The 55,283-nt window shown below is 63.4% G+C and carries 58 protein-coding genes and 1 pseudogene (1 of these 59 running past the window's edge); 29 read left to right on the top strand and 30 right to left on the bottom strand.

Annotated features, from left to right (window positions below):
• A protein-coding gene (locus QZ497_RS13630) for a GlxA family transcriptional regulator (protein WP_295475756.1) crosses the window boundary here: on the bottom strand, nt 1-894 show its 5' portion. The gene continues 57 nt to the left of window position 1, outside the view; only the first 894 of its 951 coding nucleotides appear in the window; the start codon lies at nt 892-894; its stop codon lies beyond the left edge, outside the window.
• A 226-nt stretch (nt 895-1,120) separates the two neighbouring features.
• On the opposite strand from QZ497_RS13630, the gene QZ497_RS13625 reads away from it, so the two are divergent.
• From QZ497_RS13625 to QZ497_RS13600, 6 genes are all read left to right on the top strand, one after another.
• Nucleotides 1,121-1,843 (top strand): pirin family protein, encoded by a 723-nt coding sequence (locus QZ497_RS13625; RefSeq protein ID WP_295475753.1) that lies wholly within the window; start codon nt 1,121-1,123, stop codon nt 1,841-1,843.
• Nucleotides 1,844-2,054: 211 nt separating this feature from the next.
• On the top strand, nt 2,055-4,229 hold the full coding sequence (locus QZ497_RS13620) for a TonB-dependent siderophore receptor (protein ID WP_295475749.1): 2,175 nt from the start codon (nt 2,055-2,057) through the stop codon (nt 4,227-4,229).
• A 339-nt stretch (nt 4,230-4,568) separates the two neighbouring features.
• Complete coding sequence (locus QZ497_RS13615; RefSeq protein WP_295475747.1) at nt 4,569-5,822, top strand: arsenic transporter; 1,254 nt, start codon at nt 4,569-4,571, stop codon at nt 5,820-5,822.
• Between the two features lie 69 nt (nt 5,823-5,891).
• Nucleotides 5,892-7,667, top strand: a complete 1,776-nt coding sequence (locus QZ497_RS13610; protein ID WP_295475744.1) for a S8/S53 family peptidase — start codon at nt 5,892-5,894, stop codon at nt 7,665-7,667.
• Nucleotides 7,668-7,875: 208 nt separating this feature from the next.
• Nucleotides 7,876-9,162, top strand: coding sequence for a M48 family metallopeptidase (locus QZ497_RS13605; RefSeq protein WP_295475742.1), 1,287 nt, complete (start codon nt 7,876-7,878; stop codon nt 9,160-9,162).
• Entirely contained in the window at nt 9,159-9,824 is a 666-nt protein-coding gene (locus tag QZ497_RS13600) for a hypothetical protein (protein WP_295475739.1), read from the top strand. Before QZ497_RS13605 ends, QZ497_RS13600 begins: the two co-directional genes overlap by 4 nt.
• On the opposite strand, the gene QZ497_RS13595 is transcribed toward QZ497_RS13600, so the two are convergent.
• The 9 genes and pseudogenes from QZ497_RS13595 to QZ497_RS13555 form a co-directional block, all read right to left on the bottom strand.
• Nucleotides 9,825-11,048 carry a multidrug effflux MFS transporter gene (locus QZ497_RS13595; protein ID WP_295475736.1) on the bottom strand — a complete coding sequence of 408 codons (1,224 nt, stop codon included), beginning with the start codon at nt 11,046-11,048 and terminating at the stop codon, nt 9,825-9,827. It lies immediately after the preceding gene.
• Entirely contained in the window at nt 11,048-12,328 is a 1,281-nt protein-coding gene (gene fabF / locus QZ497_RS13590) for a beta-ketoacyl-ACP synthase II (protein ID WP_295475733.1), read from the bottom strand. The genes QZ497_RS13595 and fabF overlap by 1 nt, the downstream gene beginning before the upstream one ends.
• A gap of 16 nt (nt 12,329-12,344) precedes the next feature.
• Entirely contained in the window at nt 12,345-15,437 is a 3,093-nt protein-coding gene (locus QZ497_RS13585; protein ID WP_295475730.1) for an efflux RND transporter permease subunit, read from the bottom strand.
• On the bottom strand, nt 15,434-16,537 hold the full coding sequence (locus tag QZ497_RS13580; RefSeq protein ID WP_295475728.1) for an efflux RND transporter periplasmic adaptor subunit: 1,104 nt from the start codon (nt 16,535-16,537) through the stop codon (nt 15,434-15,436). Before QZ497_RS13580 ends, QZ497_RS13585 begins: the two co-directional genes overlap by 4 nt.
• A gap of 74 nt (nt 16,538-16,611) precedes the next feature.
• A complete protein-coding gene (locus QZ497_RS13575; RefSeq protein ID WP_295475725.1) occupies nt 16,612-17,226 on the bottom strand; it encodes a TetR/AcrR family transcriptional regulator in 615 nt (204 codons plus the stop codon).
• Nucleotides 17,227-17,438: 212 nt separating this feature from the next.
• Complete coding sequence (locus QZ497_RS13570) at nt 17,439-18,206, bottom strand: hypothetical protein (protein WP_295475722.1); 768 nt, start codon at nt 18,204-18,206, stop codon at nt 17,439-17,441.
• Between the two features lie 89 nt (nt 18,207-18,295).
• The gene (locus QZ497_RS13565) at nt 18,296-18,685 is read right to left on the bottom strand and encodes a GFA family protein (RefSeq protein WP_295475720.1); all 390 of its coding nucleotides are present in this window, start codon (nt 18,683-18,685) and stop codon (nt 18,296-18,298) included.
• Nucleotides 18,686-19,220: 535 nt separating this feature from the next.
• Nucleotides 19,221-19,310 (bottom strand): annotated as a pseudogene (locus QZ497_RS13560) (AAA family ATPase); the annotation flags it as partial.
• Complete coding sequence (locus QZ497_RS13555; protein ID WP_295475717.1) at nt 19,295-19,750, bottom strand: NUDIX domain-containing protein; 456 nt, start codon at nt 19,748-19,750, stop codon at nt 19,295-19,297. The pseudogene QZ497_RS13560 and the gene QZ497_RS13555, both read right to left, overlap by 16 nt.
• A 157-nt stretch (nt 19,751-19,907) precedes the next feature.
• Here QZ497_RS13555 and QZ497_RS13550 point away from each other — a divergent pair, with 157 nt between their 5' ends.
• Nucleotides 19,908-20,615, top strand: coding sequence for a CPBP family intramembrane glutamic endopeptidase (locus QZ497_RS13550; protein WP_295475715.1), 708 nt, complete (start codon nt 19,908-19,910; stop codon nt 20,613-20,615).
• A 15-nt stretch (nt 20,616-20,630) separates the two neighbouring features.
• Here the strand turns inward: QZ497_RS13550 and QZ497_RS13545 are convergent, their stop codons facing one another.
• Nucleotides 20,631-21,998, bottom strand: coding sequence for a heavy metal sensor histidine kinase (locus QZ497_RS13545; RefSeq protein WP_295475712.1), 1,368 nt, complete (start codon nt 21,996-21,998; stop codon nt 20,631-20,633).
• On the bottom strand, nt 21,995-22,666 hold the full coding sequence (locus QZ497_RS13540) for a heavy metal response regulator transcription factor (RefSeq protein WP_295475709.1): 672 nt from the start codon (nt 22,664-22,666) through the stop codon (nt 21,995-21,997). The genes QZ497_RS13545 and QZ497_RS13540 overlap by 4 nt, the downstream gene beginning before the upstream one ends.
• Before the next feature lie 147 nt (nt 22,667-22,813).
• Between QZ497_RS13540 and QZ497_RS13535 the strand changes: the two genes are divergently transcribed.
• The 4 genes from QZ497_RS13535 (at nt 22,814) to QZ497_RS13520 (ending at nt 24,914) form a co-directional block, all read left to right on the top strand.
• Entirely contained in the window at nt 22,814-23,305 is a 492-nt protein-coding gene (locus QZ497_RS13535) for a heme-binding protein (RefSeq protein WP_295475706.1), read from the top strand.
• A gap of 14 nt (nt 23,306-23,319) precedes the next feature.
• On the top strand, nt 23,320-23,730 hold the full coding sequence (gene uraH, locus QZ497_RS13530) for a hydroxyisourate hydrolase (protein WP_295475703.1): 411 nt from the start codon (nt 23,320-23,322) through the stop codon (nt 23,728-23,730).
• A 132-nt stretch (nt 23,731-23,862) separates the two neighbouring features.
• Nucleotides 23,863-24,075: a phosphopantetheine-binding protein gene (locus QZ497_RS13525; protein WP_365356111.1), complete on the top strand. Its 213-nt coding sequence runs from the start codon at nt 23,863-23,865 to the stop codon at nt 24,073-24,075.
• 245 nt (nt 24,076-24,320) lie between these two features.
• Nucleotides 24,321-24,914 (top strand): hypothetical protein, encoded by a 594-nt coding sequence (locus QZ497_RS13520; protein WP_295475697.1) that lies wholly within the window; start codon nt 24,321-24,323, stop codon nt 24,912-24,914.
• A gap of 11 nt (nt 24,915-24,925) precedes the next feature.
• Here the strand turns inward: QZ497_RS13520 and QZ497_RS13515 are convergent, their stop codons facing one another.
• The 5 genes from QZ497_RS13515 to QZ497_RS13495 all read right to left on the bottom strand — a co-directional run bounded on the left by QZ497_RS13515 (nt 24,926) and on the right by QZ497_RS13495 (nt 27,768).
• The gene (locus tag QZ497_RS13515; protein WP_295475694.1) at nt 24,926-25,294 is read right to left on the bottom strand and encodes a hypothetical protein; all 369 of its coding nucleotides are present in this window, start codon (nt 25,292-25,294) and stop codon (nt 24,926-24,928) included.
• A 174-nt stretch (nt 25,295-25,468) separates the two neighbouring features.
• Nucleotides 25,469-26,092, bottom strand: a complete 624-nt coding sequence (locus QZ497_RS13510; protein ID WP_295475691.1) for an SMI1/KNR4 family protein — start codon at nt 26,090-26,092, stop codon at nt 25,469-25,471.
• 26 nt (nt 26,093-26,118) lie between these two features.
• The gene (locus QZ497_RS13505) at nt 26,119-26,634 is read right to left on the bottom strand and encodes an ATP-binding protein (protein ID WP_295475688.1); all 516 of its coding nucleotides are present in this window, start codon (nt 26,632-26,634) and stop codon (nt 26,119-26,121) included.
• Between the two features lie 69 nt (nt 26,635-26,703).
• Nucleotides 26,704-27,012, bottom strand: coding sequence for a hypothetical protein (locus QZ497_RS13500; protein WP_295475685.1), 309 nt, complete (start codon nt 27,010-27,012; stop codon nt 26,704-26,706).
• A gap of 45 nt (nt 27,013-27,057) precedes the next feature.
• Nucleotides 27,058-27,768: a YafY family protein gene (locus tag QZ497_RS13495; RefSeq protein WP_295475683.1), complete on the bottom strand. Its 711-nt coding sequence runs from the start codon at nt 27,766-27,768 to the stop codon at nt 27,058-27,060.
• Nucleotides 27,769-27,906: 138 nt separating this feature from the next.
• On the opposite strand from QZ497_RS13495, the gene QZ497_RS13490 reads away from it, so the two are divergent.
• Entirely contained in the window at nt 27,907-28,518 is a 612-nt protein-coding gene (locus QZ497_RS13490; protein ID WP_295475680.1) for an alpha/beta fold hydrolase, read from the top strand.
• Nucleotides 28,518-29,051, top strand: a complete 534-nt coding sequence (locus QZ497_RS13485) for an AAA family ATPase (protein WP_295475678.1) — start codon at nt 28,518-28,520, stop codon at nt 29,049-29,051. The genes QZ497_RS13490 and QZ497_RS13485 overlap by 1 nt, the downstream gene beginning before the upstream one ends.
• 342 nt (nt 29,052-29,393) lie before the next feature.
• On the opposite strand, the gene QZ497_RS13480 is transcribed toward QZ497_RS13485, so the two are convergent.
• Nucleotides 29,394-29,861, bottom strand: coding sequence for a hypothetical protein (locus tag QZ497_RS13480; protein WP_295475676.1), 468 nt, complete (start codon nt 29,859-29,861; stop codon nt 29,394-29,396).
• Nucleotides 29,862-30,332: 471 nt separating this feature from the next.
• Nucleotides 30,333-31,202, bottom strand: coding sequence for a LysR substrate-binding domain-containing protein (locus tag QZ497_RS13475; RefSeq protein WP_295475673.1), 870 nt, complete (start codon nt 31,200-31,202; stop codon nt 30,333-30,335).
• Nucleotides 31,203-31,439: 237 nt separating this feature from the next.
• Here QZ497_RS13475 and QZ497_RS13470 point away from each other — a divergent pair, with 237 nt between their 5' ends.
• From QZ497_RS13470 to gstA, 3 genes are all read left to right on the top strand, one after another.
• Nucleotides 31,440-32,057: a LysE family translocator gene (locus QZ497_RS13470; protein WP_295475670.1), complete on the top strand. Its 618-nt coding sequence runs from the start codon at nt 31,440-31,442 to the stop codon at nt 32,055-32,057.
• Nucleotides 32,057-32,662 (top strand): bifunctional phosphoserine phosphatase/homoserine phosphotransferase ThrH, encoded by a 606-nt coding sequence (gene thrH / locus QZ497_RS13465; RefSeq protein WP_295475668.1) that lies wholly within the window; start codon nt 32,057-32,059, stop codon nt 32,660-32,662. The genes QZ497_RS13470 and thrH overlap by 1 nt, the downstream gene beginning before the upstream one ends.
• Nucleotides 32,663-32,946: 284 nt before the next feature.
• Nucleotides 32,947-33,558: a glutathione transferase GstA gene (gene gstA, locus QZ497_RS13460; protein ID WP_295475665.1), complete on the top strand. Its 612-nt coding sequence runs from the start codon at nt 32,947-32,949 to the stop codon at nt 33,556-33,558.
• A gap of 281 nt (nt 33,559-33,839) precedes the next feature.
• On the opposite strand, the gene QZ497_RS13455 is transcribed toward gstA, so the two are convergent.
• Nucleotides 33,840-34,076 (bottom strand): hypothetical protein, encoded by a 237-nt coding sequence (locus tag QZ497_RS13455; RefSeq protein ID WP_295475662.1) that lies wholly within the window; start codon nt 34,074-34,076, stop codon nt 33,840-33,842.
• A 209-nt stretch (nt 34,077-34,285) separates the two neighbouring features.
• On the opposite strand from QZ497_RS13455, the gene QZ497_RS13450 reads away from it, so the two are divergent.
• Nucleotides 34,286-34,609, top strand: coding sequence for a hypothetical protein (locus tag QZ497_RS13450; RefSeq protein ID WP_295475659.1), 324 nt, complete (start codon nt 34,286-34,288; stop codon nt 34,607-34,609).
• A gap of 167 nt (nt 34,610-34,776) precedes the next feature.
• Here QZ497_RS13450 and QZ497_RS13445 read toward each other — a convergent pair whose 3' ends face one another.
• Nucleotides 34,777-35,244, bottom strand: coding sequence for a hypothetical protein (locus tag QZ497_RS13445; protein WP_295475656.1), 468 nt, complete (start codon nt 35,242-35,244; stop codon nt 34,777-34,779).
• A gap of 156 nt (nt 35,245-35,400) precedes the next feature.
• Nucleotides 35,401-35,955 carry a hypothetical protein gene (locus tag QZ497_RS13440; RefSeq protein ID WP_295475653.1) on the bottom strand — a complete coding sequence of 185 codons (555 nt, stop codon included), beginning with the start codon at nt 35,953-35,955 and terminating at the stop codon, nt 35,401-35,403.
• A 451-nt stretch (nt 35,956-36,406) separates the two neighbouring features.
• Here QZ497_RS13440 and QZ497_RS13435 point away from each other — a divergent pair, with 451 nt between their 5' ends.
• The 3 genes from QZ497_RS13435 (at nt 36,407) to QZ497_RS13425 (ending at nt 38,539) form a co-directional block, all read left to right on the top strand.
• Entirely contained in the window at nt 36,407-36,853 is a 447-nt protein-coding gene (locus tag QZ497_RS13435; RefSeq protein ID WP_295475651.1) for an SPOR domain-containing protein, read from the top strand.
• 118 nt (nt 36,854-36,971) lie between these two features.
• Nucleotides 36,972-37,427, top strand: coding sequence for a hypothetical protein (locus tag QZ497_RS13430; RefSeq protein WP_295475649.1), 456 nt, complete (start codon nt 36,972-36,974; stop codon nt 37,425-37,427).
• A gap of 581 nt (nt 37,428-38,008) precedes the next feature.
• Nucleotides 38,009-38,539, top strand: a complete 531-nt coding sequence (locus QZ497_RS13425) for a Bro-N domain-containing protein (RefSeq protein ID WP_295475645.1) — start codon at nt 38,009-38,011, stop codon at nt 38,537-38,539.
• Nucleotides 38,540-38,624: 85 nt separating this feature from the next.
• Here QZ497_RS13425 and QZ497_RS13420 read toward each other — a convergent pair whose 3' ends face one another.
• Both QZ497_RS13420 and QZ497_RS13415 read right to left on the bottom strand, forming a co-directional pair.
• Nucleotides 38,625-39,014: an AraC family transcriptional regulator gene (locus tag QZ497_RS13420; protein ID WP_295475642.1), complete on the bottom strand. Its 390-nt coding sequence runs from the start codon at nt 39,012-39,014 to the stop codon at nt 38,625-38,627.
• A gap of 184 nt (nt 39,015-39,198) precedes the next feature.
• Nucleotides 39,199-39,885: a hydrolase gene (locus QZ497_RS13415; RefSeq protein WP_295475639.1), complete on the bottom strand. Its 687-nt coding sequence runs from the start codon at nt 39,883-39,885 to the stop codon at nt 39,199-39,201.
• Nucleotides 39,886-40,158: 273 nt separating this feature from the next.
• Here QZ497_RS13415 and QZ497_RS13410 point away from each other — a divergent pair, with 273 nt between their 5' ends.
• Entirely contained in the window at nt 40,159-40,620 is a 462-nt protein-coding gene (locus QZ497_RS13410; protein ID WP_295475636.1) for a Rid family hydrolase, read from the top strand.
• A gap of 16 nt (nt 40,621-40,636) precedes the next feature.
• On the opposite strand, the gene QZ497_RS13405 is transcribed toward QZ497_RS13410, so the two are convergent.
• The 3 genes from QZ497_RS13405 to QZ497_RS13395 all read right to left on the bottom strand — a co-directional run bounded on the left by QZ497_RS13405 (nt 40,637) and on the right by QZ497_RS13395 (nt 43,362).
• Nucleotides 40,637-41,614 carry a LysR family transcriptional regulator gene (locus QZ497_RS13405; RefSeq protein WP_295475633.1) on the bottom strand — a complete coding sequence of 326 codons (978 nt, stop codon included), beginning with the start codon at nt 41,612-41,614 and terminating at the stop codon, nt 40,637-40,639.
• Nucleotides 41,615-41,733: 119 nt separating this feature from the next.
• Complete coding sequence (locus QZ497_RS13400) at nt 41,734-42,981, bottom strand: DUF4303 domain-containing protein (protein ID WP_295475630.1); 1,248 nt, start codon at nt 42,979-42,981, stop codon at nt 41,734-41,736.
• A 27-nt stretch (nt 42,982-43,008) separates the two neighbouring features.
• The gene (locus QZ497_RS13395) at nt 43,009-43,362 is read right to left on the bottom strand and encodes a hypothetical protein (RefSeq protein ID WP_295475627.1); all 354 of its coding nucleotides are present in this window, start codon (nt 43,360-43,362) and stop codon (nt 43,009-43,011) included.
• 100 nt (nt 43,363-43,462) lie between these two features.
• Here QZ497_RS13395 and QZ497_RS13390 point away from each other — a divergent pair, with 100 nt between their 5' ends.
• From QZ497_RS13390 to arsH, 4 genes are read left to right on the top strand one after another with little or no spacing between them, the layout of a single operon-like run.
• Nucleotides 43,463-43,810, top strand: coding sequence for a metalloregulator ArsR/SmtB family transcription factor (locus tag QZ497_RS13390; protein ID WP_295475624.1), 348 nt, complete (start codon nt 43,463-43,465; stop codon nt 43,808-43,810).
• A 20-nt stretch (nt 43,811-43,830) separates the two neighbouring features.
• Nucleotides 43,831-45,114 carry an arsenic transporter gene (locus QZ497_RS13385; protein WP_295475622.1) on the top strand — a complete coding sequence of 428 codons (1,284 nt, stop codon included), beginning with the start codon at nt 43,831-43,833 and terminating at the stop codon, nt 45,112-45,114.
• 27 nt (nt 45,115-45,141) lie between these two features.
• On the top strand, nt 45,142-45,612 hold the full coding sequence (locus QZ497_RS13380; protein ID WP_295475619.1) for an arsenate reductase ArsC: 471 nt from the start codon (nt 45,142-45,144) through the stop codon (nt 45,610-45,612).
• Nucleotides 45,613-45,623: 11 nt separating this feature from the next.
• Nucleotides 45,624-46,325, top strand: coding sequence for an arsenical resistance protein ArsH (gene arsH, locus QZ497_RS13375; RefSeq protein ID WP_295475616.1), 702 nt, complete (start codon nt 45,624-45,626; stop codon nt 46,323-46,325).
• Between the two features lie 246 nt (nt 46,326-46,571).
• Here arsH and QZ497_RS13370 read toward each other — a convergent pair whose 3' ends face one another.
• Nucleotides 46,572-47,474, bottom strand: coding sequence for a LysR family transcriptional regulator (locus QZ497_RS13370; protein WP_295475613.1), 903 nt, complete (start codon nt 47,472-47,474; stop codon nt 46,572-46,574).
• Between the two features lie 94 nt (nt 47,475-47,568).
• On the opposite strand from QZ497_RS13370, the gene QZ497_RS13365 reads away from it, so the two are divergent.
• Nucleotides 47,569-48,744, top strand: a complete 1,176-nt coding sequence (locus QZ497_RS13365) for an MFS transporter (RefSeq protein ID WP_295475610.1) — start codon at nt 47,569-47,571, stop codon at nt 48,742-48,744.
• A gap of 9 nt (nt 48,745-48,753) precedes the next feature.
• Here QZ497_RS13365 and QZ497_RS13360 read toward each other — a convergent pair whose 3' ends face one another.
• Nucleotides 48,754-49,947, bottom strand: a complete 1,194-nt coding sequence (locus tag QZ497_RS13360) for a DUF2252 family protein (protein WP_295475608.1) — start codon at nt 49,945-49,947, stop codon at nt 48,754-48,756.
• A 273-nt stretch (nt 49,948-50,220) separates the two neighbouring features.
• Here QZ497_RS13360 and QZ497_RS13355 point away from each other — a divergent pair, with 273 nt between their 5' ends.
• From QZ497_RS13355 to QZ497_RS13345, 3 genes are all read left to right on the top strand, one after another.
• Complete coding sequence (locus tag QZ497_RS13355) at nt 50,221-50,769, top strand: hypothetical protein (protein WP_295475605.1); 549 nt, start codon at nt 50,221-50,223, stop codon at nt 50,767-50,769.
• An 84-nt stretch (nt 50,770-50,853) separates the two neighbouring features.
• A complete protein-coding gene (locus QZ497_RS13350) occupies nt 50,854-52,773 on the top strand; it encodes a hypothetical protein (RefSeq protein ID WP_295475602.1) in 1,920 nt (639 codons plus the stop codon).
• A gap of 121 nt (nt 52,774-52,894) precedes the next feature.
• Nucleotides 52,895-53,863 carry a hypothetical protein gene (locus tag QZ497_RS13345; protein ID WP_295475600.1) on the top strand — a complete coding sequence of 323 codons (969 nt, stop codon included), beginning with the start codon at nt 52,895-52,897 and terminating at the stop codon, nt 53,861-53,863.
• 101 nt (nt 53,864-53,964) lie between these two features.
• On the opposite strand, the gene QZ497_RS13340 is transcribed toward QZ497_RS13345, so the two are convergent.
• Nucleotides 53,965-55,283, bottom strand: a 1,319-nt coding sequence (locus QZ497_RS13340; protein WP_295475598.1) for a calcium-binding protein, incomplete at its 5' end; no start/stop codon positions are given.

The following is a 55,283-nucleotide window of genomic DNA, read 5'->3' as shown; positions in this document are numbered from 1 at the left end:
CTGGCGCATGTGCCGAACGCTGCCAAAGCCACTCTTGTAGGCAATGGTCTTGAGTGGCAGGTCGGTGATTTCCAGCAGGCTGCGGGCACGATCGATACGCGCGTTCTGCAGGAACTCCATGGGCGTCATGCCCATTTCACGCGCGAACAGCCGCGAGAAGTGCCGGGCACTCATGTTCGCCAGCGTCGCCATGCGCTCGACGGTAAAGGGTTCTTCAAGCTGCTCCAGCACCTGATTCTGCACCCGGTTCAACAAGGTCTCCGGCCCCGCCAGGGTATTCATCAACGGGCTGAACTGCGCCTGCCCGCCCTGGCGCTTCATCAGCACCAGCAGCACCTTGGCCACGTCCTGGGCGACCTTCTTGCCATGGTCACGGGCGACCACGGCCAGGGCCATGTCGATACCGGCAGTCACCCCGCCGGAGGTCAGCAGCTTGCCGTCCTGCAGGTGAATGTGATCGGTTTCCACCAGCGCCTTGGGAAAGCGCTTGATCAGCCGCTCGGTGTAATGCCAGTGAGTGGTCACCCGCCGCCCGTCCAACAGGCCCGCCTCCCCGAGGATGAAGGCGCCGGTGCAGATCGAGCCATAGCAGTCGGCACGCTGCACGGCCTCTTGCAGCCAGGCCAGCACCTGCGGCATGTGCCGGTCATAGGCCCCCGGACCGCCCGGTACCAGCAGCAGGTCGCAGGGCTCGCTGGCCTGCGCCAGGGTCAGGTCGGCGTGCACCACCACACCGTTGGAGGCACGCAACCCGCCCGGCTCGGAACCGACGGTAACGATGCGGTAATGATCCTCGGCCGGCAGGTAGCGGTTGGCGATGGAAAACACTTCCAGCGGTCCGGACATGTCCAGCAGCAGCAAGTCCGGAAAGACCAGCATGAATATGGTTTTCATGGGCAGGCAGTCATGGCGTCAGAAAGAGTCATCAGGGTAAGGCCGAGTCGTACACAGCTGCTTACAAGAGTTAACAGATAGTCAGATGCGCGTCGAAAACTGTCAACTCAAATGTGACAGTCATTCATGATTGAGCTACTTATTGCGACAGTGCTTCGGCGGTAACCTTGCTTCCAACACACCGACACCTGAATCAGCAGGGTCGGCAAAGAATGGAGATTCCATCATGCTCACTCTTCGCAAGGCTTCCGAACGCGGTGCGGCCAACCATGGCTGGCTGAACTCACACCACACCTTCTCCTTCGCCAACTACTACAACCCGCAGGAAATGGGCTTTTCCGACCTGCTGGTGATCAACGACGACCGTGTCCAGGCCGGCAAGGGCTTCGGCCAGCACCCGCACCGCGACATGGAAATCTTTTCCTACGTGCTCGAAGGCGCGCTGGAGCACAAGGACACCCTGGGCACTGGCTCGGTGATCCGCCCTGGCGACGTGCAGTTGATGAGCGCCGGCAGCGGCGTGGCGCACAGCGAGTTCAACCATTCGCATGACGAACTGGTGCATTTCCTGCAAATCTGGATCGTGCCCAACGTCAGCGGCGCCACCCCGAACTACCAGCAGCAGCACTTCAGCGCCGAAGACAAACGCGGCCAGCTGAAGCTGATCATCTCGCCGGACGGCCAGGACGGTTCGCTGCAGGTGCGCCAGGACGCGCGAGTGTATGCCGGCCTGTTCGACGGCGCGGAAAAGGCCCAGCTGCAACTGGCCGCCGACCGCTACGCCTATGTCCATGTGGCGCGCGGCAGCGTGACCCTGAATGGCCAGGCCCTGAATGCCGGTGACGGCGTCAAGGTGCGGGACGAGCAGCTTCTGGAGCTGAGCCAAGGTACCGATGCCGAAGTGCTGGTGTTCGACCTGCGTGCCCAGGAACGCCCTAGCCGACCATGACCCCGACACGCAAAACCCGTGTCTTCACGCCCTCCAACGCCGCGGATTCGCGGCGTTGTCCTTTCCGCGAAGGCCCTGCGTCGGGCCTGCCAGCGCCTCTGCCATCGAAATTTTCGATTAACACGCTTTTACAGACCGACAGATCCTGACACAATTATTGCTAACGATTCTCATAACCATAAGCCTTAGCAGTTCATCAGGAGCCCCTTTCATGTCGCGTCGTATCGCTCGGCAGCGTTTCAGCCCGTCCCGTGATCTCTTGGCCGTGGCCATCTGCATGGCCTCGATAGGCCAGGCCTGGGCCGCCGAAACCTCCCCGGATAAACCGGCCAGCCTCAGCCTGGGCGCGATCGCCATCGACAGCAGCGCCCTGCCGGCCGAGCTGGGCAGCACCACCGAAGGCAGCCGGTCCTACACCACCGGCAGCATGGCCACGGCGACCAAGCTGCCGATGAGCCTGCGCGAAACGCCTCAGTCCGTGACGGTGATCACCCGTCAGCGTATGGACGACCAGGACATGACCAGCATCAACGACGTGGTCAGGGCCACACCGGGGCTGTTTCTCGACTATTCCAGCGGCCCGGGCCGACAGACCTATTCGGCACGCGGTTTCGACATCGACAACCTGATGTACGACGGCATCCCCAGCGGCTACAACGGCAACAGCGTTGGCGCCCAGCCAAACCTGGCGATGTTCGACCGCGTCGAGATCGTGCGCGGTGCCACCGGCCTGGTGACCGGGGCCGGCAACCCCTCGGCGGCGGTCAACCTGGTGCGCAAGCGCCCGCTGGCCGAGCAGAAGGTGACCCTGACCGGCGCCTTGGGCAGCTGGGACGACTACCGGGGTGAGGTGGATGCTTCCAGCCCGCTGAACAGCAGCGGCACCCTGCGCGGCCGCGTGGTGACCTCCTACCGCGACGCCAACAGCTTCATCGACCGCGCCGAGGAAGACCACGGCCTGTTCTATGCCGTCACCGAGGCCGACCTCAGCGACGACACCACCCTGACCCTGGGCTTTTCGCACCAGAAGGACAAGACCAACTACTTCTGGGGCGCCTCGATGGTCGGCCTGGACGGCCACCACCTGGATCTGCCGCGCTCCTACAACCCCGGCACGAGTTGGGAAAACAAGGACCAGGAAATCAACACGGTGTTCGCCGAGTTGCGCCAGCGCCTGGCCAACGACTGGCAATTGCAGGTCAACGCCAACTATGCCGAGCAGAACGCCCTGTTCTCCGGCTCGTATCAGTCGCGCTGGGTCAACAACAGCCTGGCGCGTACCGTCTACCAGGCCACCTACGACGAGAACCAGGCCGGCGTGGATGCCTTCGCCAGCGGCCCGTTCCAGGCCTTTGGCCGCACCCATGAACTGGTGGTCGGCGCCAGCAAGCGCATCTACGACATGACCACCCACAACTACAGCCCCTATGACCTGAACTGGCCGCTCAACGGCGGCAAGCCGAACTTTACCCATACCAACAACGCCCGCACGGTGACCACCCAGGACGGCGTGTACCTGACCACCCGCCTGAGCCTCGCCGACCCGCTGAAGCTGATCCTCGGTGGCCGCCTGGACTGGTACGACTACGACAACCGCGATGGCGACGGCGACTACAAGGTCACCCGCAACGTGACCCGCTACGCCGGCCTGATCTACGACCTGGACGAGCACCACTCGGTGTACGCCAGCTACAGCGACATCTTCACCCCGCAGAGTGAGAAGGACACCTCCGGCAGCCCGGTACGGCCGATCGTCGGCAAGAACTACGAGGTGGGCATCAAGGGCGCGTACTTCGACGGCGCGCTGAACGCCAGCCTGGCGCTGTTCCGCATCGACCAGGAAAACCGTGCGGTGGACGTGGTGGTACCGAACTGCCCGCAAGCCAGTTGCGCGGAAGCCTCCGGCGAGATCCGCAGCCAGGGTATCGAACTGGAACTGCAAGGCGCGCTGACCGAAAACTGGCAGGTCGGCGGTGGCTACACCTACGCCCGGGTGCATACCCTCAAGGACGCCGCCAATCCGCAGAACGTCAACCAGCGCTTCGACACCGACACCCCGGAACACCTGTTCAAAGTGACCACCACCTACCACCTGCAGGGCCCGCTGGAAAAACTGCGCGTCGGTGGCAGCGTCTACTGGCAGAGCCGCCTGTACAACGACATCGCCCTGGCCGACGGCGGCAGCTACCGCCTGGAACAGGGCGCCTACGCGGTCACCGACCTGATGGCCGGCTACCGGGTCAACCAGAACCTCGACCTGCAGCTCAATGCCAACAACGTCTTCGACCGCAAGTACTACTCGTCGATCTCCAACTCGACCAGCTACGGTGGCGACACCTACGGCGCGCCGCGCAACCTGATGCTGACTGCCAAGTACAGCTTCTGAAGCCGGGTTCACGCAGCCCCTCTGCCAGCCCTGGCAGGGGCGGCTGGGCCGCAATACAGTGCAGTTAGGCGTTGTGTGGCCCGGTGGGAGCGGCTTTAGCCGCGATAGCGCCAGAAAATTCACTGTATCTATCGTGAACCTGCGGTCGCTTCGCGGCTAAAGCTCCTACCCGGCCTAACTGACCCGTATTGGCCTTGGCCGGGATACGGCTGCACGCCGGCCAAGAACTCCCGATCAAGCTCGGGGTCTGTGCAGGATCAAGGCGCGTCAATTCCAGCAGTCTGCGGACCATGGCATGATCGCCCGGTCCCAGCCCTGCTCCCTGCCTGAGAAACCTGAATGCCTGTCATCGACCCTGCCGTGGGTATCTGGATCGTGGCCGCCGTCGCCACCTGTGGTGTCATCCTGCGCCCCTGGCGCGTGCCGGAGTATGTCTGGGCGCTGCTCGGTGCCCTGTTGTTGGTGGTGCTGGGCTGGATCACCCCCGGCACCGCGCTCAAGGCGGTGGCCGAAGGCGGTGATGTGTACCTGTTCCTGGTGGGCATGATGGTGCTGGCCGAGCTGGCGCGCCGCCAGGGCCTGTTCGACTGGCTGGCGATGTACGCGGTGCAGCACGCCAGGGGGTCGGGCACACGGTTGTTCAACCTGGTGTTCCTGGTCGGTACTTTGGTGACGGTGTTTCTTTCCAACGACGCCACGGCGGTGGTGCTGACTCCGGCGGTGTATGCCGCCTGCCGCGCTGCCAAGGCCGAGCCGCTGCCCTACCTGTTCATCTGTGCCTTCATCGCCAATGCCGCCAGCTTCGTGCTGCCGATCTCCAACCCCGCCAACCTGGTGGTGTTCGGCACCCAGATGCCGCCGCTGCTCGACTGGCTGCGCCAGTTCACCCTGCCCTCGCTGGCGGCCATCGGCCTCACCTACCTGGTGCTGCGCCTGACCCAGCGTCGGCAGATCACCCAGCCGCTGGCCACCGCCATCGAACTGCAACCGCTGTCGGGCGGTGCCCGCCTGTGTGCGCTGGGCATCATGGTTACCGCGCTGGTGCTGGTGAGCACCTCGGCGCTGGACCAGCCACTGGGCCTGCCGACCTTCTGCGCCGGCCTGGCCACTGCCGCCCTGGTGCACCTGGGCCAACGGCGCAGCCCGCTGCCGCTGCTCAAGGGCGTGGCCTGGGGCGTCCTGCCGTTGGTGGCCGGGCTGTTCGTGCTGGTCGAGGCGGTGGCGCAGACCGGGCTGATCGAACGCCTGGCCCATGGCCTGGCCGACCTGGCCCGCCACGACCCGGTGCAGGCCAACTGGGCCGCCGGACTTGGTTCGGCGCTGGCCGGCAACCTGATGAACAACCTGCCCACCGGCCTGATCGCCGGCTCCATCGGCCATATCGTGCAGCTGCCCACCGCCACCACCGCCGCGCTGCTGATCGGCGTCGACCTGGGTCCCAACCTGTCGATCACCGGCTCGCTGGCGACCCTGCTGTGGCTGGTGGCGATTCGGCGCGAAGGCAAGCACGTCGGCGCCCTGGACTTCCTGCGCCTGGGCGTACTGGTGATGCCGCCGGCGCTGCTCGGTGCGCTGCTGGCCTTGCATATCTGAGCGGCCACCGGTGAACGAAGCGGCGCCCGGCGCAGTCAACACCACGACTCGCCACCGGACGCCGCTTGCATGCCTTTACGCCCCGTCGCCCTGGCCACGCTGTTCGCGCTGGCCGCCCCCACCCTCGCTGCCGAACCACCCCTGCGCCTGGCAACCCTGGCCCGCTGCGGCGACCTGCTGGACAGTCGCCAGCAGGACTGGTGCCTGGGCGTGCGCGGCCTGGGCAGCGCCACGCCCACCCTCCGGCTGGGCGACCAGCCATTGCCCGCCAGCAGCGTGCAGCGCGACGGCGACACCCTGCGCCTGCGCATCGATGCCCAGGCACAACACAGCGCACCGCTGTGGCTGGAAGACGGCGCCCGGCAAAGCAACGCTGTATGGCTGACCACCGGCAACAACCATGTGGTCGCCGCGCGCCCCGATGAAGTGGCGCAAAACATGGATGGCCTGACCACCTATGTAGACCTGGTCAGCGTGATCATCGAAGAAAGCCACGACGGCCGTCAGGAGGCGCAGCGCCTGGCGGACAAATACGGCGCCCAGGTGGTGGGCAGTATCGCCCCGCTGAACCTGTACCAGTTGCGCTTGCCCGCCCACGACCTGACCCAGCGTGACGCCCTGGTGCTGCGCCTGGGCAGCGAGGTCAGCGTCGACGCCGTGGTGATCGAAGAGTCCGCCGCCGAAGAAGCCGAGCAGGCCGCCGCACCACGCCCGAAAACGGAACCAGAACCGGAAAAACCTGCCGCCGACTCGGACGAATGGGCGGCCAATCGCTTCGTCGATGCGGTGAACTACTACCAGCGGCGCATCCCCGGCCGCCAGGCGCCGATCCAGCCACAGCCGGTGCGCATCGGCCTGATCGAGCGCGATGTGGACTTCGACACCGCCGACTTCGCCGACTACCTCGGCCCCTGTGCCGTGCCGCGCACTTGCGTGTACGCCCGTGATGCGGCCAAGCCCGACGCCCATGGCAGCACCGTGGCCGGCATCCTCGCCGCCAGCTGGAACAACGGCGGCAACACCGGCCTGCTGCGCGGGCTGGATAAATCCTCCGGCGGCTTCGAGGTGATCGTCGAACGCAATTCCGATGCCGGCATCACCGCCAACATCGCCGCCTCGGTGAACCTGGTGGAAGACGGCGTGCGGGTGCTGAACTGGAGCTGGGGCATCCACCGCGTCGGCGCGCGTACCGTAGAGGGCGAAGAAGTGGACTCGCTGCTGCGCTCGGGCATCGCCATGAGCGGCTACGAGGAACTGCTCGAAGAGTTCTTCCTGTGGTTGCGCAAAGAGCATCCGGACGCGCTGGTGGTGAATTCCGCCGGCAACGGCGCGTCGTTCTCCGGCACCGACGACTACCGCCTGCCGTCCTCCTTCGTGACCAGCCAGCTGCTGGTGGTCGGCGGCCACCAGCGCAGCGAACGCCCCGGCCTGGCCGTGCAAGACCCCGGCTATGCGGTACGGCGTCGTTCGTCGAACCTCGACCGCCGCGTGGACATCACCGCCGCCGCCTGTGCCCATGCCTCCACCACCGAAGCCGGGCAGACCGGCGCCGTGCACTGCGGCACCTCCTATGCCACGCCCATGGTCGCCGGTATCGTCGCGGCGATGCTGTCGATCAATCCGCAACTGCAACCGGCGCAACTGCGCACCCTGCTGCGCCGCAGCTCGCTGCCGATCGGCGCCAACTACGACTTCGAACCGGTGGATGCCGAAGACCTCACCGCGCCGATCCTGCCGTCGGAGCGCCAGCATCGCCTGGATGACCCGGATGTCGGTCGTTCAGCGCGCCTCGACATGCAACAGGCGCTGGAGCTGTCGGTGCAGAGCCGCGACCGACCCCGCTGAGTGCGCGGCTTGTGATCACTGGCCCGATTGTTGTGCCCGGCGGCCAAGGCGCTTGGCAGCACCACGACGGGGTACTTCAATAGCGTGCCATCCCTTGCTCGGATACTCCGATGCCCGCCTTCGCTCGATCATCGCGAGGTCGGCCAGACGCCTGCCTCACAAACACCCGAACCGCACGCCCGGTCGCGCCCGCCAAGGCGGCGCAGCCATGAACCGCTGGCGCTGGTTCCTGCCCATGTGGCTCGTGCCCCTGGCGCTGATGACATGGAGCACCCTGCAAAATCATCGAGGCGATTACCCGATGGCCACGCTCAGCTACTGGCTGGCGGTCGCCGCACTGCTGGTCGGCCCGGCCTGCTGGCTGAAACTGCGCCTGGATGCCTGGCGCGCGCGTCGCTCGCAAGACTTCCTGCACGAGCACCTGGCCAGCAGCTGGCAGGCGCTGGGCCGCTGGTTGAGTGCCTATGTCGGGTTGCTGGTGATGTCGCTGGGCTGTGGATTGCTCTACGAGCTGCACTGGGGCTGGAACCACCTCAAGGACGGCGGCTGGACCATCCTCATCTTCGGCATACCGGTGGTCTCCGGGTTGCTCATCGGCGCCCGCCTGGTCCAGCGCCTGCGCCAGCGCTGGCAGGCCCTGGGTGAGCCGGGGTCGAGCTTCCTCGGCCGCCGCCTGACACGCGAACAGATGCCTCAGGTGTGGCGCTGGGTAGAGGCACTGGCCGAGCGGGTCGGCGCCCCCAGACCTGAGCACATCGTGGTCGGTATCGACCAGTCGTTCTTCGTCACCAGCGTGCCGGTGCTGCTGCAACCCAGCGGCGAACAACTGAGCGGACGCACCCTGTACCTGCCACTGACCTACCTGTCCTCAATGAGCCAGGCGGAAAGCGCGGCCATCATCGGCCACGAACTGGGGCATTTCCGCCACCAGGACACGGAGCGCAGCAGCGAGGTGTCGGCGCAGTTCAGGCTGATGTCCGTGCATTTCGCCAGCCTGCTGGACGACGACGGCCACCCGCCGGGCTGGTTCGAACGCCCGGTCATGTGGCTGGCCGGGGAATTCCTGCATCACTTCCAGGTGGCGGTGCATCACTGGCGCCGCGCCCAGGAACTGCTGGCGGACCGCGCGGGCGCCGAAGTCGCCGGCGAGCGACTGTTCTGCCAGGCCCTGCTGCGAGTCATCGCCCTCGACCGGGTCATCGACCAGCTGCTGGGCGAGGGCCGCCAGGGCAACCTGGTCCAGGCGCTGAGCGAACACTTGCGGCATACACCGCCAAGTCTCGACCAGAGCCTCATGGCGCAGGCCCTGGCCCACCCGTTCGACACCCATCCGCCTACCCAGCAGCGCCTGGTGGCGCTGGACATCGCACTGGACGAGCCGCTGCTGGCCGAAGCCACTCGCCAACCCACCGATGCCGACCGCCAGTGGTTCGCGCAACTGACCGGGACCTGGCAACCGGCGGAGGACACCCCTCGACACGGAGCCCCTGCATGATCTGCCGCGATGCCCGTCTGTTCGACATGGCCGAGTCCCTGACCGAGGCGTTCGCACAGCATAGCGTGGAACAGCTGCACCTCGCCGCCGCCGAGCGCCAGCGCGTGCTGGCCGCCGTGCCAGACATCACCACCCTGGTGCTGACCCGCCGCGTGCAGCGACGGCTGCTGTGCGTCACCTTGTTGATGTTCGTGCTGGGCGGCCTGTGCCTGGGTGAGGCGAACAGCCGCCTGCTGGGCGGCGCTTTCGTGGTCTGCGGCCTGTTCTTCTGCGCCGGTCTCTGGCAACAGCGCCATGCGAGCCGCCAGCCGCTGCTGCGTCTGACCCCGAACAGCCTGTGGTTTCGCAACCTTGATAGCGAGCTGGCGTTGCGCGACATCGTTCAGGCACGGGTCAAGGGAGGCCGCCAACTGAGCATCACCCTCACCTTGCGTGAAGGCACCTCCCTGCCCTCCTGCCACAACGCCTTCGGCGCCCTGCAGCCGAAAGCGCGTGTGCGGCACGCGCGGCGACCCCAGGTGCAGCTGTCGATACCCGGCCTGGAATACCGTGGGCAGTGGCTCGACACCCAGCGACTCATCAACCTGCTGCTGTCCTACGGCGCCGCGGCCCAGGCCAAGGAAGAGCTGCTGGCCATCCGCATACTGCAGCCGCGCTGGTAGTCAGCGCGCCTGCAACGAGCCGATGACGAACAGCCCCAGGCCCAGCAGGCAGACCGCAGCCTGGGTAGCGCCCAGCGTGGTAACCGGTGCGTAGCTGAGCACCGAGCCCAGCCAGGTGGTCAGTGCGCCGCAGCCCATGGTCAGGAAGCCCAGCAGCGCTGAAGCCAGGCCCGCCTGCTTGCCGAACGGCCCCATGGCAATGGCGGTACCCAGCGGGTTGGCCAGGCCCATGCCACAGAGAAACACCACCATCGAGGTGCTGTACCAGGCCAAGCCCGGCTGGCTGGGCCCCCACCACAGCAGGCAGGCCGCCAGCAGCGCGGTGGCCAGGCCCAGGGTGGTGATGGTCCGAGCACCGAAGCGCCGTGCCAGTCGCGGTGCGGCCAGGCCACTGCCGAACACCATGAACACCGTGGCGGCAAAGTACCAACCGACCTGCAGCGACGACAGGCCGATGCCGGTCATCAGAATGGCCGGTGCCGCCGCGAACGAGGCGAACAGGCCACTCATCAGCAGGCTGACGGCCATCGCCGGGAAGAAGAACCGCCCGTCTCTCAGCAGTCGCAGATAAGCGACGATGACCTGCCCTGCCGACAGCCGTGTACGACTTTCCGGCGGCAGGGTTTCGCCCAGCCTGCGCCAGTAGAACCAGGCGGTGAGCAACGCCGCCAGGCCCACGACGACGAAGATCGCCCGCCAGCCCAGCGTGGCGTTCAACACCCCGCCCAGCAGCGGTGAAAAACCCGGCGCCATGGCCGTGGCGATCATGGTCAGCGACAGCGCGCGGGCCAGGGTGTCGCCCTCGAACAGGTCGCGGGCAATGGCCCGGGCCAGCACCGCCGCCGCACAGATGCCCAGGGCCTGGATGATCCGGCCGACGATCAGCATCTCCAGGGTCGCCGCACTGCCGCCCACTGCGGTACCGATCACGAACAGCAGCAACCCGCCCAACACCAGGCGCTGGCGGCCATGGCGGTCAGCCAGGGGTCCGACCAGCAGTTGCGCCAGGGCGAAGGTGAGAAAGAAGCTCGACAGGGTCAGGCCCAGCTCGCGGGCTGACACGCCCAGTTGCGCGCCCATGTCCGGGAAAGCCGGGATGATGATGTTGGTGGACAGAATGCTCAGCGCCGACAGGCCAGCCAGCAGCGCGATGATCCGGCCATTCAGGGTCGGCCCGTCAGCGCGCTCGGCGTTGCGGGCGGCGGTCTCCAGGGCGGTGTTCATCAGGCCCCCTCCCAACGGCGGAACAGCACGCTGGCGTTGACCCCGCCGAAACCGAAGCCGTTCGACAGGGCATGAGTGATCGCCATGTGCCGCGCTTCAAGGGCCACCAGCTCCAGGCCTGCGGCGGCCTCGTCGGGCTGCTGCAGGTTCAGGGTGGGCGGCACCACCTGGTCACGCAGCGCCAGCACGGTGAAGATCGCCTCGATGCCGCCAGCGGCGCCCAGCAGGTGGCCGGTGGCCGACTTGGTCGAACTGATCGCCACGCCGCTGCCGGTGCCGAACAGCGCACCAATGGCCGCCAGTTCACCCTTGTCGCCGACCGGCGTGGAGGTTGCATGGGCATTGATGTGTTGCACCTCGGCAGCACTCACGCCGGCTTGCTGCAAGGCCGCCTGCATGGCCCGCCGGGCACCATTGCCATCTTCCGGGCCGGCGGTGAGGTGATAGGCATCGGCGCTGGTGCCATAGCCCACCAGCTCGGCCAGCGGGGTCGCCCCGCGCGCCAGGGCATGCTCCAGCGACTCGATGACCAGCAGCCCGGCGCCTTCGGCCATGACGAAACCGTCACGCTCACGGTCGAACGGCCGCGAGGCCTGCTGCGGGTCGGCAGAGGTGGACAGCGCACGCGCGGCGGCGAAGCAGCCGAGGGTGACACGATCAATGGCCGCCTCGCTGCCGCCGCACAGGGCGATGTCCGCTTCACCGCTGCGGATCATGCGCGCCGCATCGCCAATCGCCTGCACGCCTGCGGCGCAGGCGGTAACCGGCGCGCCCAGCGGCCCCTTGAAGCCATGGCGGATCGACACGTTGCCAGCCGCCATGTTGGCCAGGAACGACGGTGCGGTGAACGGCGACAGGCGTCGCGGGCCGCGCTGGTCGGTGGTGCGCACCGACTCGGCCATGGCCCCGAAGCCCCCCACGCCCGAAGCGATGAGGGTCGCAGTGCGCTGCTGCTCGGCCTCACCCTGCGGCTGCCAGCCGGCCTGGCGCAAGGCTTCGTCGGCGGCCACCAGGGCGAACTCGATGAAGCGGTCCATCTTCTTGCGCTCCTTGGGCGGGATCACCGCGTCCGGGTTGTAGCCAGCCAGCGGGTCGTCGGCCAGCTCCGGCACCTGCCCGCCGACGCTGACGCCAGTGCCCTCGGTGAAGTGCTCAGGCAGCCGAACGATGCCCGACTGCCCGGCCAGCAGGCGCTGCCAGGCGTGTTCGACGCCACACCCCAAGGGGCTGACCAGGCCCATGCCGGTGACCACGATGCGTGTGTGCTGCTGATTGTTCATTGCCATTTCCTCGTCGTCACTCAACTCGAACCTGTTTGTCTTGGCCGCGTTCACCCTGTGGGCGGATGCGAAACCAGATCGCGTACATCGCCGGCAGGAACACCAGGGTCATCGCCGTTCCCACCAGGGTGCCGCCGATCAGGGTGTAGGCCAGGGTTCCCCAGAACACCGAATGGGTCAGCGGGATGAACGCCAGGATCGCTGCCAGCGCGGTGAGCAATACCGGCCGGGCGCGCTGCACCGTGGCCTCGATGACCGCCTTGAAGGGATCCAGGCCGTCGTGCTGGTTCTGGTGAATCTGGCCGATCAGGATCAGGGTGTTGCGCATCAGAATCCCCGACAGGGCGATCAGCCCGACCAGCGCATTGATACCGAAGGGCTGCTGGAACAGCAGCAGCACCGGCACCACACCGATCAACCCCAGCGGCGAGGTGAGGAACACCATGACCATGGCCGAGATCGAGCGCACCTGGAGGATGATGATCAGCAGGGTCACCGCGATCATGATCGGCAGCAGCGGCAGGATCGCCTGGCTGGCCTTGCCCGACTCTTCGATGGAACCGGCCATCTCGATGCGGTAGCCGGCCGGCAGGCGCGCGATCAGCGGTTGCAGGTCTTTCCACAGCGCAGCGGAGACATCCGGCGGCTGCAAGGCTTCGTCGATGTCACCCCGCACCGTCAGGGTCGGCGTGCGGTCGCGACGGCGCAGCAACGGGTCTTCCATGCGCACCTCGACCTCACCGACCTGGGCCAGCGGGATGCGCTGGCCGTTCGCGCCGGCCAGGGTGAAGTCAGCGATCCTCGCCGGGTCCAGACGCACGTCGCCGGCGGCACGCCCGGTCACCTGCACCGAACGAATGTCTTCGCGCACGGCGGTGATCGGCACGCCGGACAACAGGAACTGCAGCTGCTGCGCCACCTCGGCGGAGCTCAGGCCCACCGCCTGCAGGCGGTCCTGATCGAGGCTGAAGTGCAGGGTCGGCACGCGCGGCCCCCAATCCATGTTGACGGTGCGCATCATCGGGCTGGCCAGCAGCACGTCCTGCACCTGGCTGGCGATCTCGCGCAGGCGCATCGGGTCCGGCCCCATCACCCGATAGGCCACCGGGTACGGTGAGTACGGGCCGAACACCAGTTGCGCGACGCGCACCCGCGCCTCGGCGGCCAGGCCTTCGGCCACTGCTTGGCGCAAGCGCTGCTTGAGCACTTCGCGGGCCTGCTCGCCGGAGGTCAGCACCACGATCTTGGCAAACGACGGGTCGGGCAGTTCCGGCGCCATGGCCAGGAAAAAGCGCGGCGGACCCTGGCCGATGTAGGTGGTGACGATCTGCGCCTCCTGCTGCTCGCGCAGCCAGGCCTCGACCTTGATGGCGGCGGCCTGGGTCTTCTCGATGGCGCTGCCATAGGGCAACTGGATATCCACCAGCACCTCGGGGCGGTCGGAGGTCGGAAAGAACTGCTTTTTCACCGCGCCCATGCCCAGCACGGCGGTCACGAAGAGGCCCAGCACCGCCCCGGCGACCAGCCACTTGCGCGCAATGACCTTCGTCAGCACCCGGCGGAAACGGTTGTAGCGCGGGGTGTCGTAGATGGCCGCATGTCCGCCCTCGACCCTGGCGATGTCCGGCAGCAGCTTGACCCCCAGGTACGGGGTGAAGGCCACCGCCACCAGCCAGGAGGCGATCAGCGCGATGCCGACGATCCAGAACATGTTGCTGGTGTACTCGCCGGCGGTCGACTGGGCGAAACCGTTGGGCAGGAAGCCCACGGCGGTGACCAGGGTCCCCGACAGCATCGGTGCGGCGGTGTGGCTCCAGGCATAGGCCGAGGCACGCAGGCGGTCATAGCCCTCCTCCATTTTCACCACCATCATCTCGATGGCGATGATGGCGTCGTCCACCAGCAAGCCCAGGGCGAGAATCAGCGACCCCAGGGTGATGCGGTCGAAGTTCTTGCCGGTGGCGGCCATCACCACGAAGACCATGGCCAGGGTCAGCGGCACAGCGGCCGCCACCACCACGCCCACGCGCCAGCCCATGCTGAGGAAGCACACCAGCATCACCACCAGCAAGGCGACGAAGAACTTGATCATGAATTCGTCGACCGCCGAGCTGATGTTCACCGCCTGGTCGGTGACCTTGCTCAGGCTCATGCCCAGCGGCAGCTCGGCGTTGATTGCCGTGCTTTCGGCCTCCAGCGCCTTGCCCAGGGCCAGGCCGTTCCAGCCCTCGCGCATCACCACGCCAAGCAGCAGCGCCGGCTCGCCGCCATTGCGCACCCTAAAGGCCGCCGGGTCTTCATAGCCGCGCTCGACGCTGGCTAGGTCGGCGAGTTTCAGGGTACGCCCACGCACATTGATCGGCGTATTGCGGATCTGCGCCAGCTGATCGAAGGCACCGTCCAGACGCAGCACCACCTGCGGCCCCTGAGTCTCGATGGAACCGGCCGGGGTCAGGGCGTTCTGCCCGTTGAGGGCGGCGAAGATGTCCTGCGGTGCCACGCCCAACGTGGCCAGGCGATCATGGGAAAACGACACGAAGATGCGCTCGGCCTGTTCGCCGATGATGTTGACCTTCTTGACCCCAGGCACATGCAGCAGCCGCTGGCGCAGGGTTTCCGCCTCGCGCACCAGCTGACGTTGCGGCTCGCCCTGGGCCTTGAGGGCGAACAGCGCGAAGGTCACGTCGGCAAACTCGTCGTTGATCATCGGCCCGATGACCCCGGCCGGCAGGTTGCGGGCTTCGTCGCCGAGCTTCTTGCGCGCCTGATAGAACTGCTCCTGCACCTCGCCCGGTGGCGTCTTGTCGAGCAGCGATAGCATGGTGAAGGCCAGCCCGGCCCGGGTGTAGGTTTCGCTACGGTCGTACCACTTCAGCTCTTGCAGGCGCTTTTCCAGCGGTTCGGCCACCAGGTCCTGCATCTGCTGCGCGGTGGCCCCAGGCCAGGCGCTGATCACCGTGAGTTGCTTGACCGTAAAGGGTGGATCTTCAGCGCGCCCGAGCTTGAAGAAGGCCAGCACGCCGGCCACGCCGATCAGCACGATGAGAAACAGGGTGATCGAGCGCTCGCGCACCGCCAGCGCCGACAGGTTGAAACGTCCGTCGCTCATGGCCGACCCTCGGCGACGCTGAGCGTCTGGACCGCTGCCAGACGCACCTCTTCGCCTTCGCGCAGCAAATGCGCACCCAGTGCCACCACCGACTCGCCGACCTTCAGCGCACCACTGACCCGCGCCGTCTCGTCACCCAGCCCGAGCACCTGCACCGGACGCCAGCTGACCTTGGCCGGGTCGCCTGTCACGATCCACACGCCCGGCCCCTGGCCGGGGTCATGCAAGGCGGCGATAGGCACCTGCAGCAGCTCTAACGCCGGGCTGTCGGCGACGATATCCAGGCTGACCGTGGCGCCCAGGGGGGCATTGGCCAGCGGGCCGTCGAGCACATAGCGGGCCTCGAACGTGCGCGTCGCGCTGTCGGCGGCATCCGAGAGCAAGCGCAATCGCGCCATTACGGCCTGGCCTGGCTGGCCATAGAGACGCGCCTGGGCGCTGGACCCGGTCGCCGGGCGCAGCGTCTCGGGCAGGTGCACCAGCGCCTCGCGCTGCCCGGCGCGGGCCAGGCGGATCACCGGCTGCCCCGCCGCGACCACCTGGCCCGGCTCGGCCAGGGTGTCCATCACCACCCCGTCGGCATCGGCCAGCAGCACCGCGTAACTGCTGGCATTGCGCGCCACGTCGGCCTGCGCCTGGGCAGCGCTCAACTGCGCCCGAGCGGCCTCGGCTGCCGCCTTGATCTGATCGTAGAACGAGGCCGAGACCGCCCCAGCGGCCACCAGGTTACGGTAACGCGCCTCATCATCCGCCGTTTGCCGGGCGCGGGCCTGCGCCGAGGCGACCGCCTCCTGCTGGGCACGCGCCTGCAGTTGCAGATCGATGGGGTCCAGACGCGCCAGGGGTTGGCCACGGCGCACGCTCTGACCCGTGTCCACCAGCCGCTCCAGCACTTTGCCGGCAACCCGAAAAGCCAGGTCGCTCTGAGTACGCGCCACCACGACACCGGTGAACGAGCGGGCCGTCTCGGCAGACAAGCTGACCGCCGCGGTTTTTACCAGCGGCGGTGCAGTGCGTGGGTCCCGGCTGACAGAGGACTCACCACAAGCCACCAGGGCGAGGGGCAGCGTACAAGCGGCAATGGCGGCAAGAAGGCGCATGGATTCCTACTCGAGAGCAATACGAGGAACCCATTCTCAAACCAGTGACCAAATCTGTCAACGGTCACAACTTTTCACGGTGCAAGGCTGCGCAAGATCAAAGCCGACAATTGCACCGCCGCCTCAGGTGCCGAATCGAGGTTGTATTGCAGCTGCGCCGGGCTGACGTACGGGCGCATGACCAGGTAGATGGCATTGGTGGTTTCATCCAGCGGCGTCTTGCGCTCGAACTCGCCACTTTCACGCCCTTCCAGGAGGATCTGCTGGATCAGCCCGCGAATGCGCTGTTCATGCCCCTGCACCGAGGGCCACTGCTCGCGAGAGGCCACCGCAGCGATGTCATAGAGCTTCCGGTCATGGAAAAACAGCTCGCTGCCAGCCTCGGTAATCGAGCGAAACAGCCGTCTTAGACGCTCCGAGGCGGTGGGGGCATCGGCTATCGCGGCATCCACGACCTGCATGATCATCGCCAGGCGGTTGCTGCAGATCACCCCGCCGATGGCCTGCTTGGAATCGAAGAACTTGTAGATGTAGGCCTTGGAAAAACCGATGGCCTTGGCCAGGTCCGAGACCGTGGTCTTTTCGTAACCGTAGTGGCCAAAGTAGCGAGTGGCTGCCTCGATGACCTGTTCGCGTACGCCATGGTCGGACGGACCGCGTGGCGCTGGCGGGCTGAGATTATCGTTCATGCGACTGCTGGACTCCGTGCTGAGCTGCTCAAGTGACCAAAATACACATTAGTCACAATTCATTCAAAGCGGCATGCCCAAGGCTTGAGCTATGCAATGGCTGGGCAAGAGGCTCGCCAGCATGCCGTTTCAGGGGCCGCTATGGTAATGGCGGCGCCATGGCGAAGCGACCTTGACCTGCAACCCCGTGACGCCCCCCTGAGCACCCCGGGTCAGCCTCTGTTGACTGCCTTGGCGAGACCGAAGGTGATCAGCACCGCCAGCAGCACCGCCACGCCGATCGACGGCAGCGCCCCCCAGGCCAGTACACCGTGCGCCAGCATCAGGTAGAAGCCCACCACCCCCACGGCGCCGATGGCGTTGCCGCGCACCACGGCGGCCAGTTCATGCCGGCCACCCTGAACATGGGCGAAGACCATCAGCGGCCAGGCAATCACCGGAATCGGCGCTACCAGGCCGCTGGCGGTCGGTCCGAGCCATTCGGCGCTGGCGGTGATCGCCAGCAGCAGCCCAGTGGCGGCCAGCATGCGCATCGGGATGACCCAGCGTGGCAGCACCACCGGGCCGGATGCCGCAGGTGGCGTGGGCTGCCGAGCGGTGACGATGACGATGGCCGTCACCAGCAGCAAGGTGATCAGCACCGGCAGCGCCACACCGCCCAGGCGGCTGATCGCCCAGGCCGTGAGCGCATAGAAACCCAGCCCCGCCAGGCAACCGAGCAGCGCCGGCACCCGACGCGTGACCAGGAAATAGAACAGATAGGTCGCCTGGATCGCCGCCAGCCCGGCCAGTGCACCGGGCACCGCCCGGGCCACGAAGGCGCTGCCCTGCTCCAGACTGAGAAACAGCATCACCAGCGCGGAGGTCACCGGCAGGCCGGACAACAGTCCGCCGAGCTGCGTACCCCAGCGCCGCGAAGCCGAGGAAATCGCCCACATCAGCGCGGGAGTGATGAACAGCTTGAGATAGAAGGCAGTCATGACACGGCAGGTCCAGGCTCGCAAAGCCATGAGCCTAACGTGTTGCCGCTGTATTTGCCCGCCTCTTCACATTCCTGACGGGCAGGCGTTCAGTCGTGCGGCGCTTCCAGATACCAGGGCTGCCCTTCGGGGGCGTACACATGCTTCTGCTTGGTCGGCGTGAACGGCGTATCCAGGGTGCCCAATGCGACAGACACCCAATCAGCGAACTCACCCTCGGTCCGCGACCAGAACAGCGTCGAACCGCAGCGCGAGCAGAACGCGCGGCGCACCGTCGGCGATGAGTCGAAGGCAGTGAGGTTTTCCATCCCCACGACGATGCGCAAGGCCTCACGCGGTACGCTGCCATAACTGGCGAACATCGCACCGTGGCCCTTGCGGCACTGCCCGCAGTGGCAGTGGCTGACGGCCCTGGGCGAGCTGAGTAACTCATAGCGGATCGACTGGCAAAGGCAACTGCCTTGATAGTGGTCGTTCACCGGACCTTGCTCCTGAATGACGAATGAAAAGCCTTGGCGCTGCAGCCGACCCCGTCGCGGCTAACGCCAATACTGGTCAGTTAGCCCGTGGGAGCGAGCTTGCTCGCGAAGGCGGCGTCACGTTCACAGCAAATTCAGCGACTTTGCCCGCTTTTCGCGAGCAAGCTCGCCACCAAGCCGCAAAGCGCTTAAGCGAACAGTATTGCGGCTAACGCCAATACTGTTCGCTTAAGCGGCATGTGGCCCGGTGGGAGCGGCTTTAGCCGCGAAAGCGCCAGGAAATTCCCTGCATCTGTCGTGAACATGCGACTGCTTCGCGGCTGAAGCGCTCCTACCCGGTCTAACCGACCAGTATTGCAGCTAAAGACGATACCTTGTGGGAGCGAGCTTGCTCGCAATGACGGCGTCACGTTCACAACAGATGCAGGGACTTTGCTGACCTGTTCGCGAGCAAGCTCCAACAAAAGCCAAAGAGCACCTAACTGACCTTTAAAGTACCCAACCATGCATTGACTTGCGCGTCACTGCGAAAAAGCACCACAAGCAAACCATACCGCCTGCCCAAGCGGCGGGCCAGGGTCGACTTGCCGCTGCCAGCGTTACCCAGAATCACGATACGTTGCATGACGCTGCCTCAAGCATCTGGATCAGGGTTTCCGGCCACACCTGCTCCGCCGTGGCACGTAGTTCTGACACCGACCACCAGCGATGCTCGGCCATCACCCGCTGCTCATGGGCCGTCCATCCCGAACGGCTCAGCACTTCATCGCTGACCCGCACCAGGAAGTAGCGCTCGACCGAAATCACCTGCTCGCCACTGGGCAGCATCATCGGAAACCGCCTGAACCCTACCGGCGCCTCAACGCTGTCGACGCGGATACCGGTTTCCTCGAACAGCTCGCGAATGGCCGCCGCTTCGAAGCTCTCACCCACCTCCAAACCACCACCCGGCGTGGCCCAATGGCTCTGCCCGGCCAGTGCATCGTCGGTGTGGCGGAAGTGAAACAGCAGCACCTCGTTGGCCGGATTGACCACCAGCAGCCGCGCCGATTGTCTTTCACGCATGGCTAAACCCCTCATCCTTGAATGGCCGCGCAGGATACTCGACAGAAGACTGCATGGCGCTTTTTCTTGTGTGTTGGCTATGAAGCGCTACCCCTCAACACCGCCACATTCCCCCCCTGCTACACTCGCCGCCCTCACTCACGAACGAGCCTCGCGCATGGACGCCTTGCTGGTTTACTTCGGTCGCCTTATCCCGGCCCTCGCTCTGTTCACGGCGTGGCTGGCTCTGACGCCACGTACGCAGACCAGCCACCGCCTGCTGGTCCTGATCATCGCCTTCATGTTCACCCGCGACCTGATGACCCCCAGTGGCTTATGGTCGCTCGGCGGTGCCGAACCGCTGCGTTTTCATCACGATCCTGCGGTACTGGCAGCGCTGGGCCTGGCTTCTCTGGGCGTGATCGCGCTGTTGGCGCGGCTGCTCCCGGAATGCTGGCGGTCAGTAGTCGGCTTCAAGGGGCCTCGCCTGGGTGGCATCGTAATGGGCATTGCCGCAGGCTGCGTCATGGGCCTGCCCTTGCGGCTGTATCTAGGACTGGAGGTCGGCTCGTTGACCTGGCTGGCGGGTTTCGCGCTACTGGCAATGGGCGGCAATGCCCTGGAGGAAGTGCTGTTTCGCGGCATGCTGCAAGGATCTCTGGAACAGCAAATGGGCCCCTGCAAGGCAGCACTGGGCAGCGCCGTCGCCTTCAGCGCCTGCCATGCCTACCTCGCCTTCGTGCTCACCGACATCGGCTGGCCGATCCTGCTGTTCACCTTCATCGAAGGCCTTCTGTGCGCCTTCGTTCGCCTGAAACGCGGCACGGTGCCGGCGATTGCCACCCATGCCGTGATCATCGGCCTGCTGGGCGCGCCATTCAGGTGATGCGCGGCTCTGGCGCTAACCATTCAGCGCAAACACCAGGGTAAACACCGTCCCCCGCGCATCACTGGCCACCCGTACCTGCCCGCCATGCGCCTGCATGATCGAGCGGACGATGGCCAGGCCCAGGCCGCCGGTGTCGTCAGGCTGCTGGCGTGAGGGGTCGCAGCGGTAGAAGCGCTCGAACAGGTGCGGTAGGTGCTGGGCGCCGATCGGCTCGCCGAGGTTGTGTACGCTGATCTCCAGGGTGCTGCCCACAAGGTGCGTGGCCAGGGTCACCGGGCTGGACGGTGCGGCGTAGCGCAGGGCGTTGGCCAGCAGGTTGGCCAGCGCGCGACGCAGCAGAGCAGGTTCGGCGATCAGCTGGCCGTGGCAGTGGTTGAGCAGTTGAATGTCGCGGTCCTCGGCCATGCCCTCGAAGTAATCGCAAAGCTGCTCCGCCAGCCCGTACAGATCCACGCTCTGGCGCTGCAACAGGCTGCGCGGCTGCTCGCAGCGGGCCAGCAGCAGCATGCTGTCGACCATCCGCGCCAGACGCTCGTACTCCTCCAGGTTGGAGACCAGCAGGTCCTGGTATTCAGCCACCGGGCGCTCGCGGTCCAGGGCCTGCTGGGTCTGGCCCATGAGGTTGCTCAGCGGCGTACGCATCTCGTGGGCCAGGTCTTCGGAGAACCGCGACAGTTGTATGAAGCCCTGCTCCAGGCGCAGCAGCATCTGGTTCAGTGACTCGCTGAGGGCGCTCAGCTCGGCCACCTGGCCAAAGCCATCAAGGCGCACATGCAGGCTGCGCACGTCGATGCCCGCAGCCTGGCGCGCCAACGCACGCACCGGGCGCAGGCCACGCTGGCTGATCAGCCAGCCGATGACAAAGGCCAGCACGGCGGCCACAGACAGTGCCATCCAGACTTTCATGCGGTAGGCGGCGAGCATCTGCTCGCGCTCGTCGCTGCGTTTACCGGCGATAAGGCGCAGTGTCTGCCCACCGCGCGGCACGTCGAGCCAGGCCAGGCGCAGCGACGGGTTGGCCGGCGCATCGGCCAGGCGCGGCACGGCGGCGGGCGCCAGGCTCGGCATGGCAAGGCCCGCCGGATTGACCTCGATCAGGCGCTGGCCCTGACCATCGACGATCCACAGCACGCTGTCGCGGTTGCCGAGCATGTTCTGGTACAGGCGCGGGCGGGCGCGCAGGGTCTCGATGCTGTCGGCGTCGTCGAGCAGCGCCTGCATGTGTTGCAGGCGCCCCAGCAGGGCCTGGTCATCGCGCCAGCGGATCTCCTTTTCCAGCGAGTGGTACAGGTAGCTGGCCACCGCACCGAGCAGCGCGACGCTGGACAGGGCGAACAGCAGCGCCAGGCGCAGGCTCAGGGTGTGCGGCCACAGCCTCATGGCTGCAGGTCCAGCTTGTAGCCCATGCCGCGTACGGTATGGATCAGGCGAGGCTGGTACGGGTCGTCGACCTTGGCCCGCAGGCGGCGAATGGCGACGTCCACCACGTTGGTGTCGCTGTCGAAGTTCATCTGCCACACATGCGAGGCGATCAACGCCCGCGACAGCACCTCGCCCTGACGGCTGAGCAGCAAGTGCAGCAAGGCGAACTCCTTGTTGGTCAGGTTGATGCGTTCACCCGCACGGCTGACCTTGCGCTGCAACAGGTCCAGCTGCAGGTCGGCAACCTGGAAGTGCTCGGTCTCCCGTGGCGGCCCACGACGCAGCAAGGTGCGCACCCGCGCCAGCAGCTCGGCATAGGAAAAGGGCTTGATGAGGTAGTCATCGGCGCCCAGCTCCAGGCCCTTGACCCGGTCTTGCACGGCGTCGCGGGCGGTCAGGAACAACACCGGCGTGGCGCAGCGGCGGCGAATGATCTGCAACAGCTGCCAGCCATCCAGGCCGGGCAGCATCACGTCGAGAATGATCAGGTCGAAGTCGAACTCCTGCACCCAATGCTGGCCGTCCAGGCCATTGCGGGCGACCTGAACGGTATAGCCCGACTCGCCCAGGCCCTTGCTCAGGTAGTCGGCGGTCTTGGCCTCGTCTTCAACCACCAGAATGCGCATGCGTGTCCTCCCATCGTTGCGCATAGCCTAGGCGTTTTGCCCTGCTACCGGCATTACAACTTCGTAATGCGTACGCAATCTGTCTGACATCCGGGCTTGTGCAGCATGCCGGCATCCGCTCGACAGAGCCTGCCCAAGGAGACCGGCATGCCGCTTCGCACTCTCGCCTTTTCCACCCTCGCCCTGCTGGGCGCCAACGCCTTCGCGGCGCCGCCCGTAACCAACCGCCCGGACATGACCCTGCCGCTGGCCAACGCCCTGCTCGACGCCACCCTGGCCGCCTGTCATGCCGAAGGACGCACTGGCGTGGCAGCGGTGGTCGACCGTGGCGGCAACCTGGTCGCGGTGCAACGTGACGACAACGTCGGCCCGCACAACACCCTGGCAGCGCAGCGCAAGGCCTACACCGCGCTGTCGACCAAGACCCCGACCCGCCTGCTGGCCGAACGGGCGCGCAACAACCCCGAAGCCGCCAACCTCAACACCCTGGGCGAGCTGTTGCTGCTCGGCGGTGGCGTACCGCTGAAGGTTGGCGATCAGGTGATCGGCGCGCTCGGTGTCGCCGGCTCAGGCGGCGCCGCCGAAGACGAAGGCTGCGCACTCAAGGCCATCGCTCACGTAATGCCCACACTTCAATGACCCGGAGAATCAACATGAAAGCACTGCAAACCCTGCTGGCCGGCGCCCTGCTCTGCGGCCTGTCCAGCCTGGCCCTGGCCGACACCAACCCGCTCAGCGTCCATGTGCTCAACCTGCAGGACGGCCTGCCCTCCGCTGCGGTGAACGTGACCCTGGAAAAACGGACCGGGCAGAACTGGCAACTGCTCAACCAGGGCGTCACCAACCAGCAGGGGCGCATTCCGGCGCTGTACCCGGAAGGCAAGGCGCTGGAGAAAGGCACCTACCGCGTCACCTTCAAGACCGGCGAGTGGTTCCAGCAGCACCACACCCAGACCTTCTTCCCGGAGGTGCCAGTGATCTTCGAGGTGGACGGCAGCGTGCCGCACTACCACATTCCGCTGCTGCTCAGCCCGTATGGGTTTTCGACCTACCGGGGCAATTGAGCCATGTCGGCCTGAGGCCACTCCCAACTGCCGATTGACAGCTGTCAGGCCACTCGGCAGTCTCGTGCTTTCACGACCTCTGTACAGGACCGCGCCATGGACAAGGAAGCTCTCAGAGACAAGCTGGACGGCATGATAGCTGTGCAATTGGGTATCCCCGTGCGCGAGGTCAGGTATGGCTATGGATCGACCCTGGGCGATCTGGGGGCAGACGAATACGACCTGGTCGAGCTCGTCATGGCGCTGGATACCGAATTCGACATCAGCATCAGCGATGACGACCTGCAACGTCTTGAGACCCCCTGGTCGATGTATCAATACATGCTTGAACGCCTCGGCGACTGAAGTGCGTCAGCGGTGTGTCCCCTGCCAAGCTCGGCACTGAAGTTCACTGAGATAAAGCGCCTAGGCCGTGTGCTTTCAGATGGCATGAATCCGTTTCCGTGACATCTGAACCGCTGCCTTGAGCTGCCGCATCGACCTCCACACCTTCACCTATTGCACCGATCAAATAAGGAAAGAACTCGGCGAGCAAAAAAATCGGCGAATCGCAAGTCATTGATTTTTTCTCGACATCATTTCGGGACCGATTGAGCGAGAAGTTCGGCAAGGCCGCCGATTATTCACTGGGTAACTTTTCAGGCAGTCAGGATCGAAAATTCGCCGATTTCTTTGCAGGTACCGACTCGTCCTGCGTCCTCATAGAGTTCAAGGAGTTCGAACGCGAGATCAGTGACGAGCACAAGAAACCGCTGCGCGAAAAACTCTGCAGGACGCTGGACCAGAACACCGCAGCCCTCTCCAGAACGAGCCATTTCATTGCTTACCGGTCGCGTAACAGTGCGGTGAACATTGAGCTGGCCCCTTATGTCGACGTCGTCTGCCCGCACTTCTCGGTGGGTCAGCCGCCCTTGGAGGCCATTGTCCGAAACACGCACGACGCATTCATCGACGCTTTCCTGGAAGGCCGAAGCGGTACTCCATTCGATGCGTTTCTGAAGTACGCAGGGCACATGAACTCCACGGCTGGAGGCACCGCAGATGGCGCCAACGCCTCCTTCAAATCGATTCTTTACAGCCGCGACAAACAGGGCAGAGTGCTGGGCACTTTATTCCACTCACTGGGCGAGCTGAAACAACTGTTGGCCAAGAAAGCCAAGCTGCGAAGCAGACTCAAACCTTGACGGCGTATCGATCAGTGTCTGCCGGTCGGGCCTCTTGGCAGATCCTCTATTGGCCATGGAAGCCGACCTATCGGATATCTTCCGTAAGGCAGAAAACGACGGCCGATAAGATCCGCATACCTCTTGTGAATGCCTTTTTCAGGATCTAGCGTTGTTTTCGTCACCTCCTGAACGGTGACCGCTGCTGGGTCCTCCAGCCCAGAAGCACAGCAAAGCCTCACCTCTTCTTCATCACCCGCATGGCTCAGCAAACAGATGTTGTTGATTCCTCCATGGTCCGGTCCAAGCGCTCTAAGATCAGTGACGTTCTCGAAGAACTGCGGATACTCGGGATGGCTTCTGCCTCGTTTGAGCTGAACCACATAAATGCTGTTTGTCATCGATCCTTTACCTGCATGGTGAAAACGCGCTGTACCCGTGATTTTGCTTGCCGGTGTGCCATTCCGAATATCACCTCAACGGTTGCCAAGAACCCGGCTGTTTTCAACGCGGCATCAGCGAGTGCCAGGACTTTTCGTACAACTTCTAATGGCATGGCCACCCCGCCCAGGCATTCAGATCGGTCGCTGGGTGACCCGTGCATTCCACTGTTCGCGAAAGCGCTCACGCCAGCCGGGGCTGCCCTGGTCGAGCCAATCCAGGGTCGCGTCGATGGTGGCGGGGTTGATGATGAACCGCTCGATATGGCTTTCGATGGACGCGTCAGCGATGTGCAGCAGGTCGAGATAATCGTTGAACGACTCGGCCAGCACCACGTACTCGTCGCCGTTCTGGCGTCGCCCGGTCCAGGCCGGTAGGCCGGCGACCATGGCCGCCACTTGCTGGCGGCCGTCGCGCAGGTCGAGCAGCAACAGGCTGGAACCGCCGTCACGGCCGATGGGCAGCAGGCCGCTCTCGGGAAAGTCCGGCACCTCACGCAGTTGCTCCAGCTCATGAGGGTTGAACTCCCAGTCTTCGTCCGGGTCCAGGCCGAACAGGGAAAAACTCATGGTCTCCTGCGCGCCATCGGCCAGGGTCACCACCACGTCGTATTCCTGTTCGGCAGCGTTGCAGGCGGCCAGGTACTGCCGATAGTCATCCGGCAGCCGCGCGCCGAGCCTGGCCTCCAGCTGTGCGATCGCTTCGTCGCTGGGGCCTTCACGGGGGTCGTCCAGGATCAGTCCACGGTATCGGGCCATGCTCACCTCGTAAGAACGCTCAAGTCCTATTGGGTGGCCTGACTACCGAATGGTTCAGTACTGCCGTGCACGATCACCTCCAGCCCCTCGTCCGCGGCGGGCGCAGAGAAATAGCGGGTAATCAGCTCGAACTCGGCATCGGTGGCGGCGAAGTCATGTTCGCCACGCGCATTGCGCGCGTGCAGCCGCTGGCGGCAGGTGGCATCGTCCACCTCCAGGTAATGCAGGCGATGCGGCACCTGCGCAGCATCGGCCAGGCCACGCAACCACTGCCGGTTGGCAGGCGTGTTGGCCGGAAAATCCAGCACCACGCTGACACCCGCTTTCAGCAGGTCGCTCACCAATGGCCCGACCACCTCACGCAGGCGTTGGGCATGCGCAACGTAATCGGCCACCGAGCGGATCTGCTGCGGATACAGACGCGCCAGCCAGTGATCCTCGCTCAGCCGGACCGCCGAATGCTCGGTCGCCAGTGCACTGGCCAGGGTGGATTTGCCTGAGGCGATCTTGCCGCACAACAGATGAAGTACCGGTTCAGCCATGATCCGCCTCCTGTTATCGAAAACAGAGCATGGCCGTCCGTGCACGCTTAAGCAATCAGGAACAGAGGTTCAGCACGGTTCGGGAGAGAAATGACTCATGAAACTCAGGCTCTCGATGGCGGCCATGTAATCCGCGAAACGCGGGTCGCCGTCATTGAACGCCTGGGCGACGGCCTGAGCGTTCTCGAAACTGCTCCACAGCGCGAGGTCGACGAAGATCCGGTCGTCGTTGATCGGGCAATAGCCGCGATAGTCGATCAGGCCGGGAAACGCCTTGAGTGTCTCGCGCAGGCCGGCGCGCAGCGCGGGCACCTGGGCAAGGTAATCTTCCTTCACCTGGAAAATGGCCAGTTCAAGTACAGGGGATGCGTGCGACACGATGGAAAGCCTCGGTTGGTTTGAGAGGTGCCCATGTTCAACGGCTCATACTGACAGCGTACTGTCAGTGCCGACGCGAGAATCCCACTGGTCCTGCTGGTAACGCATGTAGGTACGCAGGTCGATGGCCGGATTGTCCGCAAACGCCTGTTCAGCAGGAATGATGGCGGCGATACGGTCTACCCGGAAGTCCCGATAGGCGCCACGGGCTTCGCACCAGGTGCCTACCGTCCACTTGCCGCCCCAATAGAACAGCCCAAGGGGATAGACCAGACGCCGAGACACCTCGCCGTCGGCACGGGCGTACGTGATGGTCAGCGCCTGGGCCTGTTCGATCGCCTTGCGCAGTGCCGCCAAGTGCAGGCGTGTGCGGCCCGACATCTCGCCCAGCGCGCGGATCGCGGCGCTGTCCGGGTTGGGTGGCCGTACCACCGACGCGCTGATCTTGCCCAACAGGGCGCGCGCTGCCGCACCCAGTTCGGCGTCGGCTGCGGCGGCCAGCATCTCCACACCAAGCACCAGCGCGTCCCACTCCAGCCTGTTCAAGGCCAACGGTGGCAGCTCGAAGTCGGCATCCAGTGCATACCCCACCCCGGCGGTGCCATAGATGGGAATGCCACTGACGGACAAATCGTCGATATAGCGGTAGATCGAGCGTACCGACACACCGATCCGGCTCGCCAGGCGCTCGGCGGTGATGGGCTGATGCGCACGTATCAGGTTGACCAATTGAAACAGCCGATCGGCTTTACGCATGGTGAAGGCCCAAGGCAGATGGAAGCAGAGTGGAGCGGGTAGCGGTGCGCTAGCTTGAACGCTGGACCTGCGGCTGTATACCCAGTGTGTTAACGTCCGCCAACCCGCGTTGAGCCCTCCGACTCAAGGAACCGAGCCGTGTCGCTTTGCCCTGAAAAGATCCTCTTCCTGCCCGGTGCTTCCGGCAATACCCACTTCTGGCGCCCTGCCGCCGACTTCCTGCGCACGCCGCTGCCCACCCAGCAGTTGGGCTGGCCGGGCTTCGGCGACGTGCCGCGCAATACCACGATCAACAGCCTGCAGGACCTCGCCGGTCTGGCTCTGGAGCAGATCGACCGGCCCACGGCGTTGGTCGCGCAATCCATGGGCGGTGTGGTGGCGGTGCAGGTCGCGCTGCAACGGCCAGAGCTGATCAGCCACCTGGTGCTGAGCGTCACCTCCGGCGGCCTGGATGTTTCTGCACTCGGCGGCGAGGACTGGCGTGATGAGTTCGCCGCCGACTTTCCGACCCTGCCACGCTGGTTCCTCGACGACCGCACCGACCTCTCCGAGCGCCTGCACGAGCTGCGCATGCCGGTGATGCTGGTATGGGGCGGCAGAGACCGGATCAGCCCGCTGCGGGTCGGCCAGCGCCTGGCCGAGCTGATTCCCGGCGCCCGCCTGGAAGTGTTCGCCGAGGCCGGCCATGACCTGGGCTTCACCCATGCCCAGGCAGTGGCGCGATTGATCGACCAGCACCTGGGCGTGTGATGAGCGCCGTGCTCCCGCCACCCTGGCTGATCGTTTTCAGCGGCCTGCCGGGTACCGGCAAGACCACCGTGGCCAAGGCACTGGCAGTGGCCCTTGGGGCGGTGTACCTGCGTATCGACACCATCGAACAGGCGATTCGCGACGCCGGGGTGCTGGCGGGCGATGTCGGCACCAGCGGCTACCGGGTCGCCCATGAACTGGCCACCACCCAGTTGCTGCTGGGCCACAGGGTCATCGCCGACGGCGTGAACCCCGTGGCCGAGAGCCGCCAGGCCTGGCGCGAGGTGGCCCGCCACGCGAACGCTCGATTACTGGATATTCAGGTGGTCTGTTCGGACCGCGCTGAACACCAGCGCCGAGTGCAAAGCCGCCTTACAGATATCGCGGGCCTGACACCGCCCGACTGGCAATCTGTGCAGGCCCATGAGTACGAGCCCTGGGCTGAAACACCGCGCTGCATCGACACGGCGCTGCAGTCACCGCAGCAGGCCGTGGCCATGATCGAAACCTGGCTGGGGGCTGATTGGGCCTGAGCGCAGGGGCGCAGATCGGTACTTAGATGCAATACAGGTCAGTTAGGCCGGATAGGCGGCTTCAGCCACGAAGCGATCACCTGTTCACAACAGATGCAGTGAATTTACTGGCGCTTTCGCGGCTAAAGCCGCTCCCACCGGGCCAAATGACGCCTAACCGAACAGTATTGGCCTTAGCCGCAATACAGTTCAGACCGTGGGAGCGAGCTTGCTCGCGAAGGCGGCGTCACGTTCACAGCAAACTCATCGACTTTGCCAGCTTTTTGCGAGCAAGCTCGCTCCCTCAATTGCGCTACCCCCCAATACCCGTTATCCAGACAGCCAACACGCAGCATGCCGGGCTCAAGCCAGGGTGGTGCCGACCTTGTTCATCAGTTCCATCAACCGCGCATCCCCCTGCACGGACTCGTGGAACTGCGTCTTCAAGCGCTCGTTCAACCCCGGCACCGAAGTGATCGCCTTGTAGCGCTCACCCAAATCCGACAGGCCATTGTTCGCATACAGGGTTTGCAGATGCTGCTGGAGACGCTCGCTGTACTCGGCCAGTTCGGTGTCCGACGCCGCGTCGAAACGGGCATTGTAGGCATCCGCTTCAGCCCCGCCGGAAAGCACCTTGTAGAACCCGGTCGTCCAGGTCGGGAGGGCATAAGCCTGCAACGGCAGGTCTTCACTCGTACGCTTGGCAACCGGCGTGGTCTCTGCCTGGGTTTGTGCAGCGACCTGGGCCGGCGTGGGGGTCGCCTTGACCGGGGCCTGCTGTTTAGCGGCCAGTGCCGGGTTGGTGTAAAGCGAGCTGGAACTGATGATCACGTGAACTCCTTGTGCCGGATGGCAACGTCCATGGTTGAAACCTTCGGGCAGGGGTTCAGCAAATTCCGTTCCCGCCAGGCTGCGGAGGCGGATGGATATGAAGCCAGCCTTCTAGACCGGGCCTTGGCAAGCTGTTCGGGTCACCTTGCCAACGCTGCAGGTAAAGGTCCCTCACCGGCATAGGCTTGCCACGGGTGGCAAATGGCGGGCAGGTTCAGACTGGCGCGGCCTTGCTCTCGCCGTAGGTTTTGTACGAAAAGTGCCTGCGCTCGGCCATGCTGCGTTAAAAACAGGCTGGATCGCCAGCCTGGTCGGAATGCTCATTTACTCCAGTAAAGTCGCCCGCGACTCCGACCGTTCCTCGCCTGTTTTGACTCGCTGGCGCTCGCCCTTCGGGTCAGCCTACGGCTGTTACTCGCTTTGCTCGTTGCGCCTTGCCTGACCTTCGCTCGCCGACTTTTCGTACAGAACCTAGCGCACACTCTGCGCCATCTGCCCACTGATCCACTCCAGAAACACACGGCATTTGGCGCTTTCCTCGAACGGCCGGGGCGACATCAGGCAGTAGCGCGAACCGTCGCGGATGAAGCCGAACGGTGCGATCAACTGCCCGGACTCCAGCTCCCCGTGAACCATCAGCAGCGACGCCATACCGACACCCAGCCCTGCCGCTGCGGCCTGGATGCACAGGTAGAAATGCTCGTACTCCTGGCGCGTGGTGCCTGCCGCTGCAACCTGAGCAAGGCGCAGCCAGTTGTCCCACGCCAGGGGCCGGGTCTTGCTGTGCAGCAGGCGCATGCCGTCGAGCGGCTGGCCGGCGGACCACAGCGCCGGCGTGCAGACCGGGCCGGTCCACTCTTCGCCGATGGTCGCGCAGTGGATCGAGTCGTCCCAGTAGAAATCGTCGCGGCGCACCGCCAGGTCCACGCCGGAGCGCCCGAAGTCGATGGGGCCGCCCGCGGTGAGCAGTTGCACCTGCAGGTGCGGATGCGCGGCGTGGAAATCCGGCAGGCGCGGGATCAGCCATTTCATGGCGATGGTCGGTTCGCAGGACACCACCAGCACGTCTTCGCGGGTTTCGCGTTGCAGGCGGTAAAGAGTGCCCTCCAGCTGTTCGAAAAATGGCCGGGTCACGCTGTACAGCTCGCGCCCGGCGTCGTTGAGAAAAATCGCCCGGTTACGCCGTTCGAACAGCTCCACGCCGATGGCGTCTTCCAAGGCCCGCACCTGGCGACTGACCGCGCCGTGGGTGACATGCAACAGACGCCCGGCCTGCACGAAGCTCTGGGTCTGCGCAGCGACGTTGAAGAACTGGAAGGACGTAAGGGCTGGCAGCTTCATATAGGCGATGATTTCTCACAGATTTGGCGGACTATAAATCGTTTTTCAGAGCGCGCACAAATCGCCATCCTTCGGCAGAAATCCATACCTGAACATTTTATTAGAGGGAACTATGAAGTCCGTCACCCGGCTAACAAGCCGCTCCGCCTGGACAAACCTGCTGCCGCTCGGGCTTGCGCTTATGTGCGTATCCCTCACACAAATGCCCGTCTGCCCCCGCCCCGCAGGAACCCGCCCATGACCGAACTGCTCGCTGTCGCCGTCATCACCATCCTGGCCGTGATCAGTCCAGGCCCCGACTTCGCCATGGTCACACGCAACAGCTATGCCTACGGACGCGGCAGCGGCCTGATGGCCGCTTTCGGCATCGCTTGCGGGGTGCAGGTCCATGTGTTCTACACCGTGCTGGGCATTGCGCTGATCATTACCAGTTCGCCAACGCTGTTCATGGCCATGAAAGCCTTGGGCGCGGCCTACCTGATCTACCTGGGCTACAAATCATTGACCAGCCGCTCGACGCTGGAACTGAGCAGCGCCAACGGCCCCCGCCCATCGGCCGGCAAAGCCTTCGCGATGGGCTTTCTGACCAACGCCCTGAACCCCAAGACCATGCTCTTCGTGGTCGCCACCTACAGCCAGGTGGTGCAGGTCAGCAACAGCCTGGCGGTCAACTTCGCCTACGGCCTGTTCATGTCGTTCTCGCACTGGGTGTGGTTCAGCTTCGTGGCCCTGTTCTTCTCCGCCGAGGCCCTGCGCCAACGCATGCTGGCTCGCCAGCGCCTCGTTGACCGGGTAATCGGTACGGCGCTGATCGGGCTGGGCGTAAGCCTGGTACTGCCTGGGCTGGCACGCTGATGAGCGGTGTAGCCAAACTGGCCTGTATTGACCTGGAAGGCGTGCTGGTGCCAGAGCTATGGCCGACTCTCGCAGTGCGTACCGGCATCCACGAGCTGTTTGCCACCACTCGAGAGCTGCCCGACTACGATGCGCTGATGCGCCAGCGCATCGACTTGCTACGTCAGCACGGCATGACCCTGAGCGATGTGCAGCGCATTACCCGGACAATCAGGCCATTCAGCGGCGCAGCGGGCTTCCTGCAGGCGTTGCGCGACAGGGGCTATGAGGTACAGATCATCTCCGACTGCTTCCACGAACTGGCCGACTCGATGCTGCGGGCACTGGGCAGACCGACCATCTTCTGCCATAGCCTGACGACGGACAGTGAGGGGTTCATTTCCGGCTGCGACTACTATCGGCGCCGAGATAAGGAGGAGCACGTAAATCAGGCACAGGTCGACGGCCTGCATGTGTTGGCGGTGGGCGACGCCTTGAACGACATCGCCATGCTGCGACGGGCCGACCAGGGCTTTCTGGTCAACCCGTCCATTACCACCCTGGCCGCTGCGCCGGATCTGCAGGCGGTGGAAAACCTAGAGGAGGTCATCAAACGGATCGCCTGAGTGCCGTTCAGTCAGGCACCGCCTGCCATTGTGGGAACGACCTGGGTCGCCAAAAGGCCGGGAGCGCTAGCAAATCGGCGGTAAAGGTGGTGCGTGCTTCATGAGCAAGCTCATTCAAGGCCTGACTGAACAGCAGAGGCATCAACCGGACACAGCTGATACGTCCAAGATTAAATCAACCTGTTCTATCAAGAAGTCCTTTGCAAAAGGTTTCCGAAGTCGTGGATGCTAGGGCAGCGTTCACCCGCACCAGCCCAACGTTTTCCGCCCGCAAGGAGATCCACATGAAGCTGTACTTCGCCCCGATGGCCTGCTCCCTTTCCCCGCACATCGTGCTGCGTGAGCTGGGCCTGCCGTTCGAACTGGTCCGCGTCAATACCAAGACCAAGGCCACCTCGGAAGGCCGGGACTTCCGCGAAATCAACCCCAAGGGCTATGTCGCCGCGCTGCTGCTGGACAACGGCCAGTTGCTGACCGAAGGCCCGGCGATTGTTCAGTACCTGGCCGACCAGGTGCCCGGCAATAGCCTGGCGCCAGCCAACGGCACCTGGGAGCGCACCCGCCTGCAGGAAATGCTCAACTTCATCAGCACCGAGATCCATGGTGGCGCCGGCCCGCTGTTCAACCCTGAACTGCCGGAAGCGGCCAAGGCGATTTTCCGCGAGAAACTGTTCAAGCGCCTGGCGTACGTCAACCAGCAGTTGGCGCAGCAAGACTACCTGCTGGGCAGCTTCGGCCTGGCCGATGCCTACCTGTTCACCGTGCTGAACTGGCTGCCGTTCTTCAACGTCGATGTGAAGGATTGGCCGGCACTGGCCGCGTTCGTGGAACGGGTCAAGGTCCGCCCGAGCGTGCAGGAAGCCATGGCGGCAGAAGCGGCGACCCAGCCAGTCTGACTGCGGCGGCGCCGATGATTGCGAAGCGCGGGGTGAGAAAGCCCTGCCCTTCGCGCGCAGCGCCAGTACCCAAATGGCGACACGCTCCCTGGTAGGACCGGCTTCAGCCGGGAAGCCTTTCGTGGCCTGAATAGCTCTTTCAAAACGTCTGGGCATCAGCCGCTGAAGCCCGCCTACCAGCAACGACTTTTCTGATAGAGAACAGGCGTACTCAGGTGGCTCGGCAGCCGATATTGATTACTCCCTTATCGACCACTTTCATGAACGCCAGGCCTGGCAATTTACCCGGCCAGCAGTGGAAGCAACTGCGAAACCAGACCTCGCGCATCCTGCTCATAGCCTTCACGCCAACGCGACGACCAATCACGCGCAGAGCCGTCTTCCTCCCACTCGGCCAATGCAAGCCCGTTGAGGATTTCCATCTCGAACCAGAGGGTCTGCCACCCTGCTGTATCCGCGACGCACGCAGGGTCTTGCCAGACAAACTCGGTTTGCGCCACAAAGCTCGACCAGGACATCAGATCTTCAGGGGCTTGCCGCGCCAAGGCCGCAAGCTGTGATGCCGTTAGCATCATGTTCTCCACAGAGCTTGAATCGGACGTTCGACATGATGCCAGAGCGCTGTGGTGACGGCAGCGAATCCCTTGGACTCACTCCTTGCTGAACCGACTTCCCCTGCTGAAGTCGAACCGACACGCTTGAATAGGATGAAGCCAAAACAGTGATGATGAGATTGACCACCCTGTCGCTGGGGATACTGCTGAGTGCCTGCACCCACTACCGCTACATCGACCCGCAAACCTCAGAAGGTCTGGACTGCTTACGCAAACTCGACGCAAAGGTGAATGCCTGCGAAAGCGAAGTTAGAGACAGGCAGGCCAGTTATGACAATCTCTACAACTCTCTATCGATGTTCAGGCAGCAATGCACCATGGAACCGAACGCCTGCCCACCACCGCCCACGCGCACTCAGGTGTCCAATTATTGTCGTGACGACTACGATGAAAAATTCGTAGCCTGCGGTGGCCGGATCGAAGAGGTCGAGCGTTAGGTTTTCTGGGAACCGATGCTTGCCAAGGCCGTTATCCGGCCTGCCCTGCATAAACTGTCAGCCGGGTTGGAGCGAACGTGCGAAAAGGCAACCACGCCCAATACATCTGTATGAACCAGTTGCAATCATGGCGAGTTCTCCAACGATCTAACTGATCAGCATTGCTCCTAATCCCAGTACATTTTGATGTTCTGCTGCTTTCTGAACGAGTCTAGTACGTTCTGAAACTGCAAGCGTTCGAAAGTCAGACTCGGTATTGACTCGTACCAATCAACAGTGGGGGATTGCAGTGTGATTGAGTCCCTCAGCAAGCCAAATCGACGCCAGTGGATATGCTGCTCATCAGCATGCTGCTCAGTGACAATGACGGTACACGTAAGGTCCAGGTCATCAGAGCAAACGAGCAGAGGAACCAATGTCTTCCAGCCCGGCGCAGTGGAATAGATCCGATCCCATATCAGACAGGTGTCGTCATCGCTGTGCAAGCCTGAATGAGCCGATACGAGGTGTAGCTCAGTTTCTTGATTATGACGGGAGAGCCAAACCTCAAGCGGCACCGCATCAATTGCAAAGGTCGGGTAGAAGCCGATGCTGTACTTGGATTTATGGCTTGCAATGGATAGCAGATTACTCACTTCACCTCTCCATTCCCTCAAGTATCTGGAGACTACTTTTCCAAGTCTCGGTGTCTGCTGTTAACCGAAATCATGTTCCGATAAAGGGTCATGATCAAAGGCCCTGAAATCTGTCGCCAAAGGTTCAGCAAATCCCATATGAAACAGAGGTACGCATCAGCGGTCAGGCATCTTCTGCCAATTTTCGTCTTCATGGGCGTACCTGCCGCCCCAGACCACATCCTTCTGGCGCTCAAGTTGCCACTGTCCCTGCTCATTTTTGAACAGTTCATAGGGCAAGCCTCGACACTGGCGCAGGCGCAGATCGACCTGCAGGCCAAACTGGTAATAGTGTCCCTTCTGCGGCACAAAGGTCATGATGCTGCTGCACCGGTTAATACCGCCTTCATAGGCGAGGCCGATGCTGGTTTTGCGGCCGGCCACCACCGGCGTCTCGTAGTAGTCGCTCCAGTTCGATTTATCGTGCCCGCTGGCCACGGGCATTCCGAGATCCTGGGTGTGGGTGAGGACGAATTCGCTGCTGCGCACCAGGCCGCCCGTGGTCTGGCCATTCAATTCCTGCTCGATGGAGGCCAGTTCAGTGCCGCCCACGATACGCACCCACGCCGTGTCCGGGCCTGCGGCGGGCGGGATGAAGAAGCTATGGTGCGGAAACTGGCTACAGGCACTGGCTGATACCAGCAGCAGGGCTGCAACGGCTTGACGATACATGCACTTCTCTCGGTGAGGCAACGGTAATGCCTGCAACCCGACTGCCTTGGGCGATTAAAAGTCCGAGGGTGGGTTGTAACCATCTGGCAACTGAGTGACCGCGAAAAAGTGCTGCAGTTCGTCTTGCGGCTACCGGGGAAGCCTTCCAGTTCCGCCAGCAACGGTTTCAGCCCAGCGGCGAGATCAGGGTAGCGCTGATTGCGCTTCATGTGGCCAAGCTTCAAAAATGAAGCCGATCATAGCTGAGTACCCTACGCACAATGGAACCTAGGCCCAGTTCACGGGGATGACCTGGACCGAAAATTGCCGTTTGATGTTGGCAGCTATCAGCCAGCAACAATGAATCGACTGAGTTGGCCTGTGGCCATTACGCTGGGATTGTTGGCAACAGAGAGAGGAAAGGCAGCGACATCTTTCGTCTTCCCTACAAACCCGCTCCGAGGACAACGTCTTGGATGCAATGAATACACAGCTGCTCGCAGAACGCCTTTTCGAAGAAGGATGCAACCCTGACATCTATGCCATAGGTTCCCGTGGCGTTCTGTCAGACGGCTGGTATCTCGCCCATAAGGATGGGCAATGGCAGGTCTGCTATACGGAGCGCGGTCGCGATTCAGAGCCGATTTTTGTTTCAGGCAGTGAGTCGCAGGCCTGCACGTTCTTTTTCCAACACATCACGGCCATGCGTCACGACCATTGCGTTGGTTTTTTCAAGTCCAGAGACAATGCCGTGGCCCTGGAACACGACCTCAGCGTGCTCGGGATACAGAGTTGGTCTGATGAAATTCCCTATGCCGGTATTCATGATCCCCGGTACCGGGTGTTTGTCTCGGGGAAGGCGATATTCTTGGCCCGGAAAGCGTTGGGTGTGGTGCCACGGCGGGATATAGGGGTTTAGCTGCGGTGCTATGGAAATGGCAGTTTTCGGCTAATAGCGGACGTCAGGAGTTAGGAGAGATAAACCTGGCCCGTTTACACTCAGATTTTTCAGCTCTTTTGTTCACGAGGCTTCGAGCGTGTTAGCCAATTCAGCAAACATTTCCCTGTGGGAATGGTATGGACAGGACGAGCACAAGCGGTTATTGGCGATCTGCGATGCCATAATCGCACTCGAATTCCTGGCAAAGAATGCCGATGAGCAAATTGACCTCATCCCGGACTGCGCGGCATGCGAAACCTGGTATTCGATGGTAATTCCTCTCAGCGATGCACTTTCAGCCTCCGGAAAATTACTACCAGCCCCCATACTGACGCAGATGACAACCTTGTGGGATCTGTGTAACAGCCCCGAGTCGGAAGCAGCATTTCGCTGTGGTGACCGGAGCATTTTTCATGAAACTGCTTGGCAACCGATACGAGAGCAGGCAAGCGAACTGCTGGCGAGCACACTCTTCAGTGAAGTCCGGCCATATTTGGAAAGCTTGATGGACGACTGCCGGGAAGCACTTGGGTTAGCGCACCTCTGTCGGTAGCAGGAGGAAGCAGTTAAGTACCTTTGCTCGGACCGATCATGCTTTATAAGCGCATTCGAAATTCTTCTATCGGCCGATCGCGCCCCTTCAAATTATCTGAAGTTAAAACCTGTACCGGCACCAAACCTATCGACCCACCAGCCACAACCTTTCCGCCAGAAAGTCCACAAAAGACCGTAAGATCTGGCCTCTACGAATAATAGACCTGTCGTATTTGCTGTAACGAACGCCAGAGCACAGGCATCTGGGGTTCAGGTGCGCAGCCCCTCGCACCGAGCAATCGCTCAGCAGCACGGCTGGCCATCACTTGTCCCCCTCTCCCGCTTTCGCTACCCTGCGCGCCGCTCGCTGCCAAATCAGCGAGCCGGGTTTGGCGACCTGAATTCCATCGCATGCTGCGGCTATCCATAGAGGCTGCGGGCAGCTTCTGCCTGCCTGTCCGTTATGGCGGCTGTACGTGGGAGACCTTCGGGTCTGCCGGGGTACGCATGCGATGACCCGGTTCGCCAACCCGCGTACAGCTGCCACCCTTACCGTTTGGCGACGGTACGTGGCGGTTCCATCGCATTGAGGAACGAACCATGGAAGTCATCAACCCCAACGCCCCCTGTAGCCAACACCTACACGCCACCCTCTTCTACCGCCATCGCCGCCGACTGCGCGCCGTGCTCAGCGATGGTCAGGGCTGGTTCTGCCTGGCTGATCTCAGCCGCCTCATGGGCCGCGCCATCGACGAACGCGCCACCCTGAAACTCGACCCCGACCAACGCCGCACCGCCTGGGTAGAAAGCCACGAGCATTGGGAAAAATGCATCCTGGTCAGCGAGTCCGGTGTCTTCGCCCTGCTCGTGCACCACTACGTGCCGGAGAACCGCCGCCTGCGCCAATGGCTCACCCACGAAGTGCTGCCCGAGCTGCACCAGCGCGGCGACGATGCCGGGCTGCTGCCGAGCATCAACAGCCTGGACTGGCTGGGCAACTCGCTGCAGGTGCTGCATTGGCGCAATGAAGACTGGATACGCTGGCGGGATATGCCGGGGGTCTTGATGGAGAGGCCTTGGGCGGCGAGACGTGGTTTTTTGCGGCGGGTGTTTGGCTGGAGCGAGCGATAGGCGCAACAGGTTGGTGATTAATGCCCGATCGATCCCGGCTGATGAACCTGTCCGCTCGGGTGCCGATGCCGGACGTTGCATCAGCTCAGGCGGCAAGCCAGCTGAGCTGGCGCCATGCAAGCGGCGTGAGGCCTTCGGCCTTGGCAAACACCCGGCAGAAATGCGCTTGATCATAGAACCCACAGGCTACCGCGATCTCCGTAAGCAGCAGGGTCGAGGTCGCTAACAGCGACTTGCTGCGTTGGACGCGCTGCTGACGCAACCATTCCTGGGGGGCCAGCCCCGTGCTCTGCTTGAACCTGCGCGTGAAGTGGCTACGCGACATGGCGCATGCCTCGGCGAGCGCGGGCACGGAAATCCCCGTATCCAGGTTATCCAACATCATCTGTTTGGCGAGCCTCTCCTGCCAGGTCCTCAGCGGCCTGGCCGAAATGCAGGCGACGTTGGGCAGCACAGTGCATGGGTCCATGTTCATGGCGATTCCTGTGAGACGCAAATACGGGGGATTGATCGAAGCCGGGCCGGCGATCGCGCAGCCGCAACCTGGCAGCGGTGCGTGCTCAGCGCGCACCGTTGTTCGCGTATTGATTGCTGTGTTCCGCGCTGCCTGGCGGACAGCCGTACCAATGGATCCGGCTGCCAGGCAGTGCTGTGGCGCGTTACTGTGCGGCCGGTACGGGGGCCAGGGTCGGGCCGTGGGCGACGCGCTCAGGTGCCTTGTGCACCATGGTGTAGGCATAGTCGACGCCCATGCCGTAGGCACCGGAGTGTTCCTTCACCAGGTTCATGACCGCGTCGTAGGTCTCGCGGTTCTTCCAGTCGCGCTGCCACTCCAGCAGCACCTGCTGCCAGGTCACCGGCACCACACCGGCCTGGATCATGCGCTGCATGGCGTAGTCATGGGCCTCTTTGGTAGTGCCTCCGGAAGCATCGGCGACCATGTAGATCTCGTAGTCGGCGTCGTGCATCGCAGACAACGCGAAGGTGGTATTGCACACCTCGGTCCACAGGCCGGACACGATGATCTTCTTGCGCCCGTTACGCTTGAGTGCGTCGCGTACCTTCTGGTCGTCCCAGGAGTTCATCGAAGTGCGCTCCAGCAGCGGCGCGTCGGGGAACACGGCCAACAGTTCGGGGTAGGTGTGGCCGGAGAAGCTCTCCGTTTCCACGCTGGTGATGGTGGTCGGCACGTTGAAGATCCGGGCGGCCTTGGCGAGCGCGACCGTGTTGTTCTTCAGGGTCTGGCGATCAATGCTCTGCACGCCGAAGGCCATCTGCGGCTGCTGGTCGATGAAGATCAACTGGCTGTTGTAAGGGGTCAGTACTTCGGTTTTGGAAGTGTTCATGCGTAGCGTCCTTTCAGTGGAATGTTGTCTGTTCAGGCGTCCCGGCGGCTGGGTCGACAGGGAATGGCCGCAGAGTCGTCAGCAGCGTTCGTGATGGCTGCTGCCCCGAGTTCGAGAAAAAGTTAACCGAAAGATCACGCCTTTGCTGGCGCAAGATTGCGCTTCCAGGAAGGCAAAAATGCGCCATTAGATTTTCCGTTACGGTGCTAGCCTCTGCGTCCAGATGAATCAGGCGGCCGCACTTCAGCGGCCCTTCAAGCAAGGAGATGGGCAATGGCAGCTACGCAACCGTTCGACAACAAGACCGCTTACTGGGGTGTGCCGTGGGAGGAAAGCTATGGCTATCCGCAGGCCAGAAAGGTGGGCAACGAGATCTACATCTCGGGTCAGTTCAACCACGATGAAGCAGGCAATCTGGTCGCCCCCGCACCGCTGGACAGCGAGGGCAAACCCAGCGATTTCTCGTCCATGGGCGAACAGATGCGTGTCTCCTATGACAACATCGCCAAGCTGCTCGCGCTTTATGGCGCAACGCTTGAGGACGTCGTCGAGGAAACGCTCTACGTGCTGGACATGGACGCCGCATTCGCCGTGGTGGGCAAGGTTCGCAAGGCCGCGTATGGCAGCGAGCGGCCACAATGCGCGAGTAACATCATCGGCGTTTCGCGGCTGGCTCAGCGCGCGCAGTTGATCGAGATCGCCTGCAAGGCCGTGATCGGCGCGCGCGAGGCGTGAGTGACAGGCCCGTGCGCTAGTCGATCAGGCGCGGGCGCTGCCCTTCTACCAGAGGCTTGAGCTGCGCAACAGCCGCTGCACAGAAGGTCATGAAGGCCTTCACCCGCCACGACCTGCGAATGTCCTGGTGGGTGAGCAGCCACAGTTCGTCCTGAAGCTCGGCCACCACCGGGCCAACGCGCACCAGCTCTGGCGTGATATCGCCCAGCATGCAGGGCAGGAATCCGAAACCCAGCCCGGCGGCAATCGCCGCACTGGCGGCAGCCACCGAATCGGTGCGATAGGCAATGCAGTGCGCCGGCACCCGGCTTTCCACGTAGCTGGTCGCCCGCAGCGCACACAACCCACCGGAGTACGATACCCAGGGGTGCTCATCGCCGAACGGTTCGCTCGTCTGCCGGTCTTTGACGCTACCGTAGGGCGCCCAGGCAATCGTGGCGAGCTTGCGCCCTACCAGGCTTTCCGACGGTTTGCAGGTCGCACGGATGGCGATATCCGACTCGTCGCGGGCCAGGCTCAACGTCTGGTTGCCGACCAGTACCTCAATGGCAATACCCTCGTTGAGCGCCCGGAAGTCGGCAATGATCGGCGTAAGGAAATACAGCAGCAGCGAGTCGCTGGTGGTAATGCGCAGTTTGCCCAGCGGCCCTTCGCCGGCTCGCGATACGCGTCGCGCGACACTCACGATATCCAGTTCGACCCGCTCACCCAGGGCGCGCAGCTCCTCCCCTTCGGCCGTGAGCATGTAACCCGAGCGCCGGTGATCGAACAGCGCGACGCCCAGGGTCTTCTCGACCTGGGCCACGCGCCTGGACACGGTGGAGACGTTGATACCCAGCTTCTTTGCCGTGTCGGCGCGATTGCCGTAGTGGCTGAGGGTCTTGATGATCCGCAGATCGTCCCACGACAGCTGACTGACCGCACGGCTCAAGTCCCACGGAGCACTGCCTCCGGAAGCCGGGCTCGTTGGGGCACTTTCAGTTAACGATTTCACGCCAGCAGATTCCAGGTATCGGGCGGCAATCATACGAAAAGCGTATGGATGAACCAAGGCACGCTCGACTGGCCTGGAAACAACGAATCGATGACAAAGGTCACCCGGCGAGCCATGGCCTAACGCCGCTGCATGGCTTCAAGGACCACGCTCGCGACGCGTCGCACCGACTCATCGTCATCCTGTGTTGCCCGACGCAGTCCCTCGATGGCTCGCAGCGCGTCGTCGGGCTGCAGGTCACGGTTGTTCAAGCCGCTGGCCGCGTGTCGCCGAATGGCGACGTGGGGTGAAAGCAGACCGCGCAGGGCTTCACTCACATCGGCGGCGGTGGTGTCGATCTGGGCGTGGAGGTCTTCGAGGGCCTCGGCGACGGCAGCACTCACCTCAGGGCGTTGATCAAGCAAACGCTCAATGGGCCTGTAGTTCAGCACCGGAGGCTGCACGCCCCGCCAGCGGAAACCGTCGAAGTTGGCGCAGATACCCACGACAGCAATGTCCGGGGCTTGCTGCATCAACCAGTCGAAGTCCTCGAGGTAGCCCAAGGCATTGGCGCACCAGTTGCGAGTCGGCTGTTCATCAGCCTCGATCACCTGCCGGCGCAGGGCCTGGATGACGGGCGCATCCGCCAGGCCGGCCAGCCCGAGAATGCGCGCGGCAGCGGTGGGCTCTGCATGCTCGCTGAGTTGCTCGATAAGCGCGGCCTGTGCGGGGCGGCCATGGGCAATCAGCCAGCGCTCAGCCTCTTCCCCCGAAATGCCATCGGCACAATGCAGGCGGCTGACGTAGAACGCGGCCTGCTCGGCAAGCGGCAAGGCAGCGACTTCGCGCCGAGTGTTTTCGATGGCCCGTTCGACTGGGAAGTTATCCTCGAACTGCTGGCGGGTCATGCTGCGCTTGGCCAGGGCGATATCGCCGGCAAAGTCATGAAAAAACACCACGAAGCCGGGCGTCACCCCCGGATGCGCAGCGAAATGGCGGCCCAGCGCCCTGGCGGCACGGCTGACGGTGACCAGAAAACGCCGCTCAGCCGCTTGCCATTGGCGCGGGCCAAACCGGTTGGCGTGGGCTTGCAGCGCGTCATCCAGCCGCGTGAAGGGCTCGCCCTCGCAGATTTCCCAGTCCCAACGCCAGTCCACCGGGTTCCACTTCACAGAACTGAAGCTTTCATCTGTCTCCTCGGGGTGGTCTTCGCAGAGGGCCTGCAGACTGTTGGCGGCAAAGCTGGGCAACGATAGAGTCGCCTCCTCCTCCCGGTAGCTGGCATGAAAGGCGGCGGCATACAAAGGGCTGCCGCCCTCATCGAGCAGCGTTTGCAGGGTTTGTCTGGCGGCGTCGAACAGCGCCTGCTCCAGAGCTTTCCAGTTCATCATTCAGGTCCTTGCTGATAAGTGCGTTCAGCCGAGCCGGTCGAGCATCCCCTCAAGGGTGCTTTCCAGGCGGGCCAATTCGACGTGCGTGCCATCGCCATACTCAGCGGTACGCCGCACACATTCAATGATCACCGTGATCCCCAGAGGTGCCCGATGACCGGGGTATTTGCGCAGCTTGAGTTCGACGCGGGTCGGGCTCAGCCAGGTACTGAGGTCTGCTGACCAGCGCGGATCCTCGAAGCCAAACACCCGGTCCGAGGTTTGGGTATCGATGATGTGCGGTGGCAACAGCCAGTGCGAGTGGCCGGCTTCCCAGGGGGTTGCCTGGACCTGGTAGCGGCCGTCCGGAGACCAGGACAGTATTTCAATATCGTTCATGCGTATGCGCCTGCCTTTGTAATTTTCTTCACACCTGTTGGCCAGTCGCATCTTTATATGTGAATATCCACATATTCGACTTTCCACATATGTAGTCATCATGCTGACCCCACCCGAAGCCTTCAAGTGCCTGGCAGACGAGACCCGTGCTCGCGCCACCCTGCTGATCGCCGAACACGGAGAGCTCTGTGTCTGCGAGCTGATGTGCGCCCTGCAAGACAATCAATCCAAGATCAGCCGCCACTTGGCGCAGCTGCGTGCTTCCGGGCTGCTGCTCGATCGTCGGCAGGGACAATGGGTGTACTACCGGCTCAATCCCGAACTCCCCGTGTGGTTCAACGATGTGCTGCGCATCACATCGGAAGGCAACGCGGCCTGGCTGAGCGACAGCAACGCGCGCCTGAGCCAGATGGATGGGCGCCCCCAGCGCGCCTCCCGTTGCTGCTGATGTTTGCCGGGAGTCCTGGAATGGTCATTGCCGCCGCTGTATTTGTCTTCACCCTCGTTCTGGTCATCTGGCAGCCCCGAGGCCTGGGGGTTGGCTGGAGTGCGACCCTGGGCGCCGTCCTGGCGCTGACGGTCGGTGCAGTTTCCTTTCAGGACATCCCGACTGTCTGGGCGGTAGTGTGGAACGCGACCGCCACGTTCATCGCAATCATCATCATCAGCCTGTTGCTGGACGAGGCCGGTTTCTTCGAGTGGGCGGCCTTGCACGTGGCCCGCTGGGCGAACGGCAACGGTCGACGTCTCTTCGCGTTCACCGTGTTACTGGGCGCCGCCGTGTCGGCGTTGTTCGCCAATGACGGTGCCGCGCTGATCCTCACCCCCATCGTCATTTCGCTGTTGATGGCATTGCGCTTTTCCGCCGGCGCCACTCTGGCGTTTGTCATGGCGGCAGGCTTCATTGCCGACACCGCGAGCCTGCCGCTGGTGGTCTCCAACCTGGTCAATATCGTTTCTGCCGACTTCTTCAGGCTGGGCTTCGCCGAATACGCCTCGGTCATGCTGCCGGTTGCCGGGGCCAGCGTGGCGTCGACGCTGCTGGTGCTGTTCATCTACTTTCGCCGTGAAGTGCCAGCCGCTTACGCCCTGGAAGATCTGAAACCACCGTCATCCGCCATTCGCGACCGCAGCACCTTTGCATGTGGCTGCTGGGTGCTGGCCCTGCTGCTGGTCGGGCTTTTCGCCCTGGAGCCCGTGGGCGTGCCGATCAGCGCGGTCGCGGCTGTGTGTGCGGCCATCCTCTTCGCGGTGGCGTCCAGAGGGCAGGTCATTTCGACTCGCCGCATACTGCGTGAGGCGCCCTGGCAAATCGTGGTGTTCTCGTTGGGCATGTATCTGGTGGTCTACGGCCTGAGCAATGCGGGCCTTACAGGCTACCTCACAGCCGTGCTCGACTGGCTGGGCGAACAGGGTCTGTGGGCGGCTGCGCTCGGTACCGGGCTGTTGTCGGCCCTGCTGTCGTCGGTGATGAACAACATGCCCAGCGTACTGATCGGTGCGCTGTCCATCGAGGCCAGCAGCAGCTCCGGCCTGGTGCGCGAGGCGATGATCTACGCCAACGTCATTGGCTGTGATCTCGGCCCGAAGATCACGCCCATCGGCAGCCTGGCGACCTTGCTGTGGCTGCATGTCCTAGAGCGCAAAGGCATCCGCATCAGCTGGGGGTACTACTTCAAGGTGGGCGCCTTGCTGACCCTCCCCATTCTGTTCATTACCCTTTCGGCACTTGCCTGGCGCTTGAGCCTTTGATGTCCGCCATTGGCGGCAGGAGTTAGCATGCGAGTCCTGTTCATGTGCACGGCCAACAGCTGCCGCAGCATTCTTTCAGAGGCGATGTTCAACCATCTTGCGCCTGATGGATTCGAGGCCGTGAGTGCGGGCAGCTTCCCCAAGGGTGAAGTGCTGCCTCGCAGCCTGCGAACGCTGCAAGAGGCAGGCATTTCGACCGTGGGTTTAAGCAGCAAGGGTAACGACGCCTTCGAGGCCAACCCGCCCGATATCGTCATCACCGTGTGCGACAAGGCAGCGGGTGAAGCCTGCCCGGTGTACTTCGGCCCGGCACTCAAGGCGCACTGGGGGCTGCAAGACCCTTCCGATGTGCAGGGCGACGAAGCCGAGGTTTCAGCTGCGTTCAACGCCACGCTTGCGCAGATCGAACGCCGTTGCCGCGCCTTCCTGGCGCTGCCATTCGGCCGCTGGAGCCGTGACCAGCTGCATCGCGAGCTAGAGCGTATTGGCCAACTTTGAGGGACTTCTCCATGACCGCTGAACTTCCCAACCTCGAACACGACCTGATCGGCCAGTTCTCCTGCCACGTCGAACCCAGTCAGCACCCGCCGCGGATCCTGTTGCTCCACGGCTCCACCCGTGAGCGCAGCTTCAGCCGCCTGTTGGTCGAAGAAGCCGCACGACTGCTTCAACATTTCGGTGCCGAGACCCGTATCTTCGATCCTTCCGGCCTGCCCCTGCCCGATGATGCACCTGTCGAACACCCCAAGGTGCAGGAACTGCGTGATCTTGTGCTGTGGTCGGAGGGACAGGTCTGGTGCTCACCGGAGCGGCACGGCGCCATGTCCGCCGTATTCAAGGCGCAGATCGACTGGATTCCCCTGGCGCTGGGTGCGGTCAGGCCCAGCCAGGGCAAAACGCTTGCCGTCATGCAGGTATGCGGCGGTTCGCAGTCGTTCAACGTGGTCAATCAATTGCGGGTTCTGGGTCGCTGGATGAGGATGTTCACCATCCCCAATCAGTCGTCGGTGCCCAAGGCCTTCATGGAATTCGACACGGACAATCGCATGAAACCCTCTGCCTACTACGATCGTGTGGTCGATGTCATGGAAGAACTGATGAGGTTCACCCTGCTGCTGCGCGATCAGAAGGACTTCCTCGTGGATCGCTATTCGGAGCGCAAGGAAACGGCGGAGCAACTTTCTGCCCGCGTAAACCAAGGTTCAATCTGAGGAGCCGGCTCGTGATCAATGTGGGGTTGGCTTCGCAGCGAGGCGGTTTGAGCCGGCGATGACAAGGCGTCTGTATCCAGCCCCCCCAGAAAATCTGGCGTACGTGTCGGTCCTCAGCCCGCGCCCACGAATGACAGCATTGCGTCCCCCTCCATGAGCACAGGCATCTGCCCGATAGCGGATAACCGCTTCAGGCCGCTGATGGCGCCTTGGGGTGCTCAACACTAAACCGGTGCCGAACCCCATCTACCCAGCGCTCGCAGCACTCATCTCCAGCAAAAAATCCACAAACACCCTCACCCTCGCCGGCATCGCCTCCCCGCCCACGAACACCGCATGAATCGGCTCCCGATCCCCCGGATTGAAGTCCTCCAGCAGCGCCACCAGCTCCCCGCGCTGCAACTCGTCTACCACGGTAAAAGCGCCGATCCGCGCGATACCTGCCCCCAGCCTGGCCAGTTGCGCCAGCGCCTCGCCGCTGCTGCATTCGATGTTGCCGCGCACCTTGAGCCGAAAGATCTGGCCGTCGCGGATGAAGGGCCAGTCGGGTTCGCTGCGACGGAAGTTGAAGCGCAGGCAGTTATGGTTGGCGAGGTCTTCGGGTTGGCGCGGGGTGCCGTGGCGTTCTAGGTAAGCCGGCGAGGCGACGATGACCTGGCCGTTGCTGCCGATGGGGCGGGCGGTGAGTGGGCTGTCGGGCAGGTGGCCGAAGCGCAGGGCGACGTCGGCTTCACCGGCAAGGATATCAACCACTTCGTCGCTCAGGCTCAGGTCGACGGTGATCTGCGGGTAGCGGGCGCTGAAGGCGGCGATCAGCGGCACCACTGTCACGCGGCCGTGGCCCAGGGCGGCGCTGACCCGCAGGCGGCCTTTGGGCACGCTCTGGTCGGCGATGGCGTCTTCCACTTCGTCGAGGTCGGCGAGAATGCGCCGGGCGCCGCGCAGGTAGGCTTCGCCTTCGCAGGTCAGGGTGATGGCGCGGGTGGTGCGCAGCAGCAGCCGGGTGCCGAGGCGCTGTTCGGTGCGGGCGATGATGCGGCTGACCGCCGAAGGGGTCAGACCCAGGGCCCGGGCGGCAGCGGAGAGGCTGCCGGCCTGGGCCACCTGGGCAAACACGAGCAGCTCGCCAGATCGGCCATTGAGGTCCATTTGTGCCTCCCACGCAAAGGTGATTGTCCGCAGAACGGTCTACCGCCTGCAAAACGCGGATCGTAGCATTTGCAGCACAGATAAGGAGACTTCCATGCGTATCAACCCTCCCCTTGCCGCACTCGCCATGGGTGCCTTCGGCATCGGCGTGACCGAGTTCGCGCCCATGGGCATGCTGCCGGGCATCGCCGATGACCTCGGCGTGTCGATTCCGGCGGCTGGCCTGCTGGTCAGTGCCTATGCCCTGGGCGTGCTGATCGGTGCCCCGCTGATGACCCTGGCCACCGGGCGCATTCCGCGCCGGCTTTTGCTCATCGGCCTGATGGCGATTTTCACCCTGGGCAACCTGATGTCGGCCCTGGCCACCGACTACCAGAGCCTGCTGATCGCTCGGGTGGTGACCTCGCTCAACCACGGTGCGTTCTTCGGCGTCGGCTCGATCGTGGCCGCCAGCGTGGTGGCGCCGGACAAACGTGCCGGGGCAGTGGCGGCGATGTTCATGGGCCTGACCCTGGCGACCATCGGCGGCGTGCCGCTGGCCACCTGGCTGGGCGAAATGCTCGGCTGGCGCACCACCTTCTGGGGTATCGCCGGGCTGGGCCTGGTGGCGATGACCGCGCTGTGGTTCGCGCTGCCGAATATTCCGCTGGGCAAGAGCGACGGCGTGCTGGCCGAGATCCGCGTGCTGGGCCGTGGCCCGGTGCTCGCCGCACTGGCGCTGACGGTGGTGGGCTCCAGTGCGATGTTCACCGTGTTCACCTACATCGCGCCGATCCTGCACAGCGAGACCCATGCGGATACACCGTTCATTACCGGCATGCTGGTGCTGTTCGGCATCGGCCTGACCTTGGGCAACATCTGGGGCGGCAAGGCCGCGGACCGTTCGGTGGAGCGCACCTTGGTGGTGTCGCTGGCAGTGCTCATTGCGGTGCTGCTGGCCTTCACCGTGCTGATGCGCTGGTCACTGCCGGCAGCGCTGGCGATTCTGCTCTGGGGTATTGCCAGTTTTGCCTTGGTGCCGCCGCTGCAGATGCGCGTGATGCAAGCCGCCCACGACGCGCCGAACCTGGCCTCGGCGGTGAACATCGGCGCCTTCAACCTGGGTAACGCCATCGGTGCGGCGCTGGGCGGCGCGGTGATCAACGCCGGGCTTGGCTACCCGGCGATTTCCCTGGCCGGTGCCGCCATGGCAACGCTGGGCTTGCTGATGGTCTGGGCCTTCAGTGCCCGTGGCCGGCAGGCGCCTTGCAACGGGCTGGATGCTGTTTGAGGCAGTGGGTCAGTCGGCGTCCTGCTCCAGCGCATAGCGCCGACAGTGCGCGAGGTAGCCCATCTCGTGGGCGCCGACCAGTTCCACCACGCTGCTCCACAGCCACGACGGCGCATCCAGGGTGCGGGTGCGGTTGTTCTGCAGGTCGTTGATCCAGTCCAGGCGGGTTTCCAGGTCCATTTGCCGGGCATGGGCCTGGCCGACCACTCGGGCCAGGTAGCTGGCCGCTTCCATGGCTTGGCGCGGGTCGAGCTGGTCCAGCTCCAGCTTGAGGTCCTGAGGCAGCAGTTCACGGATGAAGAACGAATGCTCCAGCAGGCGCACGGCGAGCATGCGGTTGCCCAGGCCGGGTGACAGTTGCCGGGCGCCTTCCACTACGCGCCGACCATTGTCGCGCGGCATACCGGCGCGGGCGGCACGCGGTGCAGCGGCGGCCACCGCCTGTTTGATGTCCAGCAGGCAGTAGTCTTCATCCTCGCCATCGCTGACGCTGAGCAGCACCGCATAGCGACGCAGCCCCAAAGAGCTGCAGCCCTTTACCCAGTAGGCGCAGTCGAGCAGCGCGACTTCGTCGTCATGACTGCGGCCCTTGAGTGCGGTGACCAGTGCGTGGATTTCCGGGGTCTGGCACAGCACCTCGATGGCCTGGCGCTCGGCCTTGCTCAGGCGCCAGAAGTGCTTGCCCAGCGGCAGGGTCAGGCGGCTGGCCTGCATGCGTTCACGGGCCAGGTGCTTCCAGGTACGGCGCACCGCGCTGCGCATGCCGGCCTTGACCTGCTGCGGGCGCGGCGGCTCGTGGTCGAGGCTGGTCTGGAACGCCAGCTCGTAGCCACGCATCATTTCTTCGAGCATGCGCGCAGTGGTCACCCCTGGCAGGTCGGAGCCCCGCGCAGCGGTGGCCAGCGACAGCGCCAGGCGTACGAGGTCATGGGCCGGGTTGCCGACCACGGTCTGGTCCAGGTCCCGTATGTGCACGTCGATACCGCCCTTGAGGTCGCCGGTGGGGCCGAGGTTGCCGGCATGGCAATCCCCGCAGATCCACACCGCCGGGCCGCGTGGCAAACGTCGGCCCGGCTGGCTTTGCAGCCACTCGTAGAACTGCACGGTACTGCCGCGCACATAGGCGTGGGCGGAGCGGGCCATTTTCAGATTACGCAATTGGTTGAGCTGCGGCAGGCGGCGGGCGGGGTCGGGTGTTTTCATGAAAGGCCAGGCAGTGGACGAGACAGGCGGTTGACCGCAGAACCGTCACGAATGTTTCAAGGTGTGTCAGCAACAGAGTGGTTTTTCTCACGCCAGAGGAGTCGCTGCCATTCAGGCCGCCACTCGCGCCAGCCTGCCCTGACAAGCCGATCACCCGCGTCGCTTTCCGCCGGCTGACAGGGCCACCGAGGTCCTCGGTCCGTCTAAAAGCGTAACGACCCGGCGCAGCGTGCGCCTGGGATCCCAGTGCAGGCGTGGGTTAGAATCGCCCCCATGAAAAAGCCACGCTCAAGCCTCGCTACCGTCCTCTACATCTTCGGCATCGCCACTGCCCTCATCGCCGCCTTCGGCGTCTTCGGCCTGCTGGTCGCACTGTTCTTCCACGGCGCCATCTTCATCGATGGCGTGGCCAGCATCGGCATTCTGGTGGCGTTCAGTGCGGCCATGTGGAAATTCCGCATCACCTGGGCCAAGCCCGCTGCGGCGGCGATCGTGATCGCTTTCGTCGCCTACGTGGCGATGCTGCTCGATGCCCGTGGCAACTACCTCTACAACCAGCCGCTGGAATGGCTGTTCGCCCCCGCCGGCACGCACCTGCAAACCCATGAAGACATCAGCCACGGCGGCAGCAGCACCGGGGTCAATTACGATTTCCGTTTCGTCGATGCCGAGGGCCAGGTGGTGCGTGAGCTGAGCAACTGGCTGGTGGTGCCTTTCCGCTTTTTCGAGTACCTGCTGATACTCTCGGCCGCGCTGTCGGTCATCACCTGGCTGCGCCCCCGCCTCGGCGGCTCGCAATGGCTGCCGCCGCCTTCGCGCTAACGCGCACAGACAACTTTCATAACCCCGCTCCAAGCGCCGCCACCTGATGGCGCGCTGACGCACGCCTCACGGAAGACCTCCAACATGCATTGCCCTTCTGCCCTCGCCGGCCGGAACGTATCCGGCTTACCCACGCAAAGCCGAACACTGTCACCGCTACCGCTGCGTTTGATGGTGGTGATGATGATCTGCTGCCTCCTGAACATCGCGGTCCGCTACCTCTGCGGATGGTTGAACGACTCCCCTGAAGACTTTCAGCGCTCCGTGGAGGATATCTGGAACGCGGCCATGTCCTGGCCGGGCGCCCTGGCCCTTGAGGGCTGCCTTGCCCTGCTGCTGACACGCTGGTATCTGCAGCATCATGGCCTGCTGGATCTCACTGGCTACACCAGAACCATCGCGCTACTCGCAAGCCTCAACCTGCTGAGCAGTATCGTCCTCAACCGGCTTTACAGAATGTTCTGGCAGACTGTGATCGACATGCAGGACCCAGTACTCAGCAGAACGCTCATCGGTTTGCTCCAAGAGCCTATGAACATACTGTTCTACGTGCTCACCACCCTGCTGCCGTTGTGGCTGAGCCTGCACGTTGCACGCATTTCGGGGCACTTCGAAGCCGGACGTAGCGCCGTCGGACGCACTGAACTGGCGCTGGCCTTCGGCCTGACGTTCAGCCTGTTCTGCACCAAATTTCTCGACTGGCTGAAATGGATCACCAACGGCTACCACTCGAGCGATGCGTGGGCGCTCGCTCATATGGTCTGCGCCCTATACGCCCTGGTGGCGTGCATCGCCGCACTCAGGTACTGCGCACCGTATACAGCGGCACTGCCTGTCGGCCGCCTGCTTTACCGCGTCACACTGTGCGCCGGGCTTTGGCTGGCGGCAGTTGCGCAGCTCTATTGGGGGCTGGCCATGCTGGGTCATCTCGGCCTTGAGTTCTTGATAAAGGGCTTCGTTCCATTCTCTGCGCTGACGCTGGCGATGTTGCTCTGGGCGCTGACAAAGCACGCGCTGCAACATTTCAACTCGCCTGCTCCGGGCGAGCCCTGTCAGCGCGCGCCACGGGTGCCGGGCGAATCACGCCTGCTGCGCCAACTGCCTGTTCAGGCGATGATCGCAATGATGATCTGCTCTGCGCTGTCGATTGCCTCCCGCTGGTTTCGCCGCTGGCTGCAGATGCCCCCCGAAATGTTCCAGTACTACCTGCACGACCTGTGGAGGTGGGCGGCGACCTGGCCTGCGGAATTGGCCACTAAAACAGGCTGCGCCCTGCTGCTGGTCCTCTGGTACATGCAACGCCATGACCTGAAGCAACTCATACGGCCCGGGCGTTGGCTGGCACTGTTCTTTATCCTCTATTTAATCCTCTATCTGATCCTCTACTTCGGTCTCGGCACGCTCTACCAACTGCTGGAGCAACTCTTGCGGCCCTGGCTGGACGACCGCGAGACTCGACATATAGCGCGTCTGCCTCGCATCCTGCTCAATCAAGGCCATTTCCTGCTCCTCGCGCTGCTGCCGCTGTGGCTCAGCCTGCACCTGACGCGCACCCACGGTCAGGTAGAGTCCGGACCAAGCCCGGTCACGCGGGCTGAAGCCGCCCTGCTGTTCGGGCTGATGTTCCATCTGGCCTACCAGACCCTGTTGACGCTGGCGCTGACGTTCATTGATTCGACCTACGAGTTAAGGGGCGCCATCGCGGTCAGCCAACTGGCCGGGCTCCTGTATGGAGCAGTCGCAATGGCCGCTGCCTACCGGTTCTTCGCGCAGCCGTTGCCGCGCCTGCAGGTACGACGTCTACTGGGCAGCCTGGCCGTGTGCATGATGGTCTGGCTGGTGGTCTTGGCACAGATGGGATCCTTTCTGTTCGTCCTGATCGAAAGCCGCCGTTACGGTGACGCGGAGTTCTACACCCTGCCGTTCGGGTTCATTCTGCTCGGGCTGCTGTGGCCATTGACGCAACTGAGCCTGCGTTTGGTCTACCGCCCCACTACGGCCTGAGCATTCAGGGAACCGTGTTGCCATTCACACGGGATAGCGCCACAGGCTCGACACGCTTCACAGGCGAGCGCGATGCCGGTATATCTGCCGGCATCCGCTAAACATTGTGAAAGCACTCAGCATGTACGACACGCCGCCAACCGCTACCCAAGCTGCCCCCAACGCCACGCTCAAACCTGCTGCACCTTCGCGGCTGCCCGTGCAGATGCTGCTCGCCATCATGGCGTTCAGCATGGTCGCGCTGGTGCTGCGTTGGGTGGTGATGTGGTTCACCCTGCCGCACGAGCATTTCACGGCCTACCTGAACAACCTGTGGCAGGTCGCCGCCTACCTGCCCGGCGGCCTGGCCGTCGATGGCTGCTGTGCCTTGCTGATGACACGCTGGTACCTGCAACGCCACAACCTTGTCGACGTCACCCGGCCGAAGCGGCTCATCATGATGTTCCTGGGGCTTTATTTCACCGCCGCCGTGCTGGTGGCGGTGCTCTACAACATGCTGTGGTGGCTGCTGGCAGGCTGGGCCGAAAACCAGGCCGACGCGCCCGACTTCACGGTGCTGATGCAGCCCCTGAACCTGCTGTCGTTCGTACTGACCACCCTGCTGCCGCTGTGGCTGAGCCTGCACCTGATGCGCATCAAGGGTCTGGTCCAGCCGGGGCAAGGCGTGGTCAATCGAGGTGAAGCGGCACTCGCCTGTGCGCTGTTGTTCAGCGCCATCTACGTCAAGCTGCTGACTCTGGTGCCCATGGCCAACAGCAGCGCCTACAACGGTGACTGGCTGATCCCGGTCGGCAGCGCCGTGGGCCTGCTGTACGGCCTGGTCGCGCTGCTGGCCGCCCACAAGGCGCTGCCGCCACAGCTGTCGTACCTGGCCATCGGCCGTCTGCTGGTGAGCATGCTGCTGTGCGTGTCCATCTGGCTGTCGGTGGCCTTGGCACTGTGCTTCGTGCTGTTCACCGCGCTGCTCAGTGGCTCGCAGATGCTGGTGCTGTCGCTGCTGCTGATCTTCTGGCTGGTGCTGCTGGCGCTGCTGTGGTTCATGACTCAACTGAGTCTGCGGTGGGTGTATGGGACTAGTTCACTGAGATAGGCAACGCCACATGGCTCGTTCATAAAAAAGGACGGCCTATTAGGCCGCCCCTTTCATCTTTTCAGGCTCATCTCTTGACTATGGGAGCCTTGATTACACCGTCACGCGAACATCGCGCTTGAGCTGGTCGGCAGGCTGATCAACTGGATATCAGAGGTCTGAATTTGTTCGATGGTGTTGTAACCCGCGAACCAGTCCTTGAGCAATACGCCCTCCTTAGGCTCCTCCCCTGCTGTGTATTTAGACCTGTGCAGATAGAGGTCGGCACCGATACGATCCATTAGAAGATCAACGCTGCGGATATAAGATAGAACGAGCTTATCGCCCCGGCTTGCGCCTGTGTCCTGGATTGTTACCAAAGCACTGGTATCGACCGTATAGGTGTCATCACCTTCCCCGCCCTCTGCCCTGCCGCTGGCCTTGAGCACTAGCTTGTCATCACCCGCGCCGCCGAATAGTGAAAAATCAAGTCCAGTACCAGTCAACACATCATTGCCATCGCCGCCGTCGGCCGTGCCGTGTACGACAGTGATAACATCAGCACCTGCCTCACCATACGCTCGGCTGCCTCGGTCATCTGCGGCAGTCACGATATTGTCGTTACCGCTACCGCCATAAAGCGTGTCTGCCTGCGGGCCGTTGGTCTGGCCTTCGAGCGTGAAGGGAGCGATCTGGGAGTACAAGCCACCATAGATGTAGTCGTTCCCGTCGCCCCCGTTGATAAGATCGTTGCCAAGGCCTCCCTCCAAGTAATTGGCGCCCGAGTCTCCGATCAAGACGTCGTCAAAATGGCTGCCTACTACCCTTTCAATATTGAGCAGTACATCGCCCTCGGCATCCCCGCCTTGGTTGATCTGTGTCTGCAAATTGATACTGACCGCGGTCGAGTTGGTGATGTACCAAACGCCGTCCACGCCTGCGCGACCGTCAATGGTGTCTGCGCCAGCTCCGCCTATAAATGTGTCTCCCACATTTGAGCCTAAGAGCGTGTCATTGAGCCCGCTACCCTGAAAAATCTCGACTCGAGTATAGGTATCGCCTGCGGCATCACCTTTGTTAGCGGTACTAGTAAGGAGATCAATAGTCACTGCTTCTTCAGACAGTTCGTACGTAACCATATCCTGGCCACCCGCACCATCAATTCCAGTGGCCGTGCTACCGCCGTAAAACACGTCGTTGAAATTAGATCCGCCGAAAGCCTCGATGCTTGTGAACGTATCTCCGGTACCGATTCCTGAGACAACATTCGTTCTCAGATTAAGAACCATGGCCTCCTTACTATCGATGTAGCCAGCTGTGTCGTAGCCAGCGCCGCCGATGAATTGATCGGCACCTGCGCCACCGTAAAGGGTGTCGTTGCCCGAACCGCCGGTAATGACGTTGTCCAATCCGTTGCCATAGCCCGTGAAGTTGCCAGCAC

The organism is uncultured Pseudomonas sp., from assembly GCF_913777995.1.
Classification (GTDB): domain Bacteria; phylum Pseudomonadota; class Gammaproteobacteria; order Pseudomonadales; family Pseudomonadaceae; genus Aquipseudomonas.
Note: the sequence above shows the minus strand (reverse complement) of the source record. Positions and strands in the feature narration are given on the sequence as shown.

Bases quoted from the DNA above. Each gene is read 5' to 3' on its own strand.
- QZ497_RS13475 (WP_295475673.1), bottom strand. From the start codon at position 31,202: ATGAAGCTGCCAGCCCTTACGTCCTTCCAGTTCTTCAACGTCGCTGCG.
- QZ497_RS13365 (WP_295475610.1), top strand. From the start codon at position 47,569: ATGCGTATCAACCCTCCCCTTGCCGCACTCGCCATGGGTGCCTTCGGC.
- QZ497_RS13555 (WP_295475717.1), bottom strand. From the start codon at position 19,750: ATGCGTGAAAGACAATCGGCGCGGCTGCTGGTGGTCAATCCGGCCAAC.
- QZ497_RS13455 (WP_295475662.1), bottom strand. From the start codon at position 34,076: ATGTCCTGGTCGAGCTTTGTGGCGCAAACCGAGTTTGTCTGGCAAGAC.
- QZ497_RS13485 (WP_295475678.1), top strand. From the start codon at position 28,518: ATGAGCGCCGTGCTCCCGCCACCCTGGCTGATCGTTTTCAGCGGCCTG.
- QZ497_RS13395 (WP_295475627.1), bottom strand. From the start codon at position 43,362: ATGAACGATATTGAAATACTGTCCTGGTCTCCGGACGGCCGCTACCAG.
- QZ497_RS13515 (WP_295475694.1), bottom strand. From the start codon at position 25,294: ATGACAAACAGCATTTATGTGGTTCAGCTCAAACGAGGCAGAAGCCAT.
- fabF (WP_295475733.1), bottom strand. From the start codon at position 12,328: ATGAACAATCAGCAGCACACACGCATCGTGGTCACCGGCATGGGCCTG.
- QZ497_RS13345 (WP_295475600.1), top strand. From the start codon at position 52,895: ATGTACGACACGCCGCCAACCGCTACCCAAGCTGCCCCCAACGCCACG.
- QZ497_RS13545 (WP_295475712.1), bottom strand. From the start codon at position 21,998: ATGAGGCTGTGGCCGCACACCCTGAGCCTGCGCCTGGCGCTGCTGTTC.
- QZ497_RS13350 (WP_295475602.1), top strand. From the start codon at position 50,854: ATGCATTGCCCTTCTGCCCTCGCCGGCCGGAACGTATCCGGCTTACCC.
- QZ497_RS13390 (WP_295475624.1), top strand. From the start codon at position 43,463: ATGCTGACCCCACCCGAAGCCTTCAAGTGCCTGGCAGACGAGACCCGT.
- QZ497_RS13570 (WP_295475722.1), bottom strand. From the start codon at position 18,206: ATGACTGCCTTCTATCTCAAGCTGTTCATCACTCCCGCGCTGATGTGG.
- QZ497_RS13535 (WP_295475706.1), top strand. From the start codon at position 22,814: ATGCCGCTTCGCACTCTCGCCTTTTCCACCCTCGCCCTGCTGGGCGCC.
- arsH (WP_295475616.1), top strand. From the start codon at position 45,624: ATGACCGCTGAACTTCCCAACCTCGAACACGACCTGATCGGCCAGTTC.
- QZ497_RS13575 (WP_295475725.1), bottom strand. From the start codon at position 17,226: ATGAACGATAATCTCAGCCCGCCAGCGCCACGCGGTCCGTCCGACCAT.
- QZ497_RS13605 (WP_295475742.1), top strand. From the start codon at position 7,876: ATGAACCGCTGGCGCTGGTTCCTGCCCATGTGGCTCGTGCCCCTGGCG.
- QZ497_RS13580 (WP_295475728.1), bottom strand. From the start codon at position 16,537: ATGCGCCTTCTTGCCGCCATTGCCGCTTGTACGCTGCCCCTCGCCCTG.
- QZ497_RS13495 (WP_295475683.1), bottom strand. From the start codon at position 27,768: ATGCGTAAAGCCGATCGGCTGTTTCAATTGGTCAACCTGATACGTGCG.
- QZ497_RS13450 (WP_295475659.1), top strand. From the start codon at position 34,286: ATGAGATTGACCACCCTGTCGCTGGGGATACTGCTGAGTGCCTGCACC.
- QZ497_RS13410 (WP_295475636.1), top strand. From the start codon at position 40,159: ATGGCAGCTACGCAACCGTTCGACAACAAGACCGCTTACTGGGGTGTG.
- QZ497_RS13360 (WP_295475608.1), bottom strand. From the start codon at position 49,947: ATGAAAACACCCGACCCCGCCCGCCGCCTGCCGCAGCTCAACCAATTG.
- QZ497_RS13355 (WP_295475605.1), top strand. From the start codon at position 50,221: ATGAAAAAGCCACGCTCAAGCCTCGCTACCGTCCTCTACATCTTCGGC.
- QZ497_RS13420 (WP_295475642.1), bottom strand. From the start codon at position 39,014: ATGAACATGGACCCATGCACTGTGCTGCCCAACGTCGCCTGCATTTCG.
- QZ497_RS13415 (WP_295475639.1), bottom strand. From the start codon at position 39,885: ATGAACACTTCCAAAACCGAAGTACTGACCCCTTACAACAGCCAGTTG.
- QZ497_RS13540 (WP_295475709.1), bottom strand. From the start codon at position 22,666: ATGCGCATTCTGGTGGTTGAAGACGAGGCCAAGACCGCCGACTACCTG.
- QZ497_RS13385 (WP_295475622.1), top strand. From the start codon at position 43,831: ATGGTCATTGCCGCCGCTGTATTTGTCTTCACCCTCGTTCTGGTCATC.
- QZ497_RS13370 (WP_295475613.1), bottom strand. From the start codon at position 47,474: ATGGACCTCAATGGCCGATCTGGCGAGCTGCTCGTGTTTGCCCAGGTG.
- QZ497_RS13595 (WP_295475736.1), bottom strand. From the start codon at position 11,048: ATGAACACCGCCCTGGAGACCGCCGCCCGCAACGCCGAGCGCGCTGAC.
- QZ497_RS13380 (WP_295475619.1), top strand. From the start codon at position 45,142: ATGCGAGTCCTGTTCATGTGCACGGCCAACAGCTGCCGCAGCATTCTT.
- QZ497_RS13585 (WP_295475730.1), bottom strand. From the start codon at position 15,437: ATGAGCGACGGACGTTTCAACCTGTCGGCGCTGGCGGTGCGCGAGCGC.
- gstA (WP_295475665.1), top strand. From the start codon at position 32,947: ATGAAGCTGTACTTCGCCCCGATGGCCTGCTCCCTTTCCCCGCACATC.
- QZ497_RS13600 (WP_295475739.1), top strand. From the start codon at position 9,159: ATGATCTGCCGCGATGCCCGTCTGTTCGACATGGCCGAGTCCCTGACC.
- QZ497_RS13425 (WP_295475645.1), top strand. From the start codon at position 38,009: ATGGAAGTCATCAACCCCAACGCCCCCTGTAGCCAACACCTACACGCC.
- QZ497_RS13610 (WP_295475744.1), top strand. From the start codon at position 5,892: ATGCCTTTACGCCCCGTCGCCCTGGCCACGCTGTTCGCGCTGGCCGCC.
- QZ497_RS13620 (WP_295475749.1), top strand. From the start codon at position 2,055: ATGTCGCGTCGTATCGCTCGGCAGCGTTTCAGCCCGTCCCGTGATCTC.
- uraH (WP_295475703.1), top strand. From the start codon at position 23,320: ATGAAAGCACTGCAAACCCTGCTGGCCGGCGCCCTGCTCTGCGGCCTG.
- QZ497_RS13400 (WP_295475630.1), bottom strand. From the start codon at position 42,981: ATGAACTGGAAAGCTCTGGAGCAGGCGCTGTTCGACGCCGCCAGACAA.
- thrH (WP_295475668.1), top strand. From the start codon at position 32,057: ATGAGCGGTGTAGCCAAACTGGCCTGTATTGACCTGGAAGGCGTGCTG.
- QZ497_RS13525 (WP_365356111.1), top strand. From the start codon at position 23,863: ATGATAGCTGTGCAATTGGGTATCCCCGTGCGCGAGGTCAGGTATGGC.
- QZ497_RS13440 (WP_295475653.1), bottom strand. From the start codon at position 35,955: ATGTATCGTCAAGCCGTTGCAGCCCTGCTGCTGGTATCAGCCAGTGCC.
- QZ497_RS13470 (WP_295475670.1), top strand. From the start codon at position 31,440: ATGACCGAACTGCTCGCTGTCGCCGTCATCACCATCCTGGCCGTGATC.
- QZ497_RS13625 (WP_295475753.1), top strand. From the start codon at position 1,121: ATGCTCACTCTTCGCAAGGCTTCCGAACGCGGTGCGGCCAACCATGGC.
- QZ497_RS13510 (WP_295475691.1), bottom strand. From the start codon at position 26,092: ATGGCCCGATACCGTGGACTGATCCTGGACGACCCCCGTGAAGGCCCC.
- QZ497_RS13550 (WP_295475715.1), top strand. From the start codon at position 19,908: ATGGACGCCTTGCTGGTTTACTTCGGTCGCCTTATCCCGGCCCTCGCT.
- QZ497_RS13505 (WP_295475688.1), bottom strand. From the start codon at position 26,634: ATGGCTGAACCGGTACTTCATCTGTTGTGCGGCAAGATCGCCTCAGGC.
- QZ497_RS13615 (WP_295475747.1), top strand. From the start codon at position 4,569: ATGCCTGTCATCGACCCTGCCGTGGGTATCTGGATCGTGGCCGCCGTC.